The organism is Flavobacterium sp. Root186 (assembly GCF_001428525.1).
Taxonomy (GTDB): domain Bacteria; phylum Bacteroidota; class Bacteroidia; order Flavobacteriales; family Flavobacteriaceae; genus Flavobacterium.
In genome coordinates this window covers 288357-346027 of sequence record NZ_LMHW01000001.1, presented here as the reverse complement: position 1 = coordinate 346027, position 57671 = coordinate 288357, and the positions used below count along the sequence as shown (strand labels likewise).

The window sequence follows — 57671 nt, the reverse complement described above, 5'->3', positions numbered from 1 at the left end:
GATGTATGGCAATGACAGAACTCTGCGAAAGCCCGTCGGTAGTAGAAATATTTTTAAGGCGGTATTTATTTTGAGAAAAAAGATTTCCGAAAATAAGTACGGTTACGAGAAAAGCTATTTTATATTTCATAGCGTTATTTTTAAGGTTCAAAGAAGCAAAGGATCAGAAGTTCAAAGGTTTCTTACTTATGATTTAATCTCGCAAAGTCGCTAAGACGCAAAGTTTTATTTGTTCATTTTCATGATTAATAAGTATTCTTTGTCATTTCGACGAAGGAGAAATCTCCACAAGTAGCTCGGCAACGAGAGTCCAATCTTTGTAGAGTTTCTCGCGGAGATTTCTCCTTCGTCGAAATGACATAAATGAGAAAAAACTTTGCGTCTTAGCGACTTTGCGAGATTATAACTTTATGATGAGCAAAACTTACTTTAAGCGTCTTTTCAATTGATAATTATATAACGACGGGATTTTTTCTATCGGCGTGTTTAAAAATTCAATATAGGGATCGACGTCGTATTTGATTTCAAATTTTGTATTTCCGTGTACGCCAATGATTCTTGCAAAAGCGCCGTCTTTCATTCCGTATAATAAAACGGGTTTTGTTTGATCCGGATTTTCGACTTGTACATTTAAATTCCAAAAAGTACTGAATGGCCCATGTGAAGGTTTCCAATAATCAGCACCACCGCCGCCAAATAGAAAATAAGCGTTGTTTTTATCAGCCGTAATATGAACCGTAATATTATCAAATAAATTTTGATGATTTGCTCCCGAATGCTGATCTAAAAGTGCATCGGCAAATATCTCACAATCCTGATATACGTTTTTAGTAGAAAAGGTATTGAAACTCAACGGATGAACCGCTTTATTGTAGATTTTAAGATTCTTTACTAAAACATTATGAACGCCTCCTAAAGTTACGGTATAATGAGATAAATGCGGTCCATCGGTAACAATATTCTGAACTGTAACATTTGAGATTTCTTCGCCGAGAATCCCGCTGTCAGCATTTGTGATTTTTACATCATTAACCCAGCTGTTAAAAAGGCGGGTAAGGAAAATAGCATTATTTCCCGGTTCAACATGATGCGCCACTCTCGGAATATCAGGAAAAGTAAAGCGAAGATGTTCAATTCCTACTTCGTTTAAATGTTTCCATTCTACCAGTTGCGCCTGATAACTCGGTTTAATTGAAATAGTTAAAGGTGTTTTAATGGTAATTTTTGAGTTTGAAACCTTCACAATTTCAACCTGTTGTCTCACAATAGGAAGTTTTGGAAACTGCCAGTGATGTGATCCCGGTTTTACTTTTGCGCCCTGATATAAATCTTTAATAATTTCGCCGTTTTCGCCATCTTTATTAAACAATTGCAATTCGACGATATCACCAACTTTTAGATTTTTTACATCAGAAACATTGATCGTAAATTCACCCATTTTCCCAGAATTAACTTTTGCCAAAACGTTAGGTTCCGGTTCGTATTTATCCAAATAAGATTTTACACGTTCACCCGGTATTTGTGTCCAAAGGAAACCTCCGGACCAAGCATATTGAGAGAAAGGCAAATCAACATTGTTTTCAGGCTCGCGTTGTCTTTTATCAAAAGTGGTAAGATATTCCCGAAGTTCTGCCAGAGATTCCGGATCTTTAAGATACATCATTGGTCTTGGGCAGTAGATTTCAGTTCCGTTTTCGCCAGAACCTGCACCGCGGAGTACAAAATTGCTTCTTTCGATATATACAATTTCACTCAGAATAATTCTGCCTTGAGGTAATTGTAAAATAACATTTCCGTCGATTGCATTTGCTGCTTTTAAAGCTTTTAAGAGAGCTTTTGAATCGTCTAAATTGTCGTTTGCTTTTACACCAAAATCAGCGGCATTTATAATTTTTCCCTCGGCTTCCGGAAGTTTGCTTTCACCAAAATGATATCCCGCAAAACTAAAATCAGGAAGATAATTCGTTTTTGAAGTAATAATTTTAGGTATTTCCTGCGCCAATACAGCGTTCATAAAGAGGCTGCAGGATATAAGGATAGTTTGGCGAATCATGGTTTTGTGGTTTTTGTGGTTAGTTAGTTTTATTGTGGTCTGCCACGAAGGCATTAAGATGCAAAGTTTTTTGTTTTTTCTTTCACGCAGATTTAAAAAGATTTAGGCAGATAATTTATTCAAAATAAAATCTGCTATAATCTGCGTGAAACATTTTTTTTAATCCTTTTATCCCGATAATTATCGGGAGTGGCTTTAAAAAAAATCTTTGCGCCTTAGCGCCTTCGTGGCAAAACTTTTACACGGATCGCTTAATCCCTAATTCAAGTCCTCTCAATTCTGCAAGACCTCTTAAACGGCCAATTGCAGAATAACCCGGATTTGTTTTTTTCTTTAAATCATCCAGCATTTGATGTCCGTGGTCCGGACGCATTGGCAATTTGCTCTTGTTTCTTTTTTCAACTTCGAGAATTGCTTTTACGACTTCGTACATATCAACATCACCTTCAAGATGATTTGCTTCATAGAAACTTCCTTCTTCGTCTCTTTGCGTACTTCTTAAATGAATAAAATTCATTTTATCGCCGTGACGTCGTACAATTCCAGGCAAATCATTATCAGCTCTTACGCCATACGAACCTGTACACATCGTAAATCCGTTTGATTTTGATGGTGCAGCATTCATTAATTCTATTAAATCTTCCTCCGTACTAACCACTCTCGGTAAACCTAAAATAGGGTAGGGTGGATCGTCAGGGTGAATTGCCATCAAAACACCTTTACTTTCAGCAACGGGAATAATCTGTTTTAAAAAGTAGAACAAATTATCTTTTAAAGCCTGTCTGTCAATATGATGATAACCACTTAATGTAACTAGAAAATCTTCAACAGAATAAGCTTCTTCAGCACCCGGAAGTCCAGCCAGAATGTTTCTTTGTAGTTTTACTTTATCTTCATCTGTCATGGCTTCAAAATAGCTTTTAGCTTTTTGAGTCTGCTCTGCAGAATATTCTTTTTCTGCGCCTGGTCTTTTTAAAATAAATAATTCAAAAGCAGCAAAAGCGTTGATATCAAAGCGTAAAGCTTTTGAGCCGTCTTCAACGGTATACGATAAATCAGTTCTTGACCAGTCTAAAACCGGCATGAAATTATAACACACACATTTGATGCCGCATAAAGCCAGATTACGAATGCTTTCTTTATAATTTTCAATGTATTGAAGATAATTCCCCGTTTGTTTTTTAATGTCTTCGTGTACTGGAATACTTTCCACAACCGACCAGGTTAATCCCGAAGCACCTTTTTTAGGATCGCCATTTTCGTGCTCGATCTCCACTTTTCGTTTAATGATTTCATCGATGCTCCAAACTTCTCCGTTTGGAATATGATGTAAAGCCGTTACAATTCCGGTCGCTCCGGTTTGTGCAATATCTTGTAAAGAAACAGGATCATTTGGTCCGAACCATCTTAATGTTTGTTCCATTTTAATATATGTTTTTTTAGAATTATTTTTTAAATGCTTGTTGCGGCAAAACCTCCATCAACTTTTAAGGTTATTCCCGTTACGAATTTTGACATATCACTGCATAAAAACAAAAGTGCACCGTCAATATCATCAGGAGTTCCAAATCTTCCCATTGGTGTGTGATCGATTATTTTTTCACCTCTTGGGGTCAGTTTTCCTTCGGGAGTTAATAATAAAGCACGGTTTTGTTCTCCAATAAAAAATCCCGGTGAAATGGCATTTACACGAATTCCTTCGCCATATTTTTGTGCTAATTCAACCGCCATCCATTGTGTAAAGTTGTCAATTGCCGCTTTTGAAGCAGAATACCCCACAACTCTCGTTAAAGGTCTTTGCGCCGATGCTGATGAAATGTTGATGATATTTCCTGATTTCTGCTTTGCAAAAAGCTCTGAAAAGACCTGAGTAGGAAGCATTGTTCCAATAATATTTAAATCAATAACTTTTTGCAGATCATCGCTTTTCATATCATAAATAGCCTGATCCGGTTGTATCGTTGCGCCCGGCATATTTCCTCCGGCAGCATTAATTAAGATATCAAGGCGACCATATTTTTCAACGATAAAATCTTTTGCTTTTTCTAATTCTTCTTTACTTAAAACATTCGCCTGAATTGCAAATGCCTGTCCGCTATTAGCTTCTATTTGTTTTACGGTTTTCTCTGCTTTTTCAATAGATTGAGAAACAATCCCTACAATTACGCCTTGTTTTGCCAAAACGTTTGCAAAGTTGCTTCCTAATACTCCGGCACCGCCCGTTATAAGTGCAATTTTTCCTTTTAGATTAAATATTGAATTCATTTTTATTTTTATGATTTATAATGTTTAAATCCCAATATTTTAAAATTCCAAGTTCCAATTTTGAAAAATATTTTTTTAAGTTTTCACTTGGAATTTGGAATTTTAAAAAATTGGAATTTCCCTTTGGGAATTAGATCTTAACTTTAAATACCAGTTTTTTCAAAAAACCTTCGCCAATCATTGCGACATGTACGTCTTCTGGAAATAAAATAGCAAATTGTTTTTCCTGAAGTTCAAAAAACATATCTGGTTTATCGTGGAAAAAACGAACATCTCTTTCGTCGCTATAATCGCCGTTTGGACTAACGCATTTTTCTCTTGGTTTCCACGCAAATGTTTCAGGACCTTGTATTGAAATCTGAATATCAATATTTTTATCGTGGCATTCAAAACCTTTAATGCTTTCTTCTCTTGTACTTCCGTCGCCGTGAATCACGATTAGTTTTAGGCCTTCATTAATTTCTATAGTTCCCGCTTCAAGACTAGCAATATCAGTTTGATTTACATACTCAAAAGCTTTTTTAAAATTAGGATGCAGACTATAATATTTAGCTGCATTATGTAATGAATCTACAATCATTGGGTAAAGTTTTGTTTTATTTTTTGAAATAATAATATAAAAATTGCTTGTCATTTTTATATTATGTGTATTTTTACGTGTACGCACACGGTATTTTACAAATGTATGTAAATTGTGATGTAAAACAACTTATTTTTGCTAAAAAAAATAATTTTACAAGAGAGCTTTTATAATTTTAACTAAAAAAGAATCAATATCATAACAATTAAAAAAATTGCCGAATTAGCCAATGTTTCACCCGGAACTGTTGACAGGATTATTCATAATCGGGGTCAGGCTGCACAGGAAACTGTAGATAAAGTCAATGCTATAATTGAAGAATTTGGCTATAAGCGAAATATTCTCGCCAGTAATCTGGCCTTAAATAAGAAGTTTCATTTTGCAGTTTTTCTTCCTAAATATGAAAAATTAGAATATTGGAGAAGTCAGGTTGAAGGTATTGAAAAAGCCGCTTTGGAGTTTAGTAAATTCGGAATTGTTCTGGATTATTTTTTTTACGATTTCAACGCAGCTTCTTTTAAGGAATCTGTCAAAAAAGTGATGGAGTTTGAATGCGACGGATTATTATTTGCGCCAATATTTTACGAAGATTCCGTTCAGTTTTTAAATGAATACAAAAAGAAAAATATTCCGGTTGTGATGATCGATTCGAATATTTCGAATGAAGATAATCATGCATATGTAGGTCAGGATGCTTTTCAAAGCGGATATTTGGCTGGAAGATTAATCAGTTTTGCGGTAAAAAATGAAAGACATGTTTTGATTTTTAAAATTACCCGCGAAATCGAAAGTACTTCTGTTTACTTGCAGCGAATCGACGGATTTTATTCTTTCTTTAAAGAGAACGAAGAGCTTACAAATTTTAAGTTTTCAGAAGTTACAATTAAAGATTCAGGAATCGATCAGATGAATTTGGAGATGTTTTCAGGAATCAGCAGTGTTTTTGTACCCAATTCAAGGGCTTATATTGTTGCGAGATTTCTGGAACAAAACAATATAAAAGGTATCCGAATTATTGGTTACGATTTATTAAATGAAAATATCGAATACCTAAACAAAGGTGTAATTGATTTTTTAATCAACCAAAGACCAGAAAGTCAAGGTTATATGGGAATCAATTATTTGTATAAAAAACTGGTTCTTCAGGAAGATGCAGAGCGCACGCATTATATTCCGTTAGAAATTATTTTAAAGGAGAATTATTTTCCTGCGAGGAGATGATTTTTAGCCCACTGGTTTTTTGGATGAAACTGGTTTACAATAGTTTATTTTAAAATAATCTGCGTCAATCCGTTTAATCCGTAAAACCCGTGGGCTATATCTTATTTCTTAACTTTTACAATCAAAGGATTATTGACTTTTTCAGCAAAAGAAGTCAAATAGTTTTGCCATTCTTGTTTGGTTTGAAACGGACTTCCTTTTTTCCACCCAAAACCAACATAATAAATTGCTTTGTTGTTTTTAACTGAAATATCCCCGTAAAGATTACTCAAATCTTTTTCATCAGTAACATGATTATCAAAACTCGTTAAAGTACCTTTTGGAGCAACTAAACCTAAGCCAATTTCAGAATCGTCGATTGGTTCCCAATAACTCAGCCAGCCTTCTTTTAAATTAGTTCCAATAGTTCCTTTTTTCTCATGAAGCGTTATTCCGGCAGAAATGGTTTTAGTTCCTGTAAGATTGATTTCGAAACGGGAAAACTGACTTCCGTAATCTAAACTGATTAGTTTTGATTCCGTTATTTTATTTCCTTTTGCATCCCAATCCGCATACGTTAAAATGAAACTCGTTCTGATTGGTCCGGTTGTAATGGTTTTCCAGCTTACAAAATTCTTAGAGAAATAATATTCGCCATCTACTTTTACAGCAATTCCACCAATTCCGCGGCTGTCACCAACGTGAAAATTATCCAGACCTTCTCCGGTATCTTTATGATAAGTGCCTGTTCCGTTAGTTGCTTTTTCGTACCATTTATTAATGATAGGATAATCGACTCTTTTTAACCACGCGTCAATTCCGCTGGTTAAAGTTCCGCCTGCGATATTATCTTCGACCATTTTTTGAGCCACGGGGCCATAAGTCCTGAAAGCCACTTTATTGTTTTCCCACGCATAATCATCAGTTCGTTCCGGAACAAATCTCGAATAACAACTCACAATTTTAGAAGCCGAAGGATTTGTTCCAACAAAAACTTCAAAATCCTGTTTTGACGAAGCTTTAATTTTGGGTTGAAACAAAAGCACATCCATAATTCCGTCGCCATTATTGTCTACGGTTTGGGTTTCTAAAAATGAATTGGTGCTGATGTCTTTTACAGCATAATTTTCAAGTTTAGAATCTGCAGCTAATCCAAGTGATTTTTTGGTAAGTTCAACGGTTTCAAATTCTCTGTCAACTTTCAGATTATTATTGACTGTTATGATTTTATTTTGAGCCTGAATGGTAAAACTGCCAGCCAGAATTGCGGTGAATAAAAAATGTTTTTTCAAAATATAATGTTTTAATTTTTTGCTTTTTTTATTTCATAAAAATACAAATCTAAACGGCATCATAAATACACAAAAGGAGTAATAATGTACAAATCGTTGATAGTGAATTTTATATAAACATTTTTTTTCTACTTTTAAGTATTAATTTAAATACTATAAAAGCATGAAATATAGATATTTATCCATTATGATCTTCCTTTTAGTTTTTACGAATATACAAGGACAGGCTATTAAAAATACCGAACAGTTAAAAGAAAAACTAAAAGCTGTAAACAGCCGGATAGCAGATTCTTTTTTGCATAATGACAGTAATGTTATTGTACAGTATTATGATGATGCAGCACCTGTTTGTATGCCCGAATATCACAAAGCTTTATATACAAAAGAAGATATAAAATCCTATTATCAGCAATGGCTTACTAACTTTAAAATAAATGCTTATAAACGGGATATTTTTGAAGTTCAGCTACTTGATAATTACGGAATTGAAATTGGAATTTTCAATATTGATGAAGTAAACGATAAAGGCAGCGCGCTGGTTTATGATGGAAAATACTTGAATGTATGGAAAATAGAAAAAGACGGAAAACTCACTTTGATATCAGAAATCTGGGGAGCAAATAAACCAATTGAGGGAACTAATTTTGCTTCAATAAAAACGAACGAGAGCGATACGCCAAAACCTGCTGTAAAAAAGGCTTTAGAAAGCGAAGTCAATAAACGCAATGAGCGTATTGCCGAACTCGTAACGAAAAGGGAAGGTGAAAAACATGCGGTAGAATTCTTTACAAAAGATGCTATTTACCTAACATACGATACGCCAATGTTTATTGGATTGGAAAATATTAAACCGTATTTCGTTGAACACGAAAAACCAAATGGAGTTTCAATTGATTCGATATCCATTAAAGCTAGCAGAATAATACCTGTAAAGAATTTTGTTATTGAATATGGTTATTATTATGTCGATGTTTCATGGGATAATAAAAAGGGGAGAGCCATCGTAACCGGAAAAAGTATTAATCTTTGGAAAAGGGATGAAAATGGAATCCTGATGCTTTACCGTCAAATGGTTAACCATAATTAAATCCCGATATTCCAAAAAGTATAACGATATTTATAAGCTAAGATTAAAAAAAATAAATAACAACTTCATGAAGAAACAAAGCGCCGGAATATTACCATATAAATTTGTAGACAAGACTATTTTTTTCTTTTTGGTGCATCCGGGCGGACCGCTTTGGAAAAACAAAGATTTAGAAAGCTGGTCAATTGCAAAAGGTGAATTTACAGAGGATGAAGATCCGCTTAATGCTGCTATACGCGAATTTAGTGAAGAAACTGGTTTTGAAGTCGAAGGTGATTTTATTAAACTGGAATACGTAAAACTAAAATCGGGTAAAATTGTTCATGCCTGGGCGGTTGAATTTGATCTTGATGAAACTTTGATAAAAAGCAACAATTTTGAAATGGAATGGCCGCCGAAATCAGGAAAATTAGAAAGTTTCCCCGAAGTAGACAGGGGTGAATGGTTTCAAACAGCCGATGCTTTAAAGAAAATAAATCCCGCACAAGCCGATTTTATAATTCAAATGGTTTCTAAAATTTCGGCTACGTTATAAAATCAAAAGTAGTTTTTGAATTAATTTTTGTAATTTCCATTCTTGTCATTTGATCAATTGATCAGATTAATTAAAAGTTTAAAATAAGATATGGAAGTTAAAGGTATTATTTTCGATTGTGACGGAGTGTTAGTCGATACAGAAAAAATTGGCAATGGAATATTGCTCGAAATGGCGGGAGAACATGGTTTTGAAATGGAAATTGAAGATGCCTACCGCAATTTTAACGGCCGTAATTTAAAAGACTGTTTCCGACATATTGAAGAAGCAATCGATCAAAAACTTCCTGAATCTTTTGAAACAGAATATCGCCAGAGAAGTTTTGAGGCTTTTAAAACACAGGTTAAACCAATGAAAGGCGTACTTTCCTTTATCGAAAAATTAAAAATCCCGTATTGCGTGGCTTCGAGCGGACCGGTTGATAAAATCAGATTGAATCTTGAAGTGTCAGGTTTACTGGATAAATTCGAAAATAAGATATTCAGTTCCTATCAAATCAGCAGCTGGAAACCAGATCCGGGAATCTTTTTATTTGCTGCCAAAGAAATGGGTTTTGATGTAAAAGAATGTGTTATTTTAGAAGATAGTAAAGCGGGTGTAAAAGCAGGAATTCAAGGCGGATTTAAAGTTTATGGTTTTGCCAATGGTTATAACAATGATGATTTAGAGGAAGAAGGTGCAGTTCTTTTTCATAGTTATGAAGAGTTGAGTGAGATGCTTGGAGTTTAATTTGTTTCAGGTTTCAAATTTCAGGTTTTAGTAGTGCGTGTCTTCGACTTCGCTCAGCCTGACAGAAGATTGAGTTATTTGAGTTGTCAGCCTGGTTGCTTCGTTCCTCGGAATGGTAAGATTGTGTTGGAATTTGGAATTTGAATTTCAATTCTTAGATTTTAAAATTTAATCTTACAATTACTAAATTGTTTGATTAAAATGCAATTTGTTGCATTAAAATAAATTTTTATATATTTGAATTTCGACATTCTCTATTTTGGTTTGATAATAATGAATAATTGTTATTAATACATTTAACGGATGAATGTTTTTTTGCCTAGAAAATAGCTTCTCCCAAAGAGTTGTTTTCTTAAAATGTGATTCCCAAAAATCACAAAATAACCTACAGACAGAAACAAAATGACGAGATGCATAATTAGAATTTTAGTTTTATCGATAGCACTTATTTCTCCAATCGTAAAGGCACAAATTAAAAAAATTGGAGTTCCTTTTATCACCAATTATAATCCGAAAACGTATAAAGCCGCTTCAGAAAACTGGGATGTTTTACAGGATTCTAAGGGAATGATGTTTTTTGCTAATCACTTCGGGATCATGCAGTTTGATGGTGTTCGCTGGAGTATTGTAACCCAGCCCGAAAATAAAAGTATGGTGCGTTCGCTTGCCATCGATAAAAACGACAAAATGTATGTGGGTGCTCAGGGTGATTTTGGTTATGTCATTCAATTGCCAAACGGTCAATATCAGTATACCTCTTTAGTGAAATTACTTCCCGAATCGGCGCGAAATTTTGGCGATGTTGTGCATACCGTTATCCGAAATAATGAAGTGATTTTTTTCTCTTATGAAGAGGTTTTTATCTACAAGAATAATAAAATCAAGGTTTTAAAGGCTAAAGTAAAATTTGATGATTTCTTTGAAGTTAATAGGGAAATCTATGTTTTGGATAATGCAAAAGGTTTGCTGCAGTTAAAAAACAATACGTTAGCCACGATTAAAGACAGCGATAAATTTGCCGGAATGAAGATTAGAAAAATCTTTCAAACTAAAAACGGTCTTTTATTATTGACACAAAAAAACGGTCTTTTAACTTTTAATGAAAACCAATTAAAACCATTTGTAACAGAAGCAGATGATGTATTGAAGCAAAATCAAATTTCTACAGGCATTCAGCTTTCTGATGGGTATTTCGGAATTGGAACCCGACAATCAGGGTTGATAGTCATAGATGGTTCGGGACGTTTGATTCAGCATATTAACAAACAAATGGGCTTGCAAAATGATTATGTAACCAATCTAAAGGTTGATAAGGAAGGCAATTTATGGGTTACACTTAAAGAAGGAATTTCGCTGATTCAGATTTCTTCGCCTTTATCCCGAGTTTTAGATACTTCAAATTCAGAAACCAAAATATACTGCAGCCAGATTTATCAGGACAAATTATATATCGCTACAGACAATGGTTTGTTTTGGATGGATTGGCTGTCTTATAAAAACGGGAAACATGAAAATGCAAACTTTCAGCATGTATCCGGAATGTCTGAAAATGTTTGGAATATTGGTGTTTTTGGAAGTTCACTTTTGGCTTTTGAAAAAAACGGAATCTTTGAGGTTTCCGGAAATTCGGCAAAATTATTGGCAAAAACGGATGGGGCGTGGAAAGGAATATTAGTTCCGAATCATCCCGATTTATTGATCGTTGGCGGTTATAACGGAATGTATCTTCTCAAAAAAATAAATAATTCGTGGGTTTATCAAAATAAAATAAAAGGTTTTGAAGAAAGCAGCCGCGTTATAGAAACAGATAAAAACGGAGATTTTTGGATTGCCCACGGTTACAAAGGAATTTTTAAAATTCAGTTTAATAAAACATTCGATGCGGTTTCAAAAGTTGAATTTTACAATCAAAAGAATGGTTTTCCGTCGAGTTTGTTTTTGAATACTTTTAAAATTGATAATCAGATTCTTTTTGGAACAACAAAAGGAGTTTACAAACAAGATTCGAATTCCAAGAAAATGATTCTCGAACCCGTTTTCAAAAAATACCTTGGTATGGAAAATCATATTCGATTATTGAAATCTGACAATCAAAATAATATCTGGTATGTTTCTGGAGAAAATACTGGAAAAATGACTAAAAAAACGAATGGAAGTTTTGATGTTGAAGAGCTGCCTTTTAGAAAACTAAGATATTTATATGTTCCGGGTTTTGAGAATATTCAAACCACAGCCAGCGGCGATGTGTTTTTTGGCACGCAGGATGGATTAATTCATTATAACACCATTAAAAACAAGCAATATCAAACGAAATATAAAGCCGTAATTTCTGAGGTTAAATGTATTTTTCCTAAAGACAGTCTGTTATTTTCAAGCCGATTTGATGTGCTTCCAAATAAAACAAAAGAAGCGTGCGAAGAAATTTCAAATGTTTTATCGCATTCGCATAATGCGCTTCATTTTTCTTTTTCATCACTTTTTTATGATGAAGCCGATGCTACAAAATACGAATACTGGCTGGAAGGTTTTGAACCTAAATGGTCAGAATACAGCCTTCAGACGGAAAAAGAGTATACGAACTTACCTGAAAACGAATATGTTTTTCATGTTAGGGCAAAAAATATTTATGATGTCGTAAGCGAAGAAGCTGTTTTTCGTTTTGAAGTTCTACCACCTTGGTACAGAACGATCTGGGCTTATATTTTGTATTTAATACTCTATAGTGTTGTGATTTATTTGATTATTAGATATCAAAAATCTCTGGCAGAACGCGATCGCCAGCAATTGATCTTAAATCAGGAAAAAGAACTGCTTCGCAGCCGTGCCGAACTTAATGAACAGAAACTGACACTGGAGCAGGAAAATATGAACATTATTCGCGAAAATCTTGAAACTACGATAAATCTGAAAAATGCCAAAGTAGCTTCGAATACCGTGAATCTTATTCATTTAAATGAAATTCTGCTTTCGATAAAAGAATTGATCGGGCAGATGGATAAGAAAAATGATGTCAATGTGAACTTTAGTTTATTGACCAAAATAAACAAATTGATCGACCACGAATTGCAGGGCGATAAACATTGGAACGAATTTGAAGAAATCTTCAATCAGCTTCATGATAATTTTATGCAGAGGATGAAAACAACTTATCCGGAACTGACTCCTCGCGATATGAGATTGTGTGCATATCTGAGAATGAACTTCAACACAAAAGAAATTGCTCCGCTTTTAGGAATTTCTGTTCGCGGAGTTGAAGATACCCGATATAGAATTCGAAAAAAATTGCAGCTTCCGTCTGATGCAAATATCACAGAATTCATTCTAAATTTTTAATTTTTTATTATGATGTAAAATCCTAGGTAGTTTTACGTCTTTTTTCTGCATTTTTTTAAAATCACCGTAGTCAAACCGTACTCAAAAATGTAAGTGTAGCCTGATTTATTTGTTAATATTGTGGGATTATTATTAAAATAAGAACCCATTTCTGCAAAATAGGTTTTTGTTGCGGTAATAAACTTTACTAACAAAAAACTAAAAAAAATGAATCAAAATGACTCTTTTTTCGGCCAACCACCGAAAGACAATTTCTATTATTTTAAACGATTTTTGGCTGTGGTAATATTTGTGCTGCTGCCAATTTTGAAAGTCCAGGCACAATGTAAAACATTGGTTTGGTCAGATGAATTTAACGGTACTACTGTCGACCTAACCAAGTGGCAGAGTATTTCAGGAAACGGATGTCCGGCACTTTGCGGATTCGGAAATGCTGAGGCTCAGCGTTACGATCCAAATCAGGCGACAATTGTAAAAGAAGGAGCAAACAGTTATTTGAACATTCAGGCAAAATACGAGCCTAATGGCGCATTTCCTGATCAGCCTTACGCTTCTTCAAAATTAACCACAGAAGGAAAATATTCCCTTAAATACGGAAGAGTTGAAGCCCGAATGAAGTTATCTAGCGGACAAGGTGCATGGCCTGCGTTCTGGATGCTTCCAGTTGGAGGAAACTGGCCGTTTACAGGTGAAATTGATATCATGGAAGCCAAACACAGAAACCCACAATCTGTAGACGGAACAATTCATTACGATGGAAACGGATATCATTTTACAGGAAGAAGTTATAGTTCTCCAACGGATTTATCTACAGATTTTCACGTTTACGCAGTAGAATGGGGACCAAATTTTATAAGATGGTATATTGACGATATTTTATTTCACACCGCAACACCAAATACTACAGTAAACGGTGGATGGCCTTTTAACGATAATCAGTTTTATATTATTTTGAATCTGGCTGTTGGAAGTGCAGGAACGCCTTATACAAGTGTAAATGGGGCAGGCGTAGCACCAGTTCCGGCTGATTTTCCGGCAAAATTGCAGGTTGATTATGTTCGTGTTTATGACGGAAGTTATAAATATGGTGTTGCCGGAGATGCAAAAGTATACCAAAACGAAACGGGTAAAACCTATTCTATAAATGCGATTACTGGCGCCGCGTATAATTGGACAGTTCCTGCGGGAGCGACAATTACGGCCGGACAGGGAACAAATGCCGTAACGGTAAATTGGGGAACTGCAGGCGGAGATGTTTCGGTAACTGCAACAACTTCAGGATGTACTGCCAATACGTATAAATTGGCTGTAACGACAGAACCTGCAATTCCTGTAGAGAAAATTCAGGAAGATTTTCAAACGAACAGAAATGTTGTTTACGGAAACAAAACAGGAGTTTTAACAGAAGCCATTGCAAATCCTTCAGCAACCGGAATCAATACTTCGGCTTTGGTTGGAAGATATGTTCGTAACTCCTCTGAATTGTACGATGTTTTCAATATCAAAAATGTAGTAATCAGCAATGCCAATGACTATGTATACGGAAGAAAAAGAATTTCTTTTGATTTGTATACTTCGGCACCGGTTGGAACTAAAGTTTCATTGCAGTTAGAAAATAGCAATGTAACAACGGCAATCAATTATCCGTTAGGAAGACATAGCGGTTACAAAGCGACTACAACAGTACAGAACAAATGGGAAACGATTGAGTTTGAATTTGAAAAAATAATCGATCCAAACACAAGCGCTTTGACCATCAATAATGTGGCCTTACTTTTTGAATCAAATTCAAATTCCGGAGCTACCTATTATTTTGATAATCTGCTTACAAGAGCTACACCAGAAAAACCAATTGTTGCTACAGATGTATTGCAGAATTACGACGGCATCAATAAAATTATAAAAGGAACTACAACAGGAACATATTCTGTAGTAGCAAATCCGGGTTCAAATGCTGTTAATTCGTCTGCAAATGTGGCGAGATACGTTAGAAATGTAACGGAACAATATGATGTACTTTTCTTTAACACACAAAGCACGATCGAAGATGCTGGTTTATTAAAAAATCAGACCAATAAAATCATGATTGATGTGTATACATCGGCACCAATTGGTACGGTTGTAAGTTTGAATTTAGAAAACAGCGCAACATCGCTTCCAGCAAATTACCCAACAGGAAGAAACAGTAATTACGTTGCAATTACAACGAAACAAAACCAATGGGAAACCTTGACTTTTTATTACAATTCAAGCCCAGATGCGGGAACTTCGAATTTGGCAGTAAACCAAATGGTTTTATTGTTTAACTCAGGATCTTTTACAAGCGATACGTATTATTTTGATAATATCAGAATTGGAGCAACAAAACTTCCGGATACATTTACGCCTGGAGTTGTTTATGAAGATTATCAAACGATTCATAATATTACATTTAGAGATGCTATTGGAACTTACACAGCAAACGTAGCAAATCCGAGTGCGACAGGAATTAATACTTCTTCAAACGTTGGTAGATATGTTCGTAAGTCAACAGAATTGTATGATAATTTCTCATTCAATACGACTTTAACCAATATTGGAGATTTCAAAGGCGGAACTAAAAAATTCGCTATGGATGTTTATACTTCAGCTCCGGTTGGATCTATTATTTCATGGCAGGCAGAAAGCAGTGCTTCGGTTCCGGCAAACTATCCGGTAGGAAGACACAGTATTTATCAGGGAGTTGTAAAACAAACCAATACTTGGCACACCGTAACTTTTACGTATGTAAGTACGCCTGATGCTTCGACTTTAGACAGTGAAGTAAACCGTTTTGTTTTCTTGTTTGAACCAGGAACAAGTTCTGGAAACACGTATTATTTTGATAATTTAAGAGCTTTAAATTTAGTTTCGACAGAAACTCCAGTTGGATTACCTGCACCGTGGGTTAGTACAGATTTAGGTGCGGTAACACCAGCGGGAGAAGCGACACATTCTAGCGGAACTTTTACCATTAAAGGTTCGGGAACTGATATTTGGGAAACAAGCGATCAATTTCAATTTGTTAATCAATCTATTACTGGCGATGCCGAAATTATTGCAAAAGTAAATTCGTTAACGAATACGAATACGTATGCAAAAGCGGGAGTAATGTTTAGAGAAACACTTACAGCAACTTCTAAACATGCTATGACGGATGTTACACCAGCCGCAGGCGTTGAATTTTTATCAAGAAATGCTACGTCGGGAGTTACAGTTGCAGATGTTGCTACGGGAACAGCTCCAAAATGGGTTCGTGTAGTACGTGCAGGAAATGTATTTACTTCTTACACATCTGATAATGGTACAACCTGGACACAGCTTGGAACTCCAAAAACAATTACAATGGCGAATACCATTTATGTTGGAATGGCGGTTACATCTCACGCAAACGGAACTTTAGGAACGGGAGTTTTTAGTGATATTATTGTTCGAAATATTACAGCAAATCCAAATGTAAATTTAGCTTTAGCGAAAACAGCCACAGCTTCTACCGAAGAAAATGCAACATTGTCAGCTAGTAAAGCAACGGATGGTGACGGCATGGTATCAAGATGGGCGAGTTCTTTTGCCAATGCAACAGAATGGATTTATGTTGATTTGGGAAGCAACTACAACCTTAATCGTGTAGTATTGAAATGGGAAGCTGCTTTTGCAACACAATATAAAGTACAGCTTTCAACAGATAATGTTTTTACCGAAAACGAAACCATCAACACGCAAACTGCCAGCGACGGAGGAACGGATGATTTAACCGTAAGCGGAACAGGAAGATACCTGCGTATTTTATGTACAACAAAAGCTTTAGCTCCTTACGGATATTCATTATATGAAATCGAAGCGTATGGATCAGCTTCTGCAGCTAAAAAGGCGAATGTTATAGTTGAAGAAAGTGCGCCGGAAAGTATTGTTTTTACCATATATCCAAATCCTGCAAGTAACTATATTCAAGTTGCAATTCCTGAAAATTTAGATAATAAAATCATCACGATTTATGACAATTCAGGAACGCTGGTTCTTCAGAATAAACCAGAGAAAGAAGCAAGTGAAAGCGTAATTGATTTGAGCAGACTGACAAAAGGAATTTATATTCTGAATTTCAAATCAGATCAAAAAAGCTGGACAAAAAAGCTAATTAAGAAATAATTAAAAATCCGTTGGGTGTAGTTTGTTTTAAAAGAAACCCTCTCATTCAATATAAGCTGGAATTAAATTTAAATGGATAGCACCAAATAATTGCACCTGACGGATCATAAAAAGTCATTATTTATAACATGACTTTAGTTTAGAATCTATTTACATAAACCCACAATTATTTAGATATGAAAAAAAATAAACTTCAAAGATTTTCACTACTGACAGCACTTTTTCTGGTGTTTTCAAATTTGATGTTCGGGCAGGGAGCCATTCCTTTTACGATTAGTAATACTTCTACATTCAATGATAATGAATTGTATGTAGCCATCGTTGGTATCGATTATACCACCGGAAACCATGTTTGGGTAAATGCCAAAACAAGTCAGGTTTTACCAATGAGTTCTTCTTATAATACCGTTACCGGACCTACAATTGGAGGAAATACCGGACCGGGACAAAATTCAAAATATGCGGCTTGTTTTACCAAACTGAGTGAAATTCCAAATAAAACTTTCACGCTGCCTTTAATTGCTGGCTGCAGGGTTTTTATTTCTAAAGGTTCACAATTGTATTTTTACTTTTTTGGTGCCAATGGAGCTCCTTCGGGCTATACATCGCCAAATCCGCTGAATGCTACAGATCCAAATCAGGGAATTTTATATGAAATAATCGAACTTACGAACAATCAATATGGTTTCTTTGGAAATCCTTCAAGAGTAGATTCGTATAAATATCCAATGGGACTGGAATTATTTGGTGCAAACGGATATCAAAAGAAAGTAGGAGAATTAAAAAAACATGCTGATATCGTTGCCGCTTTTAAAGCTAATGTTCCGTCAGAATTTCAAGGTTGTGTAAATAATACAACTGGTGAAATTACAGCTCCGTCAAAAACACCTGCTTTTGCAGATGGAACAGGAGGAACGACAGTTGGGCCTCAAGCTAATTATTTAAAATCCTATATCGACGCCATTTGGAATAAATATAAAAATGAAGATTTGATCTTTTATGCCGGTGACGCAGGAGTTTTTAAAGGAAGAGTTATTGGCGAACAGCTTGAAATGGTTGGGCAATCTGGAGGATTTGTTGGCCGTACAGGAAGAGTTCAAAACAGACCAAGTACTCAGGAAGCACTTGAAGGAAAAGGTGTTTTGGACAGAAGATTAGTCGACGGGGATTTAGATCTTGTTATTCAGGCACAATTAACTGCAGCTATTAACAGACACGTTGTAAATACTACAACAGCAAATCCGGGGCAGCAAAATTGGTACGATGCCTCAAAATTTTATCAGGTAAACCCAACAAATCATTATTCTAAATTCTGGCATTTACCGGGAATCAGCATTGATAATTTAGCTTATGGATTTGCTTATGATGACGTTGCAGATCAGTCGCCATCATTACATTCGCCTCAGCCAACAAAAGTAATAGCAGTTTTTGGAGGTTATGCAGGAACAGTTCCTTCAGTGCCGGCTTCTACAGATGTTATTACAGTTTATAAAGATTGTAACTACACAGGTTTCTCCGGCGGATTAACAATTGGAGATTATAACTTAGCTCGTTTAAATACTTTAGGCGTTTTAAATGATGATGTTTCTTCATTAAAAATCACTCAGGGTTATCAGGCCATTTTATATCAGGATGATAATTTTACAGGAGCATCAACCGTAATTAATTCTGATAATTCTTGTTTAAATACGACTTGGAATGATAAAGTAACTTCTATCAGAATCCTTGCAAACGGAACTACAACTTTAGGAAACCAGACTTTCTTTTTACAAAACAGAAACAGCGGTTTGTATATGGATGTTTGGAATGCAAGTTTATCTAACGGAGCAGGAATTAATCAAGGTGCGCTGAATTCAGGAAACAACCAAAAATTCACATTTACACATTTAGGCGACGGATTGTATAAAATTATTGCCAATCACAGCAGTCAGTCTTTAGATATCAACAATTTCAATAAAGCAAATGGTGCACGTTTAGAGCAATATCCATACAATGCTACAACAAATCAGCAGTTTGTATTGGTTTCTACTGGTGACGGATTTTATAAAATTGTAGCAAGACACAGTGGTAGAATTGTTGAGGTTGCCGGAGCAAGTACTGCTTCTGGCGCAATTGTACAGCAATGGGATAATAACAACCAAACTTGCGGACAATGGAAACTGGTTCCGGCGACAAGTTCTCAAACTTCTGTTTTAATTCAGGCCGAAGATTATTCAGCAATGAGCGGCATTCAGGTTGAAACAACTACAGATACTGGCGGAGGCTCAAATGTAGGTTACACAGAAACGGGCGACTGGTTAGCGTATAACAGTATTAATTTCCCAACAACAGGTTCTTATTTAATTGAATACAGAGTTGCAAGTGCTGTTACAGGCGGCAGATTATCATCTGATTTAAATGGAGGAACCATTGTTTTAGGTAATGTTGATATTCCAAATACCGGAGGATGGCAAAACTGGCAGACGGTTTCGCAAACGGTCAATGTAAATGCAGGAACATACAATTTCGGAATCTACATTCAAAATACCGGAATGAACATCAACTGGATTAAAATTACTAAAGTTGGTGCGGGTGCAGCTGCTAAAACGGCTTCGGCTCAACCAGCAGAAGAACCGGCAGAAATTGCTTTAAATGTTTATCCAAGTCCGGTTGAAAATACACTTTATGTAACCACAGATCTTTCTGGCGGAAGTGTAAAAATTGTCGATTCACAAACGGGGTCTACTGTAGCATCTCAAAAAATCAATAACAACAGTTTTGATGTTTCGCATTTGAGACAAGGAATCTATTTTATTGTTTTTGAAAAAGATGGTAAACAGACGATCAAACGTTTCATAAAAAAATAGTTTTAAAAACGATTTTGAACTTTAGATTTTAGGTAATAATTAGGGAGCGTTAGTTAGTTTGACCCAATTAGATTGCTCAGCGATCAAATCTAAAATCTGAAGTTTGAAATCCAAAATTTTTCATTTCCCCCAAAATTTACAAATTTTTATTAATCTATTAAACAATTTATTATGAAAAACAATTACCGAAGAATGCTGCAGAAATGCATTATTATTTTAGTGTTGGGTATTTTTAACTTAGCTACGGCCCAGCAGAAAAAAGTAATCGCTTATGTCCCGAACTGGGTTGATTTAAATGCTTTAGCAGGCACTATCCAGTACAGTAAATTAACGCACATTAATATTGCGTTTGAAAACCCTGATGCAAACGGATATTTAAGTTTTAATTCTGGCAATAATGCCATTATTAATACTGCACATGCTCAAAACGTTAAAGTTTTTGTTTCCCTTGGGGGAGGTGCCATTTCTGAAGGAGGTGCCATTCGCGACAATTATTTTAATTTAATTACACCGGGAAACAGAACGGCTTTTATTCAAAAACTGTACGATTATGTGGTCGCTCACAATTTTGACGGAATCGACGTAGATTTAGAAGGCCCGGCAATCAACGGCGATTACGGCGGATTTGTTATTGCTTTGGCGAATAAACTGCATGCCAATGGAAAATTGATTTCGTCAGCGCTTTCAGAAGGATATGGTGGTGCAAATGTGCCTGCATCTACTTTTGCGGCTTACGACTGGATCAATATCATGGCATACGATGCAACTGGGCCATGGCAGCCAGGAAATCCGGGACAGCATTCTCCATACAGCATGGCCGTAAACCAATTTAATTACTGGACAGGAAGAGGATTACCTGCAAGTAAAGCTATCATTGGATTACCATTTTACGGATATGGTTTTGGAGCCTCTGCAAATCAGGGAATTTCTTATGCGAATATCGTAGCCCAATATCCGGGAGCAGAAAATGTAGATCAGGTTGGAAATACGATTTACTATAACGGAATTCCAACAATCAAAGCAAAAACAACTTTTGCGATTCAAAACGCAGGCGGAGTTATGATTTGGGAATTATCTCAGGATGCAACCGGTGCAAAATCATTATTAACAGCCATCAATCAGGTTATTACAGGAAGTAATCCTCCGGGAACTGGAACTTTAATTCAAGCCGAAAGTTATAATACAATGAGCGGTGTTCAGACAGAAGCTACTACAGATACTGGCGGAGGTTTAAATGTAGGTTATGCAGATACAGGAGACTGGATGGCATATTATAATATTAACTTTCCAACATCTGGTAATTATGTAATTGAATACCGAGTTGCAAGTGCCGTTAATGGAGCCAGATTATCATCTGATTTAAATGCCGGAACAATTCAGCTTGGAGCCGTTAATGTACCAAATACTGGAGGATGGCAAAACTGGCAGACGATTACACAAACCGTAAATGTAAATGCAGGAACTTATAATTTCGGAATCTACATTCAAGCTTCCGGAGTGAATTTAAACTGGTTTAGAATCACAAAATCGGCTTCTGGTTTAGCTGCTAAATCAGCAGCTCCGACTGCTGAAACTCCTGCGGATATTGCTAGTGTTACTATTTATCCAAATCCAACAGAAGATACACTTTTCTTTAGTTCAGAAGTTTCCGGAGCAAATGTAAGTGTTATCAATTCTGAAGGTGGTGCTACAGTTTCATCACAAACAGTAAACAACAACAGCATCAATGTTGCTGGTTTGAAAAAAGGAATTTACCTGATTTCATTAGAGAAAGATGGAATCAAAACGGTAAGACGTTTTATTAAAAAATAAGTTTTACATAAAGCACTTTTCTTCTTTGTTTCGGCAGAGAAGATTAGTGCTTTTGTTTATAGAGTATTTTTTAAACACATAGAAACATAGATTTTTTCTTCTGAAATAAAGGAAATTCAAAAAAACTAGTTTTTACACATAGCTAAACGCAAAGCACTATGATTGTTTATGCGAGTGAAACGTCTTTATCCATAATGAACTATGTCCCTATGTGTTAAAAAAAACGCTCCATTTAAATTGTAACCCCCTTTAACCCCAAATTATATGAAAAATAATTACAGATTTCGGTTAAGTTTACTCTTGATTCTCTCCTTAGGATATTTTGCCACGGCGCAGACTTCTTTAGGCTCGAGCAAAACATTTTTGAATAAAATAAAAAATGAATTGGTTTCTTCTACAACTGCTAAAGGACCTGAAAAAACAATTCTGCTTCAGGCAGCCAATTCCAAAAGCTTTAATGGGAAAATAAATTATAAAGAATCAGATGCATCAAGTGAATTTTTAATTGGAGAAATTAAAAATGTTGCAGAATCTTCTTTTTATATTAAAGTTAAAGATCAATCTCTTGAAGGTCATATTATTTTAAAGAAAACCCGAGAAGCCTACAAATATTACTCTGATGCACAGGGAAATGCTTTCGTTTCTAAAGTGGATATCAATACTTTGGTTTGTATTGATTATAAAAATCTTCCATCAAAGACAACAAATAAAACAACAGCAGCGGCAGAAATTGCTCCGGCATTGTTAAACCTGCAAAGTTTACCGGGTGCTGCGGGCTGTGTTTTATTAGATTTTGATGGTTATTATATGCCGGCAGGAAATCTTTGGAATAATGGTAATGCCATTAATGCAGCAGCTTCCGGAATGAGCGATGCAGCCGTACAGCAGCATTGGGAAGTAGTTTCAGAAGATTACAGACCTTTTAATCTAAACGTAACAACAAGCGAAGCCGTTTTTAATTCGTACCCAAGAAACAGAAGAATGCGCGTTGTAGTAACGCCAACCAATACGGCAGCTCCGGGTGCAGGCGGTGTGGCTTATATAGGCTCTTTTAACTGGGATAATGATGTGCCTTGCTGGGTATTTATTACTTCCGGAAAATCGGGTGGTGACGCTTCTTCGCATGAAGTTGGTCATACATTTGATCTTGGTCACGACGGACGTACAAATCCTGCTGAAGATTATTTCGTAGGCTTAGACGGAACTTCCTGGGCACCAATTATGGGGGCTGGATATTACAGACCTGTTGTACAATGGAGTAAAGGTCAATACAATTTTGCTAATAATTTGCAAGATGATGTGGCGACAATTGCAGGTTCTAAATTTGGAGTTGGATATCGCGGCGATGACTATGGAAATAACACGGCTTCTGCTGCAACTTTAGATTATAATGCAAGCGGCGCTATCAATCAAAAAAACGGAATTATTTCCAGCGAAGCCGATTATGATTTTTTCACTTTTACAACTGGCGGTGGAAATGTATCTATAAATGCCAACACAGTTTCAAGAGATGGAAATCTGCATCTTTTACTAAGATTATACAATTCGGCTGGGACAGAAATGGGAACATATTGGAATTCTGATCCATTTGCTTTAAACGCTTCTATGAATGTAAATCTTCCGGCTGGTAAATATTTTATTGGAGTTGATGGAAACGGAGCAGGAAATGCCGGAAGCGGCGGTTATTCGGCTTATGGTTCTATCGGAAGTTATTCTGTTACAGGAACAATTCCACCAGGAGGCAATATCAATCCGTCAACAGATGTAATTACAGCTTATAAAGATTGTAATTATACTGGATTTTCAGGCGGATTAACAATTGGTGATTATAATCTGGCACGTTTAAATTCCTTAGGAATTTTAAATGATGATATTTCATCGCTTAGAGTTACACAAGGATTTCAGGCTATTTTATATCAGGATGATAATTTTACAGGAGCTTCAACCGTAATTAATTCTGATAATTCGTGTTTAAATACAACATGGAATGACAAAGTAAGTTCAATTCGAATTCTGGCGAACGGAGTTACAACTTTAGGTAATCAAACCTTCTTTCTGCAAAACCGAAACAGCAATTTGAATATGGACGTTTGGAATGCAAGTTTAGCAAACGGAGCCAATGTTGCACAGGGAACTGTAAATACAGGAAACAATCAAAAATATACATTCACGCATTTAGGAGATGGTTTGTATAAAATTATTGTTAATCACAGCGGACAATCTTTAGACGTGAATGGTTTTAATACAGCAAATGGTGCCAATGTGGAGCAATATCCATACAATGGAACTACAAATCAGCAATTTATTCTGGTTTCTACAGGCGATGGTTTTTATAAAATCGTTGCCAGACACAGCGGAAGAATTGTTGAGGTTGCCGGAGCAAGTACTGCAAATGGTGCCAATGTTCAGCAATGGGACAACAACAACCAAACTTGCGGACAATGGAAATTAATTGCAACAACAGCTTCACAAACTTCTACTTTAATTCAGGCAGAAGATTATTCAGCAATGAGCGGCATTCAGGTTGAAGCTACAACAGATACAGGCGGAGGTTCAAACGTAGGTTACACAGAAACGGGCGACTGGCTTGCGTATAACAATATTAATTTCCCAACAACAGGATCTTACTTAATTGAATATAGAGTGGCAAGTGCTGTAGCCGGCGGCAGATTATCATCTGATTTAAATGGAGGAACTATTCTTTTAGGAAATGTTGATATTCCAAATACCGGAGGATGGCAAAACTGGCAGACAGTTACGCAAACGGTAAACGTAAATGCCGGAACCTATAATTTTGGAATCTACATTCAAAATACCGGAATGAATATCAACTGGATTAGAATAACGAAAGTTGGAGCAGGAGCGCCAACTGCCTCGGCAGCTATAGATGAAGAAGTTGAAGAAACGGTATTTAATGTATATCCAAATCCGGTTTCAGAAACGCTTTTCTTTACAAAAGATGTTTCAGGAGGGAATCTAAAAATATTTGATTCTCAAACGGGCTCTGTAGTTTCGTCACAAAAAATAAATGACAATAGTTTGAATGTTTCGAATTTGAGACAAGGAATTTATTTTGTTGTTTTTGAAAAAGATGGAGAAAAAATAATAAAACGTTTTATAAAGAAATAATCCATTCGCCATAATGGTTTTATATACATTAAATTTTAGGTTTTAATGTGAAGGCTGTCAGAAATGACAGCCTTTTTTTTTTTATATTTATTCGCTGTCAATGTTTTATTTGTAGTTAGATAATTTTGTGTGTAGTCCCTACGGGACAATTTTCGGGGGCGATAATCTATGTTCTACCGATATTTAACTCCTAACGGAGTTTTCTAAATTGCAGTAAGTTTACCTCGTAGAGGTCAAATATCGGTAAAAAAAAATGTGACCATCAAATATAATTGTCCCGTAGGGACTATATCTTTTGTATAACAGATTATCTGTTTGATTTTTATGCGGTAATTGCTAGGAGAGTTGTTCCTACGGGACAATCTTGCTGGCGTGATATTCTTTTTTTCTACCGACCATAAATTCCTAACGGAGTTTTTAAAATTTTTGTAAAAATTACCTCGTTAGAGGTAAATCGTCGGTAAAAAAATAAATGATCCGCTCCACATAAATTGTCCCGTAGGGACAACTGAAAAATTTAAATCCCATAAAAATTATCATTCGATAACAATAACATAAACTCATTTCATCTTTAAATCGATAAAATTGCGGCTTATTACTTTTAATAAACTCCCATTTTGCAAAAGCTTAAAACCTATGAATTTAAAATTTACTTCACCAATAATTATACTCTTTCTAATATTCTTTAATCATACAATTTCAGCCCAAAATCAAAAGAATTTAGATGGTGTTCAGGTCGCATTTTTATCTGATGTTCACCTTCAGGATTTGTTTGGGAGCTTTTCTGATAATGATTTTAAAGGTGTTTTGAATACCAAAACCGGAAAATATACGTTAATAAGAACGATGGCCTCGCAGTTACATTCGACGAGAATTTTCAATGAAAATTATTTTGCCTTCATCGCCGCTCTTGAAAATATTGCAAAACGAAAAATAAAATACGTTGCACTTCCGGGCGATTACACCGATGACGGACAGCCGATACACGTGCGCGGATTGAAGAAAATTTTAGATCAATACCAAAAAAAATACGGTATTGAATTTTTTATAACGACCGGAAATCATGATCCGGTTGGACCATTTGCTCAGGAATCGGGAAAAGAAGATTTTTTAGGAAAAGAAGGAAAAAGCCAACCCATTTTTAGCAAAGACGGCATGTATAAGCCAAACATGAATATCGAACAGCCAGTTGTCATAACAGCCGATATTGCTAAAATGGGTTATTTAGGCATAACAAATGATCTGCAAAACTTCGGTTTTTATCCGAATAAAAAATACAAATTCTGGTCGACTCCTTTTGCCAGTTATAATTCTCAAAACTACAGTTACAAAAAAGCCGTTGAAGCCTCACAATTAACCAAAAGGGTTTATAATGTAGCGCCTGGATTTGAAGTTCCGGACGTGAGTTATGTCGTGGAACCAATCGACGGACTCTGGTTAATGGCAATTGACGGAAATGTTTATATTCCGAAAAAAACCGACGGTGATCCAAAAGATTCTAAAAGTTATTCTGAAGCAAGTACGGGTTACAATAATGTACTTTCAAACAAAAAACATCTTATAAAATGGGTTCAGGATATTTCGGCGGAAGCCAAACTTCGAGGAAAAACTCTTGTTGCTTTCAGTCATTTTCCAATGATTGATTTTAATGATGACGCTTCCGCGGAAATAAAAGAATTATTAGGTCCTAATAAGTGGCAGTTAAACCGTGTTCCGGTTGAAGAAGTAGCACAGGTTTTTGCCGATGCAGGTTTGAAGATTCATTTTGGCGGACATATGCACATCAATGATACAGGATTACGCACGACTGAAAAAGGCAATACTTTAGTTAATATCCAAACACCGTCGCTGGCTGCTTATATTCCGGCTTATAAATTATTAACGATTCAAAAAGACAATCTTGTCGATATTCAAACCATTACAATTGATGAGGTCCCTAGGTTTGATGAACTTTTTGATTTGTATAAAATGGAATATCAATTTTTGCAAAGTCAGAACGCAAAAGACATTTGGAATATCGATATTCTAAAAACTAAAAACTACCACGATTTTACCGATTTTCATTTGAAAGAATTAGTCCGCTTAAGATTTTTATCAGATGACTGGCCTTCTGCTTTTAAGGATTTTATTCTGAATGTTTCAGCCAGTGATTTATTGGTTTTTGCTAGTATTCAATCGGATAAAGATTTTGATTTTATTCTGAAAAACAAATCACAATTTCAAAAAGAATGGAACGAAGCCGAAATAAAATCGGAACAAATTTTAGCTCAAAACAATCTCAAAAAAGAAGATTTTAAGTGGACAGGAAATGACCTTTTAATTGATTTCTACCGTTTTAGAAGTGCTGATGAACTGGCTCTTGTTGATGTTGGAGAAAAACGAGTTGGAGCTTATAAAGTTTTATCGAAGTTGTATTTAGAGAATTCTAAAGAAGACGTTTCTACACCTTTGCAAAAACAGATGAAGTTATTCCTTATCATCTTTAATAAATTCATGCATGAAGTTCCGGCAGATCATTTTACAGTTGATTTGAAAACGGGTGAAGTTAAGAGTGTTAAATAGTTTTCAGTCGCAGTTTTCAGTTTTTTTTTAACCGCAAAGAACGCTAAGGGTTACGCAAAGTTCGCAAAGATTTTTTTGAGAAGATTTTATAAAAATCAAAGTTCGCAAAGCTTTATGAATTATAGCTTTGCGAACTTTGCGTTTATTAGCACAAACTAAATAAAAACCTTTGCGTGCTTTGCGGTTAATTATTTACTGCCATTAACCGGATCAACTCTCACATAAGTCCCATCATCATATTTAACTTGATAAGGAGAATTAAAGAAAGTACTTGGCAGATAATAATCGGTAGTGATGATTTGCGCTCCTGAAGTTTTTGCAGCGTTGAAATGCGTGTAATCGTTGGCTCTTGCTTCTTTGGTATCAGCATCGGCTCTGGTTCTTATGATGTAGCCTTTTTTAACTAAATCGGCTATTGTGGCGTCTTCAGGATTGTTTCTGAATACCGTTGCCGCTTCTGGTTTTCCAGGCTCGGCATTAATGAAAACCGCACGCCCTTTTAATGACGGATGGTTTAAAGCGTATAAATCTCTTTTTGCTCCGTTATTATCCAAAATAAACAAAAATTTACCTTTTGCCTTTTTCAGCGTTGGCCAGTTGTTGTTTAAAACCGCTTCTTCCAGCGTTTTGTATTTTCCTCGCACCATATCCGGCGTAATAAGTTTATTTCCTAAACCTTTGCGAAGTTCTTTGTCTAAAGCATCAAAAAGTTCGGGTGTAAATTTCTCGGCTTTTGTTCCCAGGTAGCTATCATCGTCTTTTGGTTCTAAAGTAATAAAAACCGGAACATGATCAGGATTTGCGTCAGACCATTTTTTTAGCTCTGCAAGACAACCCTGAAGCGTATAGCAGGAAGTTCTAAAATCGATATCAATCATATGAAAAACCTTAAAACCCGGTTTTTTCATTTCTCCATTTGGATCGTAAGTTTCTTGTGACTTTACAATATCAAGACCTTTTGGATGTACAAATTTTCCGCCTTGAACATCGCCCTGAACATCAATTTCCAATTGGCGTAAACCTTTATTCAATTGATCTGTAATACTGATATGTGTGTATTGTAAACCTTTTAAAGATCGTGTAGTATCTTTTGCCTGAATGAAATTGAATAAGTCAGGCTCAATGTTGTGGCGGTAACTGTTGTGTGAACCAATAACTTGTATCTGGTTGATTTTTAAAGTATCATTTTGCGCTTGGCTCAATTGTACTGTCCCGGCAAAAAGCAATGCAAACAAAATTTGTTTCATGATTTTTAGATGAAATTAGGATTAAAAAGTATGGAGACGCAGCAAAAGAGAATTGCATTTTAGAGAATACTAAAGTAGCGCCGCAATTTAATTTTTGTGTTAGCTAAACGAAAAGAAATCGCAAACCGATTATCATTTTTGCCTGAAAATAGTAGTATTAATAAAACAAAAACATTTCAAATTTAATTTAAAGATAACTTTCAGGCAAAAACTATTGGTATAACATTTCCTTATTTTACATCATCTAATGTTACCATAATTACCAATGAAGAATCCTGAAATTTTTGAAAAAACGTATACTGATTACTGGCAGAAACTCAATGCCTTCTCCTATACGATGACTCAGGATAAAGACTTGGCGCAAAATATTGTTCAGGATGTTTTTATTGATTTATGGGAACGAAAAGACGATTTGAATATCAATGCAATCGAACCTTATTTATTCAGGGCGGTAAAAAATCAGATTTTCAAACATTATCAAAATAATCGTTTCGACAAGACGATTATGGAAGATAAATTTGAAGATTACATTATCGACAACTTTTCGTCAATCGATCCCGAATTGATGGATTTACTTTATTCTTTATTAGACAAACTTCCGGAGAAAAGAAAAGAAGTTTTATTGATGTATAAATTTCAGGACATGTCAATTGACCAGATTGCAGACGAACTTGGAATTTCAAAACAAACGGTGAAGAACCAAATTTCATCGGCATTAAAACAATTGCGCGAAGGCTTGAAAGACTTGGCCTGGCTGGCTCCAATCATCTTTTTTAAACAAAATTTTTAAGATAACTTTCTGTTAATGGTTTCATAATATTTCCGGATAGTACGATTTTAAATTTTCGGTACTTATAGGTAACAATAAGTATTATGATAAAAAGAATCAAGCATAGTTTAGAATATCTTATAGATAAAAGTTCTCGAAATAAAACTTCAGAGGCAGAAGAAAATCTGCTAAATAATTTTGCTTTAAGCGAATATCAAAATGCAAAATGGGATGAAGTTTCGATGGGAAATTCTGATGCCGTTTCTAGAAATATATATGAAGAAATTCAACTTCGAATTGTAAATAAAAAAACATTCAATCCGTACCTAAAATATATGGCAGCTGCCAGTATTCTTTTTCTTGCTGGTTTAGGTTTTTTCTTTAAACCTGATTTTGCAAAAGAAAAGCAATTATCATTTAAAACGTCATCGAATCCCAAATCTATCAAATTAAGTGACGGCTCGAAAATTTATCTGGCAGCAAACTCATCATTTCAATATCCTGAAAAATTCGAAGGCGGCGAAAGAAAGGTCACTTTATTAAAAGGAAATGCTTTTTTTGAAATTGGCAAAGACAAAAAACATCCTTTTATAATTACTTCGGGTGAAGTTCAGACTAAGGTTGTTGGAACTTCATTCCATATTCAAATGTCAAAATCAAAATGTGAGGTAATTGTTGTGACCGGAAAAGTAAATGTTACTTCAAAAGGGCAGAGCGTTGATTTAGTTCCAAATGAAGAAGCACTGTTTGAATCGGAAAAACTAACAAAACAACTGGCCGATAAATCGTTTTTGGTCAATTGGTACAATACCGATGTGACGCTGAACCAGACTACGCTTAAACACGTTATCACCATTTTACAATACAAATACGGAGTTTCATTTCAATATAATAATGAACAAGTATTAGCAACACCGTTAACGGTATTCATTAAGAAAGACGCAGCATTAGAGAATGTTTTAGAACAAATAAATTATATCACAAACCTAAAATTCAAAGTTTATGACGAGATAGTAAAAGTGGATTAAAAACAAAAAAAGCAGCTGCTGAGAACAACTGCTATTAATAATTAAGTATCGTAAAAAAACCAATAACTTAAATCATGTATTTTAAACCTTCTTATTTAAATCTAAAGAGTTTTATCTTTTTAGTACTAGCGTTACTAACCATACAGAGTGGTTTTAGTAAAACTAACTTAAAAAAATCAAAAGTAGAAAATAAAATAGAAAAAGCTACACTTGTTTCTATTTTTTCAAAATTAAGCCAGCAGACTGATTATAAGTTCAGTTACGGACAAGCTGTAATTACTGATAATACATCATATACCGTAAATTATACTGGAGAATCGGTTACTTCAATTTTAAATGACCTTTCAAAAAAAGCTAATTTCAATTATAATATTAACGGAAAATTAGTTTTAATTCAGAAAACAGCTGCTGTTAAAGTTTCTAAATCAGCAGCTGCTGATAAAATCAAAGTAAAAGGAAAAATTGTTGACGAGAACGGAGTGCCAATGCCTGGTGTAACGATTTTAGAGGCTACAACTAAAAATGCAGCAGTTAGTAATTTTGACGGAGAATTTGAACTTTCTGTTGAAGAAGGAAAAACACTGGAAGTTGCTTATTTAGGATATAAAACTAAAACAGTTACCGCTCAGAAAGGTTTTATGACAATACAGTTAGAACCAAACACATCAGAATTAAACGAAGTTTTGATTGTAGGTTATGGTAAACAATCTAAAAAGGATGTTACCGGAGCTGTTACACAATTAGAAGCTGCTAATTTTAAGCAAGGTGTAAACGTTTCTGTAGATAATTTAATTCAGGGAAAAGTTGCTGGTGTACGTGTTGTAAATACAAGTGGTGAGCCTGGAGCAGGAGTAAATGTTACAATTCGTGGAGTTGGATCTATTAGAAGTGGTAGTACACCTTTATTTGTTGTTGACGGAATGCCGTTGACTAATGATGACGTAAGCCCTTCTGGAAGTAATGTTGGTTTTGGAAATTCATCTGCAAAAAATCCATTGAACTTTTTGAATACAAGTGATATCGAATCGATTACAGTTTTAAAGGATGCTTCTGCAGCTGCTATTTACGGAGCAAGAGGATCTAACGGAGTTGTTTTGGTTACGACTAAAAAAGGTTCAAAAGGAGAAGGAACATTGACTGTTGATTCTTATATGGGAGTTTCTACTGTTGCTAACAAATTAGACGTTTTAAGCGCAAGTCAATATAGAGGTGCTATAAAAGATAAAGCATTTGATCATGGTGGAAACACAGACTGGCAAGATGTAATTTACAGAAGTGCAGTTACTACAAACAATGCATTGTCTTTTGCAAAACAAACAGAAACAGGAAATTATTATGCGTCTGTTGCGCAAATGGATCAGGAAGGAGTTATTCGTAACAGTAATTTCAAACGTCTTTCAGGTAGAATCAATGCTGCGGAATCATTTTTAGATAACAAACGTTTAAAAGTAAAAATGAATCTTACTGCAAGTGAAACTAAAGATGATGGTGTTCCTACAAGTGATGATGGTGGTTCTAACGGACAGTTAATCGTTCATACTTTAATGGCAAACCCAACAAGATCAGTTTTTGATGAAAACGGAAACTACACAAACTTTAACATGAACGCACATTATAATCCTGCTTATTTATTGAGTATTTATGAGGATCAAACGCGTACGTTGAGAGTTTTAGGAAATTTTGAAGCGTCTTTAAGAATTATTGACGGATTAGAATATAAATTAAATGTTGGTATAGATCGTTCTACAGCAGAAAGAAACACTACGATTTATCCAAACGTGACAGATTTGAATCCAAAAGGAAAATATGTTCAAAATAATTTAGATTCTAAAAACTCTTTAATAGAGCATTATTTGACTTATAATCTTTCATTAGACAAACATAAAATTGAAGCTTTAGGTGGTTTCTCATATCAAAAATTTGAAAAATCAGGAACAAGTTTTAGTATTGACGGAATTGCTGCTCAGGGAGTTGGTATAAAACCATCAATTAACCCTGGATTTGCTGGAATTCAATCAGGAACTACAGGTTATGCTCAGGAAAATGAATTACAATCGTATTTTGGCAGATTAAATTATTCTTTTAACGAAAAATACCTTTTAACGGCTTCGATGAGAGCTGACGGTTCTACTCGTTTTGGTGATAACAATAAATATGGTTACTTCCCGTCATTTGCTTTAGGATGGAATATTTCTAAAGAAAGTTTCTTAGAAGATGCAACTGCCATAAATAATTTAAAACTTAGAGCGAGCTGGGGACAAACAGGAAACCAGGAAGTTCAAAACAAACTTACTAAAGCAAGTTATTCATTATCTGGTCCAGACGGATATTACTTATATGATGATTTGAATTTGGTAAATGGAGTTTCTGTAACAAGAACAGCAAATCCTGATTTGAAGTGGGAAGTTGTTACACAATACAATGTAGGTTTAGATTTCAGTTTATGGAATGATAAATTGTACGGAACTCTTGATTATTTCAACAAAACAACTACAGACGCGATCTTAAACGTTCCTTCAAGCCCTTTGAAACCAACAACAACTGTGTGGACAAATATTGACGGAAAAATCGTTAACAAAGGTTTTGAAATTATGTTAGGTTCAAAAATCGTTGATACTAAAGATTTCAGCTGGAATGTTGATGTGAACGGAGCAACATTAAACAATAAAATTGAGGACTTACCAGTTTCAGAAATCTTAACAGGAACTATTTCAGGACCTGGGCAATCTGGAGTAAATGCAAACATTTACAAAAGTGGTTATGCAGCAGGTTCATTTTATTTGTTAGAGCATACAGGATTTGATGATAAAGGTGGAAATATATTTAAAGATCAAAACGGAGACGGTAAAATTGATAACAGCGACAGAATTATTATCGAAGGTGCTCTGCCAACTTTTTATTACGGATTTAATAGTGATATGAGGTACAAAAACTTTAGTTTTTCATTCTCAATCATTGGTCAAACTGGAGGTTATTTATTGAATAATACAGGATTGAATGCATTAAACATCAATAACCTGGCTTCTGACAGAAACGTTGCGACAGGTTATTACGAGTCTGGTGCAAACCCTACAAACTCACCAATTTTATCTACACTTTTCTTAGAAAAGTCTGATTTTATTAGATTGAATGCAGCTCGTATTGGTTACAATTTTGATTTAAAAGGTCTAAACTGGATCAACGGATTAACACTTTATGTAACAGGAAATAACCTGATCACAATTACAAACTATACAGGATATGACCCGTTAATCAACAGTCCAAAATCAAACGGAGGAAATCAATCTATAGGTATTGATTACGCTGCTTACCCAACTTCGAGAACGTTCAGTTTTGGAGCAACTTTAAAACTATAAATCATGAAAACAAAGACATTTTTTAGCATAAAAATTATAACGATATTTTCTTTTATTTTTCTATTAAACAGCTGTACAGACCTTGATGAAGCTGTATTAGATGAAAAATTAGGAACTGATGCTACAGATCCAGCAGGTTCGCTTGCTGCAGCTTATGACAGACTTGGAGATGGAACTTTTACAGATCATGGAGCTGTTTTTGCAATGCAGGAATATACTACTGATGAAGCTATTTTACCAACTCGCGGAAGTGACTGGGGAGATGGTGGAAAATGGAGAGACATGCATGAATTTACATGGAGTTCAAGTAATGCTATTATAGTGGGTAACTGGGATTTATTGACAAATGGAATTACACGTTCTCTAACTGCAATTAAATCATCTGAAGAAAACACTTTTCCTGAAAAGAAATTATTTTTAGCAGAAGCAAAAGCGCTTTTAGCGTATTATACATATACTACATTAGATCTTTACGGACAAGCTCCATTTAGAGATCCGTTGAATGTAGATGCACCGATACAGATCTTAAAAGCAGATACTCAAATTGACCAATTAATCAAAGATGTTGAAGCGATACTACCTGATTTGGCTGATATTGGAACTCAAAGAACCTACCACGGAAGATTTACAAAACAAGCTGGTTATGCTTTTTTAGCGACAATGTATTTAAATCGTGCGACATTCAAAGATCGTTACAATGCTTCATCAAACTTCAATTTTAATGAGCCGGCAGTATCAGGTACAGGAACAGATATGGACCGTGTTATCTATTATACTTCCTTATTGATTGATTCAGGAAAATTTAGTTTAGAAAGTGACTTTTTCAAAAACTTTGCAAGAGATAACGATAATGGTAAAGAGCTTATTTTTGCAATTTCTCAAAAGATAGATTATATCCGTAACGGATCTAACAGTTTTGCTTATGTATGTATGGAGCGTAACCAGAGAACATCTGCTTTAAACAGAGGTACAAATGCAGCATGTACAACTCCTGAATTTTACGCAAGCTGGGACGGAAACCATGATGATCCAAGATTTGAGCAGCATTACCAATATGCTGATGGGACATGGTTTATGAATGATGGTACAGATGTAAGTGTTCCGGCAACAGATATTGTTCCTAAAAGTAGTCCTGCTACTCCGTGGTTCCATTTTAACAGAGGTATTCAGGCCGGACCTCAATATGGTCCTGTATTATTGACTTCTGCAGCTTTTCAAATGGTAGGTAACCGTATTAAAGTTTCTCCATTAGTTATGGAAAAAAGTACTACTACGAGGATGGATTTTACACCATCATTAACATTTGCAGATCCTACTAAATCTGTTTTTGCCCAAAATGAAATCAATCAGGGTGCTCGTGTATTTAAATATGAGTTTGATCCAGAAGGAGGAAACGGTAATAGTAATGTTGATATTCCTTTATTCCGTTTAGGTGGAATTTACGCTATGAGAGCTGAGGCACTTTTTAGAAAAGGAAGTGTAGGACCAGCAATGGATGATTTAAACAAATTACGTACAAGCAGAAAAAGAGAATCGTTATTTGCAAATGCTCCAGGAAAAGCACTTACCTCATTAGATGCAGCACAATTATATAAAGAATTAGGTTTCGAATTATACTGGGAATTACAAAGAAGACCACAAAGCATTCGTTTTGGAAAATTTGATTTAGCCGGAACTGCAAAAGCAGCTTCGCAGCCATTCAGAAGGTATTTTCCAATTCCACAAACAGTTATCGACCAAAAACTCTTTACACAAAATCAAGGATACAATTAAAAGTTTGTGTTAGTTTATTTTTTATTTTTTTTGAAAAAAGCCTGTCTTCGAAAGAAGCAGGTTTTTTCTTTTTAAGGGACAAAGGTTCAGAGGTGCAAAGTGACAAAGGTTTTTTATTGCAACCGGTTAAATTAAATCGACAAAGATTTTCCGTAGAGACGCACAGCAGTGCGTCTAACATCGCGTGAGACAACACATATTTTATTGGAATGGAATATTGGACGTTAGACGCACTGCTGTGCGTCTCTACAGAAAAAACCTTTGTCACTTTGCATCTCTGAACCTCAAAAAAAAACCTTAAAAAAATATAATAAACAATTAAGAAAAATGTAAGATTTAACCACTTGGAAATGAGTAAATTTGAGTAGCTTTTGATATTATATATCAAAATAATGAAACAACTATTTAAATAACTCAAAAAGGGTAAAAAATTATGATACATCAAATTGACACTACCGATAACATTGTTGCTTTTAGAGCACTCGCAGAAGTAACAAAAGAAGATTTTTTAACAGCTGTAGTTCCTGCAGTTGAACATTTGGTAAAGCAAACTAACGAAATCAATTTTTTATTGGTATTAGATACTGATATTAAAAACTTTACAGCAGGTGCGTGGCTTCAGGATGCACTTTTGGGATTAAAACATTTAGGAAAATGGAATAGGGCAGCCATCGTAACAGATTCTGAAGACATTATTTCTTTCACAAACGGATTCAGTTATGTAGTTCCCGGAGAATTCCACGGATTTAAAAAAGAAGCTTTCAACAAAGCTTTGAACTGGGTTGAGGGAAATATAAATTTGCCGGCTAATTAGATAATTAGAAAATGTGACAATTAGATAATTTAATATTCAGCAAATAAGATAGCAAAAATGACATTTATAGAAAATGCCCGTTAGGTATAAAACCTTAACGGGCATTTTCGCAATTAGCAAACGTTTTTCTTTTATTACTTTGCTACTTTTTTATAAACCGCAGCAGACAATAATGGCAGTGCAAGACTTCCAACAATTGCGGCAGCTTTATTATGTCCTGTTTTCTTTAAAACGGCTCCAATTAAAATTGAGCCAATTCCGGCAGCAGCCAGTTGTTTTACAGAAAGATTAGCAGTATTATTTTCGATAGGTTTTATTCCGTGCAATAATGGGTCAATGAATTGTAAATTTTCCATGATTTTTATTTATTTAATTAAACGTTTTTTATTTGTTGATATTCTTTTCGTTATCAGTTTCAGTCTCAATTTTTTCAATTTCCACTTTTTCTTTTTTTATGGCTTGTCGAAGAAGGGCAAAAAGGCTCATATAAATGTTGGCAATAAATACCAGCGAAAATCCGGCCAGAATATAACCGCGCCAGTCGTTTAACAAAAGTTTATAATCTGTAAAAATTAAAAACCCAATTGTGACGTAATGACTAAAGCAATATTCGCATGTAAAAAGATAAAAGAACTTACGTGTCAATATAAATCTGTCATTTTTAGAATGTCTGACACACCATTCGTGAGGTTCTCTAAAAATCTCTTCATGCGTTACAGTCCAACTGATGCATGCTATTGGGACAGCCAGTACAAAAAGCCAGATAATTTGAGTTGCTATAGTCATAAATTGAGAATGCTTTAACTAATTTCTTATTCTCTCGGATGATTTTCAGGATAATGTTCAGCGTCAAAATCGTCCAATTCTTCGTCATCATCAAGATCGCCGTCTTTTTCCAAATCATCTTCATAATCTAATTCCGGGTCATACTCATCATCAAAATCATTTTCTTCGTCGTCATTTGTAATCGCATCATCTTCATTTATGATTCTTTCCTGATTCGGGATATTTTCAGATCTCACATTTGAGTTTTTTTCGAAATCCTGTTCAGGGTGTTTCAAATCTTCAATAAATTCTTCCTGATATTGATAAGGATCTTCATCTCTTGCATAATTATCATTATCAATCAGTGTATTTTGCTCTATAACATCAGGATCGCTTTCGCCAAATTCCCAATTATTTTCTTTTTTTAAATCCTGTTTGTATTGATCTTCATTAGAATATGTTCCATCTAAAAGTGTATTTTGATCTATAAAATCCGGATCAGTATGACCATAGTCATAGTTGTTTTGCTTTTCCATGGCTTTACGTTTTAAAAGTTGTGTTTTACAAAATTACCTTAGAAACCAGACGAATTCCTTACAGGAAAATAAATTATAGTTGCATAATTAACAGTTGGTTATAAAATACAAGCATTAATTGAAAGAAACTGGTTTAGAAATACTTCAATGGAGAATAAGCTTTTCACCCAAAACTGATATTCAAAAGACTTTTATGAGATATCCTAAATATTTGATGTTTAGTAATTTTATAGAAATTTCAATTCATTGAAAAATCTTGTTCCATAGGAACATCTCATCGGTAGCAAAAGAATAGATGAATGAAAATAACGTTCCGTAGGAACGTTTGATTATTGTATTACAATTTTGAAACAAATCAATTATGTATTATCAAACGAACCTATAGACGTAACGAAAATGCGCATATTTTTTTACTAATGAATGTTCCTAGGGAACATTTTATGCGTTAAAGATTGGTTATGATACGTAGATTGTAAGAAAATTTTTTTGCAATTTTTTTATTTCATTAAATTTGACCTAATTATAACACACTAATTTTTTTTGCAGGAAATGCAATGCTATAGACAATCCTAAATTTACTTAGGATTACTACATAATTAAAGAATAAAAGAATATGAAAAAGCTATTTTTAATTTTGCTGTTTTTATTGCAAATACCTGGAGTCTTTGCACAGAATCAAGTTGAAGATCCTTCATCAAAAAAAATTATCGGAACTTGGTATAATGACTCGAACCGAAATGCAAAATGGATATTTGGTTCAGATGGAAAACTCTATAATTACGATAAAGATGTTTTCAAAGTTATGTTTCGCTATACTATTTCACATAGCTGTCAAAATAATTCAGATGATAATACTGAATTTTTAACCTTAATGGATAAAGACGGAAACGAATTTTGTTTTAAAATAATTGCCATAAATGAGAATAAAAATGGGATTTTATCCTTAATTAAGATGGATACAATGCAGCCCCTTCGTTTTGTCAATAATGTAAATATTAAAAGCGGAATGTAATTCGAAACGTTCCTACGGATCGATATAAAAAAATATCTATTTTTTCTACCAATAAAATGTTCCATAGGAACATTTTTTTTGCTTCTAAGAAATAAAACTTTGCGTCTTTGTGCCTTTGTGGCAAAATTTTTCCAGCATTAAATTTTCATTAACAAAAAGTAAGATTTCATTAGTTTATATTTGTAAGGCACAAATTAATCCTAAAGTATTGTACCTCATGAAGATCAAGTCTTTTTTGTATATATTTCTGTTTGGTGTTTTCTCGTTTTCAGCTTATAGCCAGAACGTGAAGCTGTTAAACATCAATCAGCTTAACGAAAGAATTAAAAACGGAAAAGACAGCACTTATGTAGTGAATTTTTGGGCGACGTGGTGCGCACCTTGTATTAAAGAACTGCCACATTTTGAAAAACTCAGCGCAGATCACAAATCAGAAAAATTGGCCGTTTTATTGGTTAGCCTTGATTTTAAATCGAAACTAAGTTCGAGCGTAGTTCCGTTTGTGAAAAGAAAAAACCTGAAAAACGAAGTATTTCTATTAAACGAAAGCAGTCCGCAGGAATTTATAGACCGGATAGATCCAAGCTGGTCAGGAAGTATTCCCGCAACACTTTTTATCAAAGACGATAAGCGAAAATTTGTCGAAAGTGAATTTACCTATGAACAATTATTAACTGAATATAAAAAACTGTAAACCCGTAAACCATGAAAAAAATAATTCTATTATTCACATTGGCTCTTTCTGCCTTTCTTGCTCAGGCACAAACTGGAACAACTCTTAAAGCTGGAGATACCGCACCGGATTTTAAGCTGAAAAATGTAGACAATAAAGAAGTTTCTTTTGGAAGTTTTCCAAATGCAAAAGGATATATCGTCGTTTTTACTTGTAATACATGTCCTTACGCTGTAGGTTATGAGCAAAGAATTATCGATTTAGATAAAAAATTCAAGCCACAGGGATATCCGGTAATTGCGATTAATCCAAACGATCCGGAAGCTTCTACAGCAGATACTTTCAACAAAATGCAGGATTTGGCAAAAGAAAAAAAATATCCTTTTCCATATTTATTTGATGCAGGACAAAAAATTACAGACGAGTACGGAGCAAAACGTACGCCTCACATTTTTATCGTTTCTAAAACTGCAAAAGGAAACGTAGTAGAATATGTTGGTGCAATTGATAATGATCCGGAAGGAACAAAAGCAGAGAAAGTAAAATATGCCGAAGATGTAATTGCATCTTTAAAAAGCGGTCAAAAACCAGCTGTAACACAGACTAAAGAAATTGGCTGTACAGTAAAAAGAAAAGCAAAAGCTTAATTACCAGAATTTAATTTGTTTAAAACGCCTCAGAATATGAGGCGTTTTTTTATGCAATAATTTCGTTTATTTTGTGTTCTTTAAGTTCCAGTTCCGCAATAATTTGTCTTTTCATTATGGTTTGAATATAATCTTTTGCTTCAGCGTACGAAATGTTGTATTTACGTGGAATGTCCTGTAAATGAACTGGAAAATCAGTTAGTAATTTATCGTAATAAATATCGAGCTCTTTCTCGTTTGGCATTTCAAACTTTAGCTTAATTTGAAATCTTCGAAGCAAAGCCGTATCAATACTGTTGTAAAAATTCGTAGCACAAATCAATAAACTATCCGTTGGTAAATAATCAATCAGCTGAATAATCGTGTTTACTAAACGTCTCATTTCGGCAACATCTTTGTCGTCACTTTCACGGCTTTTTCCAATTTGGTCAAATTCATCCAGGAACAAAACCGCTTTTTCGCGAATCGCTTTGTCAAAAATAGCTTTTACATTTTTAGACGTTTCGCCAATTTTAGCATTAATTAAAGTGCTCAGGTTTATAATGACAATGCTTTTATTTAATGCCGTTGCAATAGCTTTTGCAGTTGTCGTTTTTCCGCAGCCGGAATGTCCGTGAAGCAGGATTTTGTTATCAACTTTAAGATTATACTTTTTTAATTCCTCGATGTATTTATGCTCTTTTATTGTTTGAGACAAAGCAGATTTATTCTCTTCGCTGAAAAGCAGATCGTCCAGCGCAATTTTTTCAGTATCGTTTACAACAAGTTCGTACAGATTCATTTGAGATTTTATTTGGTGCAAAATTAGACTTTATTCTGCAATATTTTCATTCCAGATTTCTTTCTCTAAAAAACGATTTCCAAAAATAGAAGTTCCAATTCGCACCATGTTGGAACCTTCGGCAATGGCCAGTTCTAAATCCTGTGACATTCCCATCGAAAGTTTTAAATGGGTTATTCCTTCAATTTTTGCATTGTAAACTTCATCACTTATTTCTCTAAGCAAACGAAGCGACGGACGCATTTTTTCTTTCTCTACATCCAATAATCCAATCGTCATTAATCCTTTGATTTTTAAAGTATGATATTTCCCGATTTCTTTAATAAAAGGAATAACATCTGAAGGAGCCAATCCAAATTTACTTTCTTCAAAAGAAGTGTTGACCTGAATAAAAACATCAAGATTTCGGTTTTCTTTTTGAAGCTGTTTGTGTAATTCTTCTGCAAGACTTAATCGATCAAGAGATTGAATACAGCTTACATATTTTAAAACATCTTTTACTTTATTGGTTTGCAGATGACCAATAAAATGACGTTCGATTTTTAAATCTTTTAATTCTGAATCCTTATCTCGAAATTCCTGCATTTTATTTTCACCAATCAAATTTTCTCCAGCTTCGATTGCAATTCGTATTCTCTCGGCAGGAACAGTTTTAGTTGCCAATAATAATTGCACATCTGAAACATCTCTGTCAGAAAGTTTACAGGCATTTTTGATACGATCGTGAACCTGTTTCAAATTAAAAATAATATCCTCTTTCATAATACAAATATATTGCTATTGTGGAGTATAAAAAAAATCCAGTTTTCTCAATATAAACTAGTCCAGATTATTGAAGGAACCAGACCAGAAAATGCTCAGAAATGACAAAACTGGATTATTTAATGGTTAGGTATCCTGCCTAATTTTGTCTCGGCAATGAAGTCAAATTAAAATCAAATCAAAATGAGTAAATCAATTTTTTATCATGCAGGTTGTCCAGTTTGCGTAAGCGCAGAACACGACATTTTAAATTTAGTAAAAGATGTTGAAGTAGTAAACATCGGAGAAGACAGATCTCGAATTGCTGAAGCTCAAAAGGCTGGTATAAAATCAGTTCCGGCTTTGGTAACACCAAACGGAAATGTATTGCACATTAATTTTGGTGCCTCTATGGAGGATGTGATTGGGTAAATATAAATGCCTCTTTGGAGTTTTCTTCAAAGAGGTTTTATAAGACTTCATAAAAAAATAAGTTAACTATAAAAAAATAAGAATAAGATGAAAGTAGCAGTATGGGATACTTATGTAACCCGAAAAGACGGTAAAATAATGCATTTTGATATTTTGGTTAATGAAAATACAGATGATGCAAACCAGGTTTTTGAATATGGTAAAGCATACCTTAAAACGGTTTTACAGGAAGGTCAGCCTTTGACCTCAAAAGAATGCAGATTTTGTCATATCGACAAAGCTCCGGAAGATATTGAAAATCAAATTCTTAAAGATGGTTTTTCGATTATTGAAATGGAAAACTGTTATTAATTTTTCATTTAGAATTATTAATTCGTAGACTGAAAGTGTGTGGGCTTTCAGTCTATTTTATTTGTTAGAATTATGAAAAACATCTTCGATTTAGAAACACAGAACAGTAGTTTAGACGGAAAAATTACAACAGGATTTGAACGTTTGTCTCAGGTTTTCAGGGTTTTGTTATGGGAAAAAGCCAAAAAATATGATTTGAGCCCAATTCAGATTCAGCTTTTAATTTTTATAAAACATCACAAAAAAAACAAAGCAACGGTAAGTTATCTTGCAAAAGAATTTAATTTGACAAAAGCCACAATTAGTGATACCATCAAGGCTTTGGAACAAAAAAAATACATTACAAAAGTTGTAAATGCCAGCGATTCCAGAAGTTCTACGATCGAGCTCACTACAAAAGGTTTAGAAATGATTTTTGTGACAGAAGATTTTACAGACCCTTTATTTGATTTGGTAAAAATAGTACCCGAAAATGAGAAATCGGTTTTATGGAAAAATCTCAGTTTTGTAATTGAACAACTGCATAAGCTACAAGTTATAAACGTTCAGAGTACGTGCCATAATTGCGGTTATTTTGTACAGCAAAACGGAAATAATTATTGCCGGTTAATGGACATTAAATTAGAAACAAAAGACATCAGATTAGATTGTAACGATCATAAACCTGTTCGGTTATAAATATTTTGAAAGTGCTTTAATACCTTCTTCCATTTGCTCTTCTGTAAGCGATGCATATCCTAATCTAAATCCATTTACTGGACTATCAAAACTGAACTTTTCCGGAGTCATTACTTTTATTCCTTTCAAAAGTAATTCAGTGCAGATTTTTTCTGTATCAACAATTTTATTTGGTACAATCCAAAATGCCAGACCGCCTTCGGGTTTCGTAAAAGTAATTTTGTCTTTTAAATAAAGTTGGCAAAGACTTTCAAAATGATCTCTTTTGGCTTTGTAAATGAGGTTTGTTTTTTTGAGATGTCTCTTGATTTTCCCTTCGTTAATAAGATGAAGAACCGCTTCTTCCATAATATTATCACCCTGAACATCAATTATTCTGCGGTGATTGGCTATTTTTTTAATATTTTGAGAAGAACTTGCAACATAACCAATACGCAATGCCGGAGCCACGATTTTACTTAATGTTCCAATATAAATAAAGTTTTTAGCATTGCTGTAGCTCGAAATTGGCAGAATTGGGCGCTGTCCGAAATGAAATTCATTATCGTAATCATCTTCAATAATCGTAAATCCGTATTGATTGGAAAGTTCAATAAGCTTTAATCTTTTCTTCAAACTCATCGTAACAGTAGTTGGAAATTGATGATGCGGCGTTACATAAATCGCTTTTACAGAATGTCTTTCAAGATGATTTTCGACTTCATCTAAATCCAAGCCATCTTTAGTAACATTAACCGGAAGCAGACTCGCACCGGCATTTTCAAAAGCTTCCCAAGCAGGTTTATAGCCCGGATTTTCGATTATCACATAATCTCCTTTTGATAATAAACAATGTGCCGCCAGATACATCGCCATTTGGCTGCCGCGTGTTATGCAGATTTCATCCAAAGAAACATTCATTCCTCGTTTAAAATTCAGCATTTGTACAATCGCTTTTCGAAATTCGATATTGCCAAGTTCATTGCTGTAACCCATAATCTGCCAGCGCGATTTTCTGTTGAATATCTCACGGTATGCGCGTGCGAGATCGTTCATAGGAGCGAGACGGCTGTCGGGAAGTCCGTCATCAAAAACGAGATGCGGTTTATGGTTTTCGACTGCAACATTAACTTGTGTTTCTGCTTTTTTATTTATGCTGATTTCAGGAAGAATATCGGCAATAAAAGTCCCTTTTCGGTCCATTGTAATCAGCCATCCTTCGGCAATCAAAACATCTAAAGCTTCAATTACGGTATTTCGATTCACATTTAATAGTCCAGCAAGTTGTCGGCTTCCGGGCAAAGCATTTCCGCTGGTAAGTTTTCTGGATTTAACCGCATTGATTATAGCATCAGCAATTTGCAGGTAGAGTGCTTTGTCTGATTTTTTATCTAAGTGAATTTCAAATTGCCATGGTCTTAACATCTGGACTATCTTATTTTAATTAAAAGAAAACAATAGGATAGTCCAAATTTACATTATTTTAAGATTGGCATCTTAGTTTTATACTAATTCTAATAATTTTTCAGTGGTAATCACTTCTGCAAATTCATTGTGCAGACTGGCTAAAGTGGTTTGGTGAATTAATTCTGAATCAAATTTTTCTCCGTTTATGCCAATTCTGTCAAATGTAGCCGTGGCATCAGCAATTAATAAAGTGTCATAACCGTAATTACCGGCCATTCTGGTGGTTGTAGAAACGCAGTGATTGGTAGTCAAACCCACAATAACAAGATCGGTGATGTTTTGTTCATCAAGTCTTTCTTTTAAATCTGTGCCAATAAAAGCGCTGTTTACATTTTTTACTATTACAGGTTCGCTGCCAATTGGTTTTGCTTCGTCTTTAATTTCAAATCCGGGATTGGATGGATGTAATTTTGAATTTGGATGTACAGAACTGTGTACAATGTGGAAAATAGGTAATTGCAGCGTTCTCCATTTTTCAAGAATCTGTGCAATTTTAGTTTCAGCATTTTTATTGTTTCGGTTGCCGCCCCAAAATTCTTCTTCGTTAAAACCTTTTTGCACATCAATAATTATCAAAGCGGGTTTTTTGTCTCTAAGTTTCATTTGTTTATCTATTTGATTAGATTGCAAATGTACTTTGGAACTCCATGCAGAAAAAGGACAAACAATAGTCGGTTTAGGACAGCAGATTTTTAATTGAAGGACTCAAAGCATCATCATTTTGATGCAGTACAATTTTTAATTGTTTAGAAGTTTTGTAGCCGCATAAATGTGCAATATGTTCTATTTTATAATCAGAATTGGCGAGAAGACTTTTTGCCTTTTCAATTCTTAATTTAGTGCGGTATTCTGCAATTGTAACTCCGGTTTCTTTTTTAAAAATTCGGGTTAGATTTCTCGGACTTACATACACTAATTCAGCCAGGAATTCAATAGTGGAAGTTTTTTCTAAATTGTAAATAATCCAATCCTGAATGGTATGGATTTTTTCATCGCGATGATTTCGATATTGTAAATAAACACTTTCCTGTTCCTCGGTTCCGTTTCTTCTTTTATAAACTACTAGTTCTTTGGCTATTTTTGATGCCGTTTCCTTACCGTGTCTTTCTTCAATAATAAACAAAGCCAAATCAATTCCGGTGACAATTCCGGCACTTGTATAAATGTTTTCAGACTTAGTATAAAGCGTATTTTTTTGTGTTTTTACAAGAGGAAAATCATTTTTAAGTTTCTCAACAAATTTCCAGTGCGTTGTACATTCTTTATGATCTAAAAGCCCGGATTTTGCCAGAAGAAATGCTCCTGTGCAGACACTGCAAATTGTAGTTTGATTTTGATTTGCTTTATGCAGCCAGTCAAAAAATACTGGATCATCAGAAATTGTATTTAAAGCACGCGTGCTAAATCCGGAAATAAAAATAATGTCTTCTTTTTGCGGATTAACTTTTGTAAAATGAATTAATGAAGAGAGTTCCAATCCGGAATTTGAACTTACAGAAGATTGCCCGCTAATAAATACCAGTTGATAATCGAATCCCAAATCACGAGCTTCCTGAAATACTTCGACAACACCGCTCAAGTCAAGTAAAGTGACTTGTTTAGGAATATAGAAATAAACCGATGGTTTAGTTTTTGTCATTCTTGCAGAAAGTTCTCGTTTATTTTTTCAGTTTTGTTTTAAAAAAATCAATAGTTCTTGTCCACGATAGCGTAGCCGCAGCTTCATCGTATCTTGGCGTTGTATTATTATGAAAACCATGATTTACATTTGGATAAAAATAAGCGGTATTTTCAACTTTATTTTTGTTCAAAATTTCCTGAAATGCCGGCCAGCCTTCGTTTACACGTGTATCTAAACCTGCGTAATGCAATAGGAGAGGAGTCTTTATTTTTTCTGCTTCTTCCGTAGTCGGCTGTCCTCCATAATACGGAACTGCCGCTTTTAAATCCGAAATTTTCACAGCCATCATATTCGAAATCCATCCGCCAAAACAAAAGCCGACAACGCCAATATAACCGTTGCAGTCTTTGTGTGATTTAAGATATTCGTAAGCAGCAATAAAATCTTCGAGCATTTCTTCTCTGGTACGTTTCTTTTGCAATTCGCGTCCTTCATCATCATTTCCCGGATAACCGCCTAACGGCGACAAAGCATCTGGTGCAAGCGTAATGAAACCTTCAATGGCAGCTCTTCTTCCCACATCTTCAATATAAGGATTAAGTCCGCGATTTTCGTGAACTACAATTATTCCGGGTAATTTCTTTTTCGAATCAGCCGGCTGTGATAAAAGTCCTTTTATAGAACCGCCGCCTTTTGGGGAATCGTAGTTGATGTAACCCGTTTTTAGTCTTGGATCTGTTGGCTGCACTAGAATACTGTCGACGTAATTGGGTGTCATAAAACTTAAAAGCGACGGAAGTGTCAACGAACCAACAGCAAATATGGAAAGTTTTTCTACAAACTGTCTTCGGTTAATTTTATTATGCGCATAGTCATCATACAAATCAAATACTTCCTGACTGATATCTTCTTTGGTTATTTTGTTATCCATGATCTTGATTTTTTGGGATAACTAAATTAGGGAATAAAAAGTAAATAAGTGAATAGTGGGTAGTAATTAGTAATTAGTAACTAGTAATTAGTGAATAGTAATTAGTAAAGTGAATAGTTTAGCAAGGCAGACTGAAAACTGCGACTGCGACTGAAAACTGCGACTGAAAACTGTGACTGTAAACCTGAGCTTAAAGACTTTTCAGCTTCTTCATGAAGACTGGAAACACTTCGTTTAATTCATCAAATAATGGATTATTTCGGTGTTTCAGTTTGATTTCGCTGAACAATTTTAATCCAAGCGCAAACTGTGTGGCTTCGTGCGGATTTTCGAATATATTTTTGTCTTTTATTTTTTGTATAATTCCAAATATTTCGTCGTGATTGTCGAATTCTATTCCTAATTCTTTTGCCGGATGAGTATCTCCGTTGGCATATTCTTTTAAGCTTAAGGTTAGATAATATTTGTTGGATTTCTTTTGCATGGTATTTTAATTTTCAATGTTATTTCAGCCATTTATCGACAATAGTTTTAAACGTTTCTTTATATTGTTCGCCCACAGTAATTTCAGTTTTGCCAATGAAAATTGAATTCTTGGTAATGGCGTTTATTTTGTCAAGAGCAACGATAAACGAACGATGAACACGCATAAATTTTGCTGATGGTAATTTTTCTTCTAAAGCCTTTAACGATATCAGCGAAAGCACTCCTTTTTGAGAATCATCAAGATGTACTTTTACATAATCTTTTAAACTTTCGATATATAAAATTTCTTTGAGCGGAATTCGAACCCATTGGTATTCTACTTTTAAGAAAATAAATTCGTCATCAGCTGCAACGGTCTGAAAGTTATTTGAAGCCTCTTCGGTTATTTGCAATACTTTATTGGCAGCTCGAAGAAATTCTTCATAACTAAAAGGTTTTAAAAGATAATCAACAGCATTTACTTTATAACCTTCAATCGCATAATGATTGTAAGCCGTTGTAAAAACGATTTTGGGCACCTGGCCCGGCTGTTCCTGCAAGAGTCTGGCCAGTTCCATTCCGGTTAAATTGGGCATATTGATATCCAGAAAAACAAGATCAGGCTGTTTCTCTCTGATTAAACTCATCGCTTCAACAGCATTATCACAGCTTGCCGTTAATTGTAAAAAGGGAGTCTGTTCGATAAAAGTTTCGACAAGTCTTAATGCGAGGGGTTCATCATCTACTGCTATACATTTTAATACTGTCATTACTCTAAGTTTATTTGCAGTTTTACATCGTACATTCCGTCTTTAGCAATGCTGGCGGTCAGCGAATGTTTGTTCGGGTAAATTAAATGGAGTCTGCGTTTCGTATTCGTTAAACCAATTCCGCCTTCATCAGTTGTTGATGTTTTTTCGAAATACGTGTTTTTTACTTCAAATTCAAGATTGCTTCCGTCTTGTCTCAGCGAAATATAAATTTCACTTTTATCCGTAGCATGAATACCATGTTTAAAAGCATTTTCTACTAAAGGTAGTAATAACATCGGAACAATTGGGTAATCGTGTATCTTTTCCGGAATGTTGGTTGTAATCGTTAATTTTTTGTTCGCACGAAGTTTCATCAATGCGATAAAATCTTTCATAAAGTCGGCTTCTTTGAGCAAAGTTGTTCTTTCTTCTGTGCTGTACAGCAGGTAACGCATCATTCGGCTTAAAGTATGAAGCGCATTTCTGGAATCTTCAATATTGGTATACGTCAGCGAATAAATACTGTTTAGGGAATTAAAGAAAAAGTGCGGATTAATCTGCGCTTTCAGCATTGCCAGTTCGGCCATCGTTTTATCCTGCTCCAGTTTTTGTTTGTGCTGTGCGGCTTTCTGCCAATGCTGTAACATCGCCCAGCTCGTGCTGATTCCTAAAACCAGTAAAGTGAGCATTAAAACATAATTGTCAAAATACGGATTTCGGTATTTTTTAAACCCTAATACTAAACTGATTTTGTTATGAAGATCAGTTTGAGAAGTATAAAAATAAGCAATAACCTGCATGGCAAAAACCGTAAGAAAAGCCCAAACCAAAAACGGAGAAGTATTGTCTTTTATAATGGTTTTTGGAACTATGATTTTGGCATTAGAATAAAAAATAATGATTAGTAAAACCAATACAATCATCTGCCAAAGCCAAAAAACACCCGGAAGAATTACATTCCAGGTTAAAGGCATGTAAAACAACATGATAAATCCCAATAATACCCAGCTCAAGATATGAAGTCCGGTAAAATAATAAGATTTGTATACTTTTGATGCCATTTCGAATTTTATCTTTTTGGCAATATTACTGTTTATTTGAATGCAATTTTGAACCAATCGCTAAAAAGAGAATTACAGCCCTTAAAAACCATTTTTGAACCGACGAGTTTAAAAACTAAACGCTTGTTTAATTTTTTAAAAATCCCATCGTGTGTCAGGCTATCTTTATCGATTGTCATTTGCTCTCCGTCTATTTCAAAATTTTTGCGTGTTATATTTTATTTCTTTTGTTGGCATATAATCGATAATTAGATATTATTTCAAATGAATAAGCAATCATTTTTAAGCATTCTCGCAGCATCAGTTATTATCGCATCTTGCGGTAAAAATGATAAATCGGCTCAGGCCGGAGGCGCACCGCAGGTTAAAGAGTATAAAACGCTGACTTTACAGCCGGAATCTGCTACATTAAACAGCGATTATCCTGCCAGTATTCAAGGACAGCAGAATATAGAAATCCGACCTAGGGTTGAAGGATACATCGATAAAATTTTTGTTGATGAAGGAGCAGTTGTAAAAGCAGGGCAGCCATTATTTAAAATCAGCGCACCAGAATATGAGCAACAGGTTCGTACGGCATCAGCAAGTATTAAAAGTGCTCAGGCCGATTTAAGTTCTGCAAAATTAGCAGTAAATAAAGTAAAGCCATTGGTTGAAAAAGGAATTATAAGTAAATACGATTTAGAATCGGCACAATATACTTATGAATCTGCTGTAGCTTCTTTAGCTCAGGCAAATGCCGCTTTGGTAAATGCTAAAACCAATTTAGGATATACAACCGTAACAAGTCCGGTTGACGGCGTTGTAGGTTCAATCCCGTTTCGTTTAGGAAGTTTGGTAAGTTCTAATACAACAGAACCTTTAACCACAGTTTCAAGCATTGGGAATGTTTATGCTTATTTTGCAATGAATGAAAAAGTGCTTTTGAATTTTACTAAAGATTCAGGAGCTTCATTAAATCAAAAAATCAAAAGCCTTCCGGCAGTTTCTTTATTGCTTTCAGATGGTTCTGCATACGATCAAAAAGGGAAAATAGAAACCGTAAACGGATTAATTAATACCGAAACCGGAACAGTAAATATAAGAGCTCGTTTTCCGAACCCAAAAGGAATTATCAGAAGCGGAAGCAGCACAACAGTTAGAATTCCAAATGACGTTAAAGATGTAATCATAGTTCCTCAAAGCGCAACATTTGAGCTTCAGGATAAAATATTCGCAGTAGTTTTAGGAAAAGACAATAAAACTAAAAATGTCAATATCACGGTACTTGAAAATACAACTAATAATTATTATGTAGTAACAAGCGGTTTAAAAGCAGGTGACGAAATTGTATTAGAAGGAGTTGCTGCTTTAAAAGAAGGAAGCGAGATTAAAGCTCAAAATCAAAAAGCAGAAACAGTATACGCCGATTTAAAATAAAAGAAATGTTTAAAAAATTTATACAAAGACCTGTACTCTCGACGGTAATATCTGTTATTATTGTCATTTTAGGTGTTTTGGGCCTAATTGAGTTACCTATCTCTCAATATCCGGATATTGCGCCGCCAACGGTAAACGTATCGGCAAGTTATACGGGTGCCAATGCAGATGTGGTATTAAAAAGTATTGTAATTCCGCTTGAAGAGCAAATTAATGGTGTAGAAAACATGACATACATGACTTCTACAGCAACAAACGATGGAAATGCTTCTATCAAAATCTTCTTTAAAGTGGGAACAAATCCTGATTTAGCAGCGGTAAACGTTCAAAACAGGGTTTCCAGAGCAACAAGTTTACTGCCTGTAGAGGTAACTCAGGCTGGGGTTACAGTAACCAAAAGCCAGAGTAGTAACTTATTAATTTTCTCTTTATACAGTGAAGATAAAGCTTACGATCAGACGTTTCTTCAAAATTATGCGAAGATCAACCTTGTACCGCAAATTCAGCGTGTAGTTGGAGTAGGAGATGTAACCGTTTTTGGTGCCAAAGATTATTCGATGAGAATCTGGCTGAAACCAGATGTAATGCAACAATACAAATTGATTCCGAGTGATATTTCGGCTGCTTTAGCAGAACAGAATATCGAAGCCGCACCAGGTAAATTTGGTGAAAACGGAAATCAGGCGTTTCAATATGTAATTAAATACAAAGGACGTTTAACAAGTGCTCAGGAATTTGAAGATATTGTTATAAAATCAGTAGGAAACGGACAAATGCTCCGACTTAAAGATGTGGCTAAAGTTGAGTTAGGTTCTTTAAGTTATGCTTCAACTATTAAAACAAACGGTGTAGAATCGGCAGCGATGGCGATCAGCCAGACTCCGGGATCAAATGCACGTGATGTAATCAACAACTCTAAAAAGTTGATTGAAGAAGCGGCAAAGAGTTTTCCAAAAGGAGTAAAATATACAATTCTGGTTGACGTTAACGAAAATCTGGATGCCTCTATTGAAAAAGTAATTCATACTTTGATCGAAGCTTTTATATTGGTTTTCATCGTAGTATTTATTTTTCTTCAGGATTTTAGATCCACTTTAATTCCGGCAATTGCGGTTCCGGTTGCTATTGTGGGAACATTCTTCTTCCTGAGTTTATTCGGATTTACGATTAACTTATTGACACTTTTTGCGATGGTTCTTGCGATTGGTATTGTGGTCGATGATGCGATTGTGGTCGTCGAGGCGGTGCATGCCAAACTGGATCACGGTTATAAATCGGCTAAGAAAGCTACAATTGATGCAATGAGCGAAATTTCGGGAGCGATCATTTCGATTACTTTGGTAATGGCAGCGGTATTTATTCCGGTAACTTTCATCAATGGATCAACAGGGGTTTTCTACAAACAATTTGGTATCACGCTGGCCGTTGCGATTATTCTTTCAGCAGTAAACGCTTTGACTTTGAGTCCGGCTTTGTGTGCTTTGCTTTTAAAACCACACGCAGACGATCATAAACATAAAAGCTATCTGCAAAGATTTTATACTTCGTTTAATGTTGCATTTGAGAATGTAACCGAAAGATACAAGCGTTCTGTAAGTTTCCTTTCAGTTAAAAAATGGATTGTACTGGCGGCTATTCTTATTGCCGGAGGTTCATTGTTTTATATGATGAAAACCACACCATCTGCTTTCGTTCCTGCAGAAGATCAGGGAACTGTTTTTGCCAATATTAGTTTACCGCCTTCCGCTTCGATGGAACGTTCTGATGTAATCGCTAAGAAAGTAGACAGTATTGCGAAGACTATTCCGGGAGTAAAAAATACGCTTCGTATTGTGGGGCAGAACTTTACAGCCGGAGCGGGAAGTGCTTATAGTATGGTTATTGTAAAATTGTATCCTTGGGACCAGCGTGATTTAAGTGTAAATGATGTTATCGGTCAGCTTTTTGCCAAAACCAGCGGCATTCGCGAAGCTAATATTTTCTTTATTTCACCACCAACGATTCAGGGTTTTGGACAAAGTGGCGGGTTTGAATTCCAGCTTCAGGATAAAGGCGGACACACGACTGCAGAATTTTTTAAAGTGAATACGGAGTTCTTAGAAAAGTTATCAAAACGTCCGGAAATACAATACGCAACAACGCCGTTTAATCCTGGTTTTCCTCAATATATGATGGATATTAATTTGGCAAAAGCCAAAGATGCAGGAGTTTCGATAAATTCGATTTTATCAACGATGCAGGGATATTATGGCGGATTGTATGCTTCGAACTTTAATAAATTCGGAAAACAATACCGTGTTATGATTCAGGCTTCTCCGGAATTCCGTACGAATACAGAAGGACTGAATAAAATCTTTATTAGAAACAGTGCCGGAAACATGGCTCCAATTACGGAGTTTGTAAAAATGACCAGAGTTTTTGGACCGGAATCTATTTCGAGATTTAACCTTTTCTCTTCTATTGCTATTACGGGAGCACCAAATCCTGGATTTAGCTCAGGAGATGCGATTAAAGCGATTCAGGAAGTGGCAGCAGAAAATCTTCCGGCAGGTTATGGATATGAATTTTCAGGATTAACACGTGAGGAATTAGCATCTGGAAGTGAAACGATTTTCATTTTTATTTTGTGTTTGGTTTTTGTTTATTTCTTACTGAGTGCACAATACGAAAGTTATATTTTACCATTTGCGGTATTATTCTCGATTCCGTTTGGATTAGCAGGAGCGTATTTATTCTCGATTATTTTTAAACTGAACAGTAATATTTATCTGCAGATTTCCCTAATCATGTTAATTGGACTTTTGGCCAAGAACGGTATTTTGATTGTTGAATTTGCTTTGGACAGAAGACGAAAAGGTCTGCCAATTGTACAAGCCGCAATTGAAGGTGCTGTGGCACGTTTACGACCAATTTTAATGACTTCTTTCGCCTTTATTTTAGGACTTGTTCCGTTAATGTTTGCTACCGGAGCAGGAGCTGTGGGGAACAAATCGATTGGTACAGGAGCTGTAGGAGGGATGTTAATTGGAACCATTTTAGGAGTATTTGTTATTCCGGTTCTGTTTATCATTTTCCAGACTTTACAAGAAAAAGTGAGCGGACCTGCTAAAGATGGTTATGATGACGAAGATGATGACGAGGAAATTCAGTTAATAGAAGCTCACAAAGAGTAAAATTAAATTAAAACAGAGATGACTAATAGTTCAAATAAATATATTCTTATGGTAATTGCAGCCGCACTTTTAAGTGCGTGCTCGATTACCAAAAAGTACGAACGCCCAACAACACTCTCGACAGATAAACTGTATCGTGATGAGGCTTCCGCCGATTCGACTACGATTGCAGATATGCCGTGGCAGAGCGTTTTTAAAGATGAAAAACTGAATGCATTAATTCAAAAAGGATTAAACAATAACCTTAATTTGAAAAATGCTATTGAGAATATCATACAGGCACAAGCTTCACTTCGTCAAAGTAAATTAGCCTATTATCCAACATTGCAATTGGATGCCAATGCAACGCATACTAAGCAGTCAGAAGCTGGACTTAACTTTCCGGCGGGAATCAACATCAATACGTTAACTACAACTTATAAATTAGGTTTAAGTACGTCTTGGGAAGCTGATATCTGGGGGAAATTAAGCAGTTCTAAAAGAGCAGCTTTGGCGAATTATTTAGCAACAGATGCTGCGAAACAAGCGGTACAGACACAACTGATTTCTGATATTGCGAATAATTATTTTATGTTGCTGGCTTATGATAAATCGTTAAAAATTACTCAGGAAACATTAGAAAGCCGTATTAAAAATGTAGCGACAATTAAGGATTTAAAAGAAGGCGCTATTGTTACCGGTGCGGCGGTTGTACAGAGTGAAGCCAATCAGCATGCGGCAGAGGTTTTGATTCCGGATTTGAAACAAAGTATTCGTGAAACCGAAAACGCTTTGAATATCTTATTAGGACAAGCTCCCGGGCCAATTGACAGAGGAGAATTAGGAACGCAGATTATTCCGGAGAATATTGCAATTGGAATGCCTTCGCAGTTATTACAAAATCGCCCTGATGTTCGTCAGGCCGAGTTTAATTTCAGAGTTGCTTTCGAGTCTACAAATTTGGCTAAAACGTATTTTTATCCAAGTTTAACGCTTACGGCAAGCGGAGGTTTTTCGAATTTAGAATTAAAAGATTTCTTTAGTAATTCTATTTTTTATTCGATTATTGGAGGATTAACACAGCCCATTTTTAATCAGGGTAAAAACAAATTGAGGCTGACAACAGCACAGTCGCAGCAATTGCAGGCATACAATAATTTCCAGCAAAGTCTTTTAAAGGCAGGTCAGGAAGTTTCAAATGCTTTGTATGCGTATCAAATGGCTGTTGAAAAAGAAGACTCGAGACAAAAACAAATTGTAGCCTTAGAAAAAGCAGTCGATTTTACACAGCAGCTTTTAGAATACAGCTCTGCAACTAACTATACAGATGTATTAACTTCTGAACAAAACCTTTTAGCAGCGCAGTTAAGCGGAATCAACGATAATTTACAGAAATTACAAGCCGTTGTGAACTTATACAGAGCTTTGGGAGGAGGCTGGAAATAAAATTGTTTCAATTTAACATTACGTTCGTCGTTAAAATTCGAACCTTGGTCTAAAAGATAATTTAATGTAAAAAAAAGAGTATATTTTTGATTGGTTAAAAATATTAGTATATCCGCCATTAAATTAAATTGAAACATGACTAAAACGCCTCAGAAATGGGGCGTTTTAAATTTAACATGTATGTCGGCTGAAAAGCACTCTTCGTCGATTGTTTTAACGATTTTGTATAATGAATGAGGTAAACGTAAATATTGGCACTACTTTAGATTAATATCTACTAAAATTAATATTTAAAACTCAAAATCATGAAAAAATTAGTATTCGCCTCAGTATTATTTATGAGTGTATTTTTTGCCCATGCGCAGGTATCCGTCAATGTTAATATTGGAACACCTCCAAGTTGGGGACCAGAAGGTTACGATAACGACAGGTATTATTATTTGCCAGACATCGATGTGTATTATGATGTAAACCAAAGTGTGTTTATTTACGACAACAGCGGAAAATGGCTTCGTGCTAAAAGGCTTCCTTCAAGATACAGACAATATGATTTGTATTCAGGTTACAAAGTTGTTTTAACCAATTATAGAGGAGATGCTCCGTATACTTATCATACAAAACACAGAGCCAATTATCCGAAAGGTTATCATGGAAAACCTCAAAAAAATAGAGGGCCAAAACCAGAAAAGTACAACAAACCTAAAGGTGAGCACAAACACGATAATAAAAATAACTCTAAAAAAGAGTCAAAAAAAGACCACGATCACTCCCACAATGATCGCCATTAATTAAATAAACATGACTAAAAAACGCCTCAGAATGAGGCGTTTTTTTATGAATCTAAAATCTAAAATCTAAAATCTAAAATCTAAAATCTAAAAAATCTAAAATCTAAAATCTAAAATCTAAAATCTAAAATCTAAAATCTAAAATCTAAAATCTAAAATCTAAAATCTAAAATCTAAAATCTAAAATCTTATTTCAAAGTCTTTACCTTATGCCCATATAAACCAAACGATAAAATAATCACAAAACATAAAAGCGGAATAATATATCCAGACTGAATATCATCGTGTTTCATATCAATTAAAGTTCCCATTCCGTACGGAAGAATCGCACCGCCTACAATTGACATTACAAGCCATGAAGAACCCGTTTCAGTATTCGATTTTAAGCCAACCAATCCTAAAGAGAAAATCGTTGGAAACATAATTGACATAAAAAATCCGATTCCGCCAAGTGCATAAATAACCACAATTCCGGTTCCGTAAATGGCTAATAAACAAAGTACAATACTGGCACCACAGTAAATCGAAAGTAAGACATAATCTTTTACAAACTTCAGGAAGAAAGTACCAATAAAACGCCCCGCCATAAACAAGAAACCGTAAACACCAAGATAATATCCTGCTGTTTTTTCGTCTAAATGTGCACCTTGTTGTGCAATTCTAATAAAGAAACTCGTGATACAAACCTGTGCGCCAACATAAAAAAACTGCGCCACAACTGCCCAGCTTAAATGACGGAATTTTAAAACAGAGAAAAATCCCGGTTTTATTTCAGCTTCGGTATGTTGTGGTTTCATCGAAGGCAAATGCATGAAGTAAAATATGATTGCCACCAAAACCAATACACTTCCTAAAATGATATATGGCATTTTTACGGCTGCTGCTTCGCCTAATAAATACGTTGCTTTCTCAGCTTCGGGCATTGCGGCCATTTGTTGTGGAGTATGATTTTTTCCTGATAAGATGAATAACGAACCCACAATTGGAGCCACCATAGCCGCTAATCCGTTGAAAGAAGCCGCTAAATTCAATCTTTTAGAAGAAGATTCAGCAGGGCCCAAAATCGCAGCATATGGATTGGCACTTGTTTCTAAAATTGTTAATCCGCAGCCAATAACAAACAAAGCGAATAAAAACAATTCATAAGTTCTTGAATTTGCAGCGGGTACAAATAAAAATGCTCCCGCAGCAAAAACCAATAATCCGGTAATGATGCTGTTTTTATAACCAAATCGTTTAATGAGCATTCCTGCCGGAATCGCCATTATAAAATAAGCAAAAAACACCGAAGTATCAATCAATGTCGATTGGCGGTTGTTTAATTCACACGCCTTTTTTAAATGCGGAATTAAAATAGAATCCAGATTATGTGCCATTCCCCAAAGGAAAAACAAGCTGGT

Annotated in this window: 45 protein-coding genes (2 of these 45 cut by a window edge); 25 read left to right on the top strand and 20 right to left on the bottom strand. The window is 35.0% G+C overall.

Translation table 11 applies throughout. The features are described from left to right. The 5 genes from ASD98_RS01245 to ASD98_RS01225 all read right to left on the bottom strand — a co-directional run. On the bottom strand, positions 1-130 hold the 5' end (the start) of the coding sequence (locus ASD98_RS01245; RefSeq protein ID WP_056198985.1) for a two-component regulator propeller domain-containing protein. It extends 3962 nt beyond the left edge of the window; the window shows 130 of its 4092 coding nt (coding positions 1-130); the start codon lies at positions 128-130; the stop codon falls past the left edge of the window. A gap of 294 nt (positions 131-424) precedes the next feature. Next, a complete protein-coding gene (locus tag ASD98_RS01240; protein ID WP_056199623.1) occupies positions 425-2053 on the bottom strand; it encodes a DUF4955 domain-containing protein in 1629 nt (542 codons plus the stop codon). Between the two features lie 238 nt (positions 2054-2291). Continuing rightward, the gene (gene uxuA / locus ASD98_RS01235) at positions 2292-3476 is read right to left on the bottom strand and encodes a mannonate dehydratase (RefSeq protein ID WP_056198980.1); all 1185 of its coding nucleotides are present in this window, start codon (positions 3474-3476) and stop codon (positions 2292-2294) included. A gap of 29 nt (positions 3477-3505) precedes the next feature. Beyond that, positions 3506-4318 carry an SDR family oxidoreductase gene (locus ASD98_RS01230; RefSeq protein WP_056198976.1) on the bottom strand — a complete coding sequence of 271 codons (813 nt, stop codon included), beginning with the start codon at positions 4316-4318 and terminating at the stop codon, positions 3506-3508. 130 nt (positions 4319-4448) lie between these two features. Next, positions 4449-4898 carry a YhcH/YjgK/YiaL family protein gene (locus tag ASD98_RS01225; RefSeq protein ID WP_056199620.1) on the bottom strand — a complete coding sequence of 150 codons (450 nt, stop codon included), beginning with the start codon at positions 4896-4898 and terminating at the stop codon, positions 4449-4451. A 189-nt stretch (positions 4899-5087) separates the two neighbouring features. Between ASD98_RS01225 and ASD98_RS01220 the strand changes: the two genes are divergently transcribed. Beyond that, positions 5088-6119 (top strand): LacI family DNA-binding transcriptional regulator, encoded by a 1032-nt coding sequence (locus ASD98_RS01220; RefSeq protein ID WP_369814742.1) that lies wholly within the window; start codon positions 5088-5090, stop codon positions 6117-6119. Between the two features lie 101 nt (positions 6120-6220). On the opposite strand, the gene ASD98_RS01215 is transcribed toward ASD98_RS01220, so the two are convergent. Beyond that, positions 6221-7390, bottom strand: a complete 1170-nt coding sequence (locus ASD98_RS01215; RefSeq protein WP_056198970.1) for a DUF4861 family protein — start codon at positions 7388-7390, stop codon at positions 6221-6223. Between the two features lie 163 nt (positions 7391-7553). Between ASD98_RS01215 and ASD98_RS01210 the strand changes: the two genes are divergently transcribed. The 9 genes from ASD98_RS01210 (at position 7554) to ASD98_RS01170 (ending at position 27587) form a co-directional block, all read left to right on the top strand. After that, complete coding sequence (locus ASD98_RS01210; RefSeq protein ID WP_128414762.1) at positions 7554-8477, top strand: DUF4440 domain-containing protein; 924 nt, start codon at positions 7554-7556, stop codon at positions 8475-8477. Between the two features lie 67 nt (positions 8478-8544). Next, positions 8545-9012, top strand: coding sequence for an NUDIX domain-containing protein (locus tag ASD98_RS01205; RefSeq protein WP_056198962.1), 468 nt, complete (start codon positions 8545-8547; stop codon positions 9010-9012). Positions 9013-9102: 90 nt separating this feature from the next. Next, complete coding sequence (locus tag ASD98_RS01200) at positions 9103-9741, top strand: HAD family phosphatase (protein WP_056198959.1); 639 nt, start codon at positions 9103-9105, stop codon at positions 9739-9741. 402 nt (positions 9742-10143) lie between these two features. Continuing rightward, positions 10144-13074, top strand: a complete 2931-nt coding sequence (locus ASD98_RS01195) for a triple tyrosine motif-containing protein (RefSeq protein ID WP_056198957.1) — start codon at positions 10144-10146, stop codon at positions 13072-13074. Between the two features lie 207 nt (positions 13075-13281). After that, positions 13282-17238, top strand: a complete 3957-nt coding sequence (locus ASD98_RS01190; protein ID WP_056198952.1) for a family 16 glycosylhydrolase — start codon at positions 13282-13284, stop codon at positions 17236-17238. A gap of 176 nt (positions 17239-17414) precedes the next feature. After that, positions 17415-20084, top strand: a complete 2670-nt coding sequence (locus ASD98_RS01185) for a beta-1,3-glucanase family protein (protein ID WP_056198949.1) — start codon at positions 17415-17417, stop codon at positions 20082-20084. Between the two features lie 171 nt (positions 20085-20255). Continuing rightward, positions 20256-21896, top strand: a complete 1641-nt coding sequence (locus tag ASD98_RS01180; protein WP_056198948.1) for a glycosyl hydrolase family 18 protein — start codon at positions 20256-20258, stop codon at positions 21894-21896. A gap of 264 nt (positions 21897-22160) precedes the next feature. Beyond that, complete coding sequence (locus ASD98_RS24265; RefSeq protein WP_242412053.1) at positions 22161-25025, top strand: RICIN domain-containing protein; 2865 nt, start codon at positions 22161-22163, stop codon at positions 25023-25025. A 636-nt stretch (positions 25026-25661) separates the two neighbouring features. Further along, positions 25662-27587: a metallophosphoesterase gene (locus ASD98_RS01170; protein WP_056198946.1), complete on the top strand. Its 1926-nt coding sequence runs from the start codon at positions 25662-25664 to the stop codon at positions 27585-27587. Positions 27588-27775: 188 nt separating this feature from the next. Here the strand turns inward: ASD98_RS01170 and ASD98_RS01165 are convergent, their stop codons facing one another. Next, complete coding sequence (locus ASD98_RS01165; protein WP_056198942.1) at positions 27776-28834, bottom strand: phosphatidylinositol-specific phospholipase C1-like protein; 1059 nt, start codon at positions 28832-28834, stop codon at positions 27776-27778. Between the two features lie 265 nt (positions 28835-29099). Between ASD98_RS01165 and ASD98_RS01160 the strand changes: the two genes are divergently transcribed. From ASD98_RS01160 to ASD98_RS01140, 5 genes are all read left to right on the top strand, one after another. Continuing rightward, complete coding sequence (locus ASD98_RS01160) at positions 29100-29624, top strand: RNA polymerase sigma-70 factor (RefSeq protein ID WP_056198939.1); 525 nt, start codon at positions 29100-29102, stop codon at positions 29622-29624. Positions 29625-29707: 83 nt separating this feature from the next. After that, positions 29708-30631 carry a FecR family protein gene (locus tag ASD98_RS01155; protein ID WP_056198935.1) on the top strand — a complete coding sequence of 308 codons (924 nt, stop codon included), beginning with the start codon at positions 29708-29710 and terminating at the stop codon, positions 30629-30631. A 74-nt stretch (positions 30632-30705) separates the two neighbouring features. Further along, positions 30706-33987, top strand: coding sequence for a TonB-dependent receptor (locus ASD98_RS01150; protein ID WP_056198932.1), 3282 nt, complete (start codon positions 30706-30708; stop codon positions 33985-33987). Between the two features lie 3 nt (positions 33988-33990). Next, positions 33991-35760 carry a RagB/SusD family nutrient uptake outer membrane protein gene (locus ASD98_RS01145; RefSeq protein ID WP_056198929.1) on the top strand — a complete coding sequence of 590 codons (1770 nt, stop codon included), beginning with the start codon at positions 33991-33993 and terminating at the stop codon, positions 35758-35760. Positions 35761-36193: 433 nt separating this feature from the next. Next, positions 36194-36574: an STAS/SEC14 domain-containing protein gene (locus tag ASD98_RS01140; RefSeq protein ID WP_053471925.1), complete on the top strand. Its 381-nt coding sequence runs from the start codon at positions 36194-36196 to the stop codon at positions 36572-36574. A gap of 134 nt (positions 36575-36708) precedes the next feature. Here the strand turns inward: ASD98_RS01140 and ASD98_RS01135 are convergent, their stop codons facing one another. From ASD98_RS01135 to ASD98_RS01125, 3 genes are read right to left on the bottom strand one after another with little or no spacing between them, the layout of a single operon-like run. Next, positions 36709-36930, bottom strand: coding sequence for a hypothetical protein (locus tag ASD98_RS01135; protein WP_056198926.1), 222 nt, complete (start codon positions 36928-36930; stop codon positions 36709-36711). Positions 36931-36958: 28 nt separating this feature from the next. Beyond that, positions 36959-37360, bottom strand: a complete 402-nt coding sequence (locus tag ASD98_RS01130; RefSeq protein ID WP_056198923.1) for a hypothetical protein — start codon at positions 37358-37360, stop codon at positions 36959-36961. A 26-nt stretch (positions 37361-37386) separates the two neighbouring features. Next, positions 37387-37875, bottom strand: coding sequence for a hypothetical protein (locus ASD98_RS01125; protein WP_056198920.1), 489 nt, complete (start codon positions 37873-37875; stop codon positions 37387-37389). 613 nt (positions 37876-38488) lie between these two features. Here ASD98_RS01125 and ASD98_RS01120 point away from each other — a divergent pair. From ASD98_RS01120 to ASD98_RS01110, 3 genes are all read left to right on the top strand, one after another. Then, complete coding sequence (locus ASD98_RS01120; protein ID WP_056198917.1) at positions 38489-38887, top strand: hypothetical protein; 399 nt, start codon at positions 38489-38491, stop codon at positions 38885-38887. A 217-nt stretch (positions 38888-39104) separates the two neighbouring features. Further along, the gene (locus ASD98_RS01115; protein ID WP_056198914.1) at positions 39105-39581 is read left to right on the top strand and encodes a TlpA family protein disulfide reductase; all 477 of its coding nucleotides are present in this window, start codon (positions 39105-39107) and stop codon (positions 39579-39581) included. A gap of 11 nt (positions 39582-39592) precedes the next feature. Beyond that, positions 39593-40207 (top strand): thioredoxin family protein, encoded by a 615-nt coding sequence (locus ASD98_RS01110; protein ID WP_056198911.1) that lies wholly within the window; start codon positions 39593-39595, stop codon positions 40205-40207. Positions 40208-40256: 49 nt separating this feature from the next. Here ASD98_RS01110 and ASD98_RS01105 read toward each other — a convergent pair whose 3' ends face one another. Together ASD98_RS01105 and ASD98_RS01100 are read right to left on the bottom strand one after the other, a co-directional pair. Next, positions 40257-40988 (bottom strand): AAA family ATPase, encoded by a 732-nt coding sequence (locus tag ASD98_RS01105; protein ID WP_056198909.1) that lies wholly within the window; start codon positions 40986-40988, stop codon positions 40257-40259. Between the two features lie 30 nt (positions 40989-41018). Then, positions 41019-41750, bottom strand: coding sequence for a YggS family pyridoxal phosphate-dependent enzyme (locus ASD98_RS01100; protein WP_056198906.1), 732 nt, complete (start codon positions 41748-41750; stop codon positions 41019-41021). Positions 41751-41933: 183 nt separating this feature from the next. Between ASD98_RS01100 and ASD98_RS01095 the strand changes: the two genes are divergently transcribed. The 3 genes from ASD98_RS01095 to ASD98_RS01085 all read left to right on the top strand — a co-directional run bounded on the left by ASD98_RS01095 (position 41934) and on the right by ASD98_RS01085 (position 43190). Then, a complete protein-coding gene (locus ASD98_RS01095) occupies positions 41934-42161 on the top strand; it encodes a hypothetical protein (RefSeq protein WP_056198902.1) in 228 nt (75 codons plus the stop codon). A gap of 87 nt (positions 42162-42248) precedes the next feature. After that, positions 42249-42512, top strand: a complete 264-nt coding sequence (locus ASD98_RS01090; RefSeq protein ID WP_056198899.1) for a DUF2024 family protein — start codon at positions 42249-42251, stop codon at positions 42510-42512. Between the two features lie 72 nt (positions 42513-42584). Beyond that, the gene (locus tag ASD98_RS01085) at positions 42585-43190 is read left to right on the top strand and encodes a MarR family winged helix-turn-helix transcriptional regulator (protein WP_056198895.1); all 606 of its coding nucleotides are present in this window, start codon (positions 42585-42587) and stop codon (positions 43188-43190) included. Here the strand turns inward: ASD98_RS01085 and ASD98_RS01080 are convergent. The 7 genes from ASD98_RS01080 to ASD98_RS01050 all read right to left on the bottom strand — a co-directional run bounded on the left by ASD98_RS01080 (position 43185) and on the right by ASD98_RS01050 (position 49466). Next, positions 43185-44594, bottom strand: coding sequence for a PLP-dependent aminotransferase family protein (locus ASD98_RS01080; RefSeq protein WP_056198892.1), 1410 nt, complete (start codon positions 44592-44594; stop codon positions 43185-43187). The genes ASD98_RS01085 and ASD98_RS01080 overlap by 6 nt on opposite strands. Positions 44595-44672: 78 nt before the next feature. Further along, the gene (locus ASD98_RS01075) at positions 44673-45239 is read right to left on the bottom strand and encodes a cysteine hydrolase family protein (protein ID WP_056198888.1); all 567 of its coding nucleotides are present in this window, start codon (positions 45237-45239) and stop codon (positions 44673-44675) included. 73 nt (positions 45240-45312) lie between these two features. Continuing rightward, positions 45313-46275, bottom strand: a complete 963-nt coding sequence (locus ASD98_RS01070; RefSeq protein ID WP_056198886.1) for a GlxA family transcriptional regulator — start codon at positions 46273-46275, stop codon at positions 45313-45315. Positions 46276-46294: 19 nt separating this feature from the next. After that, the gene (locus ASD98_RS01065) at positions 46295-47188 is read right to left on the bottom strand and encodes a dienelactone hydrolase family protein (RefSeq protein ID WP_056198882.1); all 894 of its coding nucleotides are present in this window, start codon (positions 47186-47188) and stop codon (positions 46295-46297) included. A gap of 190 nt (positions 47189-47378) precedes the next feature. Further along, positions 47379-47672, bottom strand: a complete 294-nt coding sequence (locus ASD98_RS01060; protein ID WP_056198879.1) for a DUF3861 family protein — start codon at positions 47670-47672, stop codon at positions 47379-47381. Positions 47673-47691: 19 nt separating this feature from the next. Further along, positions 47692-48423: a LytTR family DNA-binding domain-containing protein gene (locus ASD98_RS01055; RefSeq protein WP_056198877.1), complete on the bottom strand. Its 732-nt coding sequence runs from the start codon at positions 48421-48423 to the stop codon at positions 47692-47694. Further along, a complete protein-coding gene (locus ASD98_RS01050) occupies positions 48423-49466 on the bottom strand; it encodes a sensor histidine kinase (RefSeq protein WP_056199617.1) in 1044 nt (347 codons plus the stop codon). The genes ASD98_RS01055 and ASD98_RS01050 overlap by 1 nt, the downstream gene beginning before the upstream one ends. A 264-nt stretch (positions 49467-49730) precedes the next feature. Between ASD98_RS01050 and ASD98_RS01045 the strand changes: the two genes are divergently transcribed. From ASD98_RS01045 to ASD98_RS01030, 4 genes are all read left to right on the top strand, one after another. After that, on the top strand, positions 49731-50885 hold the full coding sequence (locus ASD98_RS01045) for an efflux RND transporter periplasmic adaptor subunit (protein WP_056198874.1): 1155 nt from the start codon (positions 49731-49733) through the stop codon (positions 50883-50885). Positions 50886-50890: 5 nt separating this feature from the next. Then, positions 50891-54058 (top strand): efflux RND transporter permease subunit, encoded by a 3168-nt coding sequence (locus tag ASD98_RS01040; RefSeq protein ID WP_056198871.1) that lies wholly within the window; start codon positions 50891-50893, stop codon positions 54056-54058. An 18-nt stretch (positions 54059-54076) separates the two neighbouring features. Continuing rightward, positions 54077-55483 carry an efflux transporter outer membrane subunit gene (locus tag ASD98_RS01035; protein ID WP_056198868.1) on the top strand — a complete coding sequence of 469 codons (1407 nt, stop codon included), beginning with the start codon at positions 54077-54079 and terminating at the stop codon, positions 55481-55483. Positions 55484-55788: 305 nt separating this feature from the next. Next, positions 55789-56271: a hypothetical protein gene (locus ASD98_RS01030; protein WP_056198865.1), complete on the top strand. Its 483-nt coding sequence runs from the start codon at positions 55789-55791 to the stop codon at positions 56269-56271. Positions 56272-56459: 188 nt separating this feature from the next. Here the strand turns inward: ASD98_RS01030 and fucP are convergent, their stop codons facing one another. Then, positions 56460-57671 carry the 3' portion of an L-fucose:H+ symporter permease gene (fucP, locus tag ASD98_RS01025; RefSeq protein WP_056198863.1) on the bottom strand. The gene runs 87 nt beyond the window's last position, so only the last 1212 of its 1299 coding nucleotides appear in the window; its start codon lies beyond the right edge, outside the window; its stop codon occupies positions 56460-56462.

Bases quoted from the DNA above. Each gene is read 5' to 3' on its own strand.
- ASD98_RS01240 (WP_056199623.1), bottom strand. From the start codon at position 2,053: ATGATTCGCCAAACTATCCTTATATCCTGCAGCCTCTTTATGAACGCT.
- uxuA (WP_056198980.1), bottom strand. From the start codon at position 3,476: ATGGAACAAACATTAAGATGGTTCGGACCAAATGATCCTGTTTCTTTA.
- ASD98_RS01230 (WP_056198976.1), bottom strand. From the start codon at position 4,318: ATGAATTCAATATTTAATCTAAAAGGAAAAATTGCACTTATAACGGGC.
- ASD98_RS01225 (WP_056199620.1), bottom strand. From the start codon at position 4,898: ATGATTGTAGATTCATTACATAATGCAGCTAAATATTATAGTCTGCAT.
- ASD98_RS01210 (WP_128414762.1), top strand. From the start codon at position 7,554: ATGAAATATAGATATTTATCCATTATGATCTTCCTTTTAGTTTTTACG.
- ASD98_RS01205 (WP_056198962.1), top strand. From the start codon at position 8,545: ATGAAGAAACAAAGCGCCGGAATATTACCATATAAATTTGTAGACAAG.
- ASD98_RS01200 (WP_056198959.1), top strand. From the start codon at position 9,103: ATGGAAGTTAAAGGTATTATTTTCGATTGTGACGGAGTGTTAGTCGAT.
- ASD98_RS01195 (WP_056198957.1), top strand. From the start codon at position 10,144: ATGACGAGATGCATAATTAGAATTTTAGTTTTATCGATAGCACTTATT.
- ASD98_RS01190 (WP_056198952.1), top strand. From the start codon at position 13,282: ATGAATCAAAATGACTCTTTTTTCGGCCAACCACCGAAAGACAATTTC.
- ASD98_RS01185 (WP_056198949.1), top strand. From the start codon at position 17,415: ATGAAAAAAAATAAACTTCAAAGATTTTCACTACTGACAGCACTTTTT.
- ASD98_RS01180 (WP_056198948.1), top strand. From the start codon at position 20,256: ATGAAAAACAATTACCGAAGAATGCTGCAGAAATGCATTATTATTTTA.
- ASD98_RS24265 (WP_242412053.1), top strand. From the start codon at position 22,161: ATGAAAAATAATTACAGATTTCGGTTAAGTTTACTCTTGATTCTCTCC.
- ASD98_RS01170 (WP_056198946.1), top strand. From the start codon at position 25,662: ATGAATTTAAAATTTACTTCACCAATAATTATACTCTTTCTAATATTC.
- ASD98_RS01165 (WP_056198942.1), bottom strand. From the start codon at position 28,834: ATGAAACAAATTTTGTTTGCATTGCTTTTTGCCGGGACAGTACAATTG.
- ASD98_RS01160 (WP_056198939.1), top strand. From the start codon at position 29,100: ATGAAGAATCCTGAAATTTTTGAAAAAACGTATACTGATTACTGGCAG.
- ASD98_RS01155 (WP_056198935.1), top strand. From the start codon at position 29,708: ATGATAAAAAGAATCAAGCATAGTTTAGAATATCTTATAGATAAAAGT.
- ASD98_RS01150 (WP_056198932.1), top strand. From the start codon at position 30,706: ATGTATTTTAAACCTTCTTATTTAAATCTAAAGAGTTTTATCTTTTTA.
- ASD98_RS01145 (WP_056198929.1), top strand. From the start codon at position 33,991: ATGAAAACAAAGACATTTTTTAGCATAAAAATTATAACGATATTTTCT.
- ASD98_RS01140 (WP_053471925.1), top strand. From the start codon at position 36,194: ATGATACATCAAATTGACACTACCGATAACATTGTTGCTTTTAGAGCA.
- ASD98_RS01135 (WP_056198926.1), bottom strand. From the start codon at position 36,930: ATGGAAAATTTACAATTCATTGACCCATTATTGCACGGAATAAAACCT.
- ASD98_RS01130 (WP_056198923.1), bottom strand. From the start codon at position 37,360: ATGACTATAGCAACTCAAATTATCTGGCTTTTTGTACTGGCTGTCCCA.
- ASD98_RS01125 (WP_056198920.1), bottom strand. From the start codon at position 37,875: ATGGAAAAGCAAAACAACTATGACTATGGTCATACTGATCCGGATTTT.
- ASD98_RS01120 (WP_056198917.1), top strand. From the start codon at position 38,489: ATGAAAAAGCTATTTTTAATTTTGCTGTTTTTATTGCAAATACCTGGA.
- ASD98_RS01115 (WP_056198914.1), top strand. From the start codon at position 39,105: ATGAAGATCAAGTCTTTTTTGTATATATTTCTGTTTGGTGTTTTCTCG.
- ASD98_RS01110 (WP_056198911.1), top strand. From the start codon at position 39,593: ATGAAAAAAATAATTCTATTATTCACATTGGCTCTTTCTGCCTTTCTT.
- ASD98_RS01105 (WP_056198909.1), bottom strand. From the start codon at position 40,988: ATGAATCTGTACGAACTTGTTGTAAACGATACTGAAAAAATTGCGCTG.
- ASD98_RS01100 (WP_056198906.1), bottom strand. From the start codon at position 41,750: ATGAAAGAGGATATTATTTTTAATTTGAAACAGGTTCACGATCGTATC.
- ASD98_RS01095 (WP_056198902.1), top strand. From the start codon at position 41,934: ATGAGTAAATCAATTTTTTATCATGCAGGTTGTCCAGTTTGCGTAAGC.
- ASD98_RS01090 (WP_056198899.1), top strand. From the start codon at position 42,249: ATGAAAGTAGCAGTATGGGATACTTATGTAACCCGAAAAGACGGTAAA.
- ASD98_RS01085 (WP_056198895.1), top strand. From the start codon at position 42,585: ATGAAAAACATCTTCGATTTAGAAACACAGAACAGTAGTTTAGACGGA.
- ASD98_RS01080 (WP_056198892.1), bottom strand. From the start codon at position 44,594: ATGTTAAGACCATGGCAATTTGAAATTCACTTAGATAAAAAATCAGAC.
- ASD98_RS01075 (WP_056198888.1), bottom strand. From the start codon at position 45,239: ATGAAACTTAGAGACAAAAAACCCGCTTTGATAATTATTGATGTGCAA.
- ASD98_RS01070 (WP_056198886.1), bottom strand. From the start codon at position 46,275: ATGACAAAAACTAAACCATCGGTTTATTTCTATATTCCTAAACAAGTC.
- ASD98_RS01065 (WP_056198882.1), bottom strand. From the start codon at position 47,188: ATGGATAACAAAATAACCAAAGAAGATATCAGTCAGGAAGTATTTGAT.
- ASD98_RS01060 (WP_056198879.1), bottom strand. From the start codon at position 47,672: ATGCAAAAGAAATCCAACAAATATTATCTAACCTTAAGCTTAAAAGAA.
- ASD98_RS01055 (WP_056198877.1), bottom strand. From the start codon at position 48,423: ATGACAGTATTAAAATGTATAGCAGTAGATGATGAACCCCTCGCATTA.
- ASD98_RS01050 (WP_056199617.1), bottom strand. From the start codon at position 49,466: ATGGCATCAAAAGTATACAAATCTTATTATTTTACCGGACTTCATATC.
- ASD98_RS01045 (WP_056198874.1), top strand. From the start codon at position 49,731: ATGAATAAGCAATCATTTTTAAGCATTCTCGCAGCATCAGTTATTATC.
- ASD98_RS01040 (WP_056198871.1), top strand. From the start codon at position 50,891: ATGTTTAAAAAATTTATACAAAGACCTGTACTCTCGACGGTAATATCT.
- ASD98_RS01035 (WP_056198868.1), top strand. From the start codon at position 54,077: ATGACTAATAGTTCAAATAAATATATTCTTATGGTAATTGCAGCCGCA.
- ASD98_RS01030 (WP_056198865.1), top strand. From the start codon at position 55,789: ATGAAAAAATTAGTATTCGCCTCAGTATTATTTATGAGTGTATTTTTT.